The organism is Catellatospora sp. KI3, from assembly GCF_029948125.1.
In the GTDB taxonomy this organism is placed as follows: domain Bacteria; phylum Actinomycetota; class Actinomycetes; order Mycobacteriales; family Micromonosporaceae; genus Catellatospora.
The window spans coordinates 1-51,085 of the sequence record NZ_JASAMB010000035.1 but is presented as its reverse complement, the minus strand read 5'-3'; the positions used below and the strand labels follow the sequence as shown (position 1 = coordinate 51,085).

Annotated in this window: 47 protein-coding genes; 24 read left to right on the top strand and 23 right to left on the bottom strand. The window is 72.2% G+C overall.

Going from position 1 to position 51,085, the window contains the following annotated elements:
• Nucleotides 1–108 precede the first annotated feature (108 nt).
• Together QEZ54_RS33930 and QEZ54_RS33925 are read right to left on the bottom strand one after the other, a co-directional pair.
• Complete coding sequence (locus QEZ54_RS33930; RefSeq protein WP_281308867.1) at nt 109–843, bottom strand: EcsC family protein; 735 nt, start codon at nt 841–843, stop codon at nt 109–111.
• 2 nt (nt 844–845) lie between these two features.
• Nucleotides 846–2,003: an amidase family protein gene (locus QEZ54_RS33925; protein WP_281308866.1), complete on the bottom strand. Its 1,158-nt coding sequence runs from the start codon at nt 2,001–2,003 to the stop codon at nt 846–848.
• Between the two features lie 65 nt (nt 2,004–2,068).
• On the opposite strand from QEZ54_RS33925, the gene QEZ54_RS33920 reads away from it, so the two are divergent.
• On the top strand, nt 2,069–3,157 hold the full coding sequence (locus QEZ54_RS33920; RefSeq protein ID WP_281308865.1) for a winged helix DNA-binding domain-containing protein: 1,089 nt from the start codon (nt 2,069–2,071) through the stop codon (nt 3,155–3,157).
• On the opposite strand, the gene QEZ54_RS33915 is transcribed toward QEZ54_RS33920, so the two are convergent.
• The gene (locus QEZ54_RS33915; protein ID WP_281308864.1) at nt 3,149–4,636 is read right to left on the bottom strand and encodes a multicopper oxidase domain-containing protein; all 1,488 of its coding nucleotides are present in this window, start codon (nt 4,634–4,636) and stop codon (nt 3,149–3,151) included. The two genes, QEZ54_RS33920 and QEZ54_RS33915, sit on opposite strands and share 9 nt — an antisense overlap.
• A gap of 190 nt (nt 4,637–4,826) precedes the next feature.
• Here QEZ54_RS33915 and QEZ54_RS33910 point away from each other — a divergent pair, with 190 nt between their 5' ends.
• From QEZ54_RS33910 to QEZ54_RS33895, 4 genes are all read left to right on the top strand, one after another.
• Complete coding sequence (locus QEZ54_RS33910) at nt 4,827–6,014, top strand: MFS transporter (protein ID WP_281308863.1); 1,188 nt, start codon at nt 4,827–4,829, stop codon at nt 6,012–6,014.
• A gap of 34 nt (nt 6,015–6,048) precedes the next feature.
• Nucleotides 6,049–8,445: a Tex family protein gene (locus tag QEZ54_RS33905; protein WP_281308862.1), complete on the top strand. Its 2,397-nt coding sequence runs from the start codon at nt 6,049–6,051 to the stop codon at nt 8,443–8,445.
• A 157-nt stretch (nt 8,446–8,602) separates the two neighbouring features.
• The gene (locus QEZ54_RS33900; RefSeq protein WP_281308861.1) at nt 8,603–9,115 is read left to right on the top strand and encodes a hypothetical protein; all 513 of its coding nucleotides are present in this window, start codon (nt 8,603–8,605) and stop codon (nt 9,113–9,115) included.
• Between the two features lie 86 nt (nt 9,116–9,201).
• Nucleotides 9,202–10,665 (top strand): SigE family RNA polymerase sigma factor, encoded by a 1,464-nt coding sequence (locus QEZ54_RS33895; protein WP_281308860.1) that lies wholly within the window; start codon nt 9,202–9,204, stop codon nt 10,663–10,665.
• 63 nt (nt 10,666–10,728) lie between these two features.
• Here QEZ54_RS33895 and QEZ54_RS33890 read toward each other — a convergent pair whose 3' ends face one another.
• From QEZ54_RS33890 to QEZ54_RS33845, 10 genes are all read right to left on the bottom strand, one after another.
• The gene (locus QEZ54_RS33890) at nt 10,729–11,928 is read right to left on the bottom strand and encodes an alginate lyase family protein (RefSeq protein ID WP_281308859.1); all 1,200 of its coding nucleotides are present in this window, start codon (nt 11,926–11,928) and stop codon (nt 10,729–10,731) included.
• 369 nt (nt 11,929–12,297) lie between these two features.
• Nucleotides 12,298–13,230: a BadF/BadG/BcrA/BcrD ATPase family protein gene (locus QEZ54_RS33885; protein ID WP_281308858.1), complete on the bottom strand. Its 933-nt coding sequence runs from the start codon at nt 13,228–13,230 to the stop codon at nt 12,298–12,300.
• A 40-nt stretch (nt 13,231–13,270) separates the two neighbouring features.
• Nucleotides 13,271–14,503 carry a family 16 glycosylhydrolase gene (locus tag QEZ54_RS33880; RefSeq protein WP_281308857.1) on the bottom strand — a complete coding sequence of 411 codons (1,233 nt, stop codon included), beginning with the start codon at nt 14,501–14,503 and terminating at the stop codon, nt 13,271–13,273.
• 133 nt (nt 14,504–14,636) lie between these two features.
• Nucleotides 14,637–15,449, bottom strand: coding sequence for a carbohydrate ABC transporter permease (locus QEZ54_RS33875; RefSeq protein WP_281308856.1), 813 nt, complete (start codon nt 15,447–15,449; stop codon nt 14,637–14,639).
• The gene (locus tag QEZ54_RS33870) at nt 15,446–16,321 is read right to left on the bottom strand and encodes a sugar ABC transporter permease (RefSeq protein WP_281308868.1); all 876 of its coding nucleotides are present in this window, start codon (nt 16,319–16,321) and stop codon (nt 15,446–15,448) included. The genes QEZ54_RS33875 and QEZ54_RS33870 overlap by 4 nt, the downstream gene beginning before the upstream one ends.
• Before the next feature lie 5 nt (nt 16,322–16,326).
• Complete coding sequence (gene ngcE / locus QEZ54_RS33865) at nt 16,327–17,715, bottom strand: N-acetylglucosamine/diacetylchitobiose ABC transporter substrate-binding protein (protein ID WP_281308855.1); 1,389 nt, start codon at nt 17,713–17,715, stop codon at nt 16,327–16,329.
• Nucleotides 17,716–17,743: 28 nt separating this feature from the next.
• The gene (locus QEZ54_RS33860) at nt 17,744–18,478 is read right to left on the bottom strand and encodes an SIS domain-containing protein (protein WP_281308854.1); all 735 of its coding nucleotides are present in this window, start codon (nt 18,476–18,478) and stop codon (nt 17,744–17,746) included.
• A gap of 23 nt (nt 18,479–18,501) precedes the next feature.
• A complete protein-coding gene (locus QEZ54_RS33855; RefSeq protein WP_281308853.1) occupies nt 18,502–19,374 on the bottom strand; it encodes a MurR/RpiR family transcriptional regulator in 873 nt (290 codons plus the stop codon).
• Nucleotides 19,375–19,683: 309 nt separating this feature from the next.
• Nucleotides 19,684–21,099, bottom strand: coding sequence for a hypothetical protein (locus tag QEZ54_RS33850; protein WP_281308852.1), 1,416 nt, complete (start codon nt 21,097–21,099; stop codon nt 19,684–19,686).
• 167 nt (nt 21,100–21,266) lie between these two features.
• Complete coding sequence (locus QEZ54_RS33845) at nt 21,267–21,470, bottom strand: hypothetical protein (RefSeq protein ID WP_281308851.1); 204 nt, start codon at nt 21,468–21,470, stop codon at nt 21,267–21,269.
• A 322-nt stretch (nt 21,471–21,792) separates the two neighbouring features.
• Here QEZ54_RS33845 and QEZ54_RS33840 point away from each other — a divergent pair, with 322 nt between their 5' ends.
• Entirely contained in the window at nt 21,793–22,533 is a 741-nt protein-coding gene (locus tag QEZ54_RS33840; RefSeq protein WP_281308850.1) for a dienelactone hydrolase family protein, read from the top strand.
• A gap of 535 nt (nt 22,534–23,068) precedes the next feature.
• Complete coding sequence (locus QEZ54_RS33835) at nt 23,069–26,449, top strand: glycosyl hydrolase (protein WP_281308849.1); 3,381 nt, start codon at nt 23,069–23,071, stop codon at nt 26,447–26,449.
• 180 nt (nt 26,450–26,629) lie between these two features.
• On the opposite strand, the gene QEZ54_RS33830 is transcribed toward QEZ54_RS33835, so the two are convergent.
• A complete protein-coding gene (locus tag QEZ54_RS33830; RefSeq protein WP_281308848.1) occupies nt 26,630–27,958 on the bottom strand; it encodes a glycosyltransferase family 2 protein in 1,329 nt (442 codons plus the stop codon).
• Between the two features lie 23 nt (nt 27,959–27,981).
• Here QEZ54_RS33830 and QEZ54_RS33825 point away from each other — a divergent pair, with 23 nt between their 5' ends.
• The 3 genes from QEZ54_RS33825 (at nt 27,982) to QEZ54_RS33815 (ending at nt 30,027) form a co-directional block, all read left to right on the top strand.
• Entirely contained in the window at nt 27,982–28,107 is a 126-nt protein-coding gene (locus tag QEZ54_RS33825; RefSeq protein WP_281308847.1) for a hypothetical protein, read from the top strand.
• An 85-nt stretch (nt 28,108–28,192) separates the two neighbouring features.
• Complete coding sequence (locus tag QEZ54_RS33820) at nt 28,193–29,110, top strand: SPFH domain-containing protein (RefSeq protein ID WP_281308846.1); 918 nt, start codon at nt 28,193–28,195, stop codon at nt 29,108–29,110.
• Between the two features lie 101 nt (nt 29,111–29,211).
• The gene (locus tag QEZ54_RS33815; RefSeq protein ID WP_281308845.1) at nt 29,212–30,027 is read left to right on the top strand and encodes a glycosyltransferase family 8 protein; all 816 of its coding nucleotides are present in this window, start codon (nt 29,212–29,214) and stop codon (nt 30,025–30,027) included.
• A 38-nt stretch (nt 30,028–30,065) separates the two neighbouring features.
• Here the strand turns inward: QEZ54_RS33815 and QEZ54_RS33810 are convergent, their stop codons facing one another.
• Nucleotides 30,066–30,758 carry a GAP family protein gene (locus QEZ54_RS33810; protein ID WP_281308844.1) on the bottom strand — a complete coding sequence of 231 codons (693 nt, stop codon included), beginning with the start codon at nt 30,756–30,758 and terminating at the stop codon, nt 30,066–30,068.
• Nucleotides 30,759–31,070: 312 nt separating this feature from the next.
• On the opposite strand from QEZ54_RS33810, the gene QEZ54_RS33805 reads away from it, so the two are divergent.
• Both QEZ54_RS33805 and QEZ54_RS33800 read left to right on the top strand, forming a co-directional pair.
• A complete protein-coding gene (locus tag QEZ54_RS33805; protein ID WP_281308843.1) occupies nt 31,071–31,298 on the top strand; it encodes a DUF3311 domain-containing protein in 228 nt (75 codons plus the stop codon).
• A 1-nt stretch (nt 31,299) separates the two neighbouring features.
• A complete protein-coding gene (locus QEZ54_RS33800) occupies nt 31,300–32,955 on the top strand; it encodes a sodium:solute symporter (protein ID WP_281308842.1) in 1,656 nt (551 codons plus the stop codon).
• A gap of 1,163 nt (nt 32,956–34,118) precedes the next feature.
• Here the strand turns inward: QEZ54_RS33800 and QEZ54_RS33795 are convergent.
• Nucleotides 34,119–34,364: a DUF2630 family protein gene (locus tag QEZ54_RS33795; RefSeq protein ID WP_281308841.1), complete on the bottom strand. Its 246-nt coding sequence runs from the start codon at nt 34,362–34,364 to the stop codon at nt 34,119–34,121.
• A gap of 493 nt (nt 34,365–34,857) precedes the next feature.
• Between QEZ54_RS33795 and QEZ54_RS33790 the strand changes: the two genes are divergently transcribed.
• Nucleotides 34,858–35,091: a hypothetical protein gene (locus QEZ54_RS33790; protein WP_281308840.1), complete on the top strand. Its 234-nt coding sequence runs from the start codon at nt 34,858–34,860 to the stop codon at nt 35,089–35,091.
• A 72-nt stretch (nt 35,092–35,163) separates the two neighbouring features.
• Here the strand turns inward: QEZ54_RS33790 and QEZ54_RS33785 are convergent, their stop codons facing one another.
• Entirely contained in the window at nt 35,164–35,967 is an 804-nt protein-coding gene (locus QEZ54_RS33785) for a GNAT family N-acetyltransferase (protein ID WP_281308839.1), read from the bottom strand.
• An 87-nt stretch (nt 35,968–36,054) separates the two neighbouring features.
• Between QEZ54_RS33785 and QEZ54_RS33780 the strand changes: the two genes are divergently transcribed.
• Together QEZ54_RS33780 and QEZ54_RS33775 are read left to right on the top strand one after the other, a co-directional pair.
• Complete coding sequence (locus QEZ54_RS33780; RefSeq protein WP_281308838.1) at nt 36,055–36,648, top strand: cysteine hydrolase family protein; 594 nt, start codon at nt 36,055–36,057, stop codon at nt 36,646–36,648.
• Entirely contained in the window at nt 36,645–37,562 is a 918-nt protein-coding gene (locus QEZ54_RS33775; RefSeq protein ID WP_281308837.1) for a DJ-1/PfpI family protein, read from the top strand. The genes QEZ54_RS33780 and QEZ54_RS33775 overlap by 4 nt, the downstream gene beginning before the upstream one ends.
• A 29-nt stretch (nt 37,563–37,591) precedes the next feature.
• On the opposite strand, the gene QEZ54_RS33770 is transcribed toward QEZ54_RS33775, so the two are convergent.
• Complete coding sequence (locus QEZ54_RS33770; RefSeq protein WP_281308836.1) at nt 37,592–38,983, bottom strand: PLP-dependent aminotransferase family protein; 1,392 nt, start codon at nt 38,981–38,983, stop codon at nt 37,592–37,594.
• A 22-nt stretch (nt 38,984–39,005) separates the two neighbouring features.
• On the opposite strand from QEZ54_RS33770, the gene QEZ54_RS33765 reads away from it, so the two are divergent.
• From QEZ54_RS33765 to QEZ54_RS33745, 5 genes are all read left to right on the top strand, one after another.
• Nucleotides 39,006–39,923, top strand: coding sequence for a DMT family transporter (locus QEZ54_RS33765; RefSeq protein ID WP_281308835.1), 918 nt, complete (start codon nt 39,006–39,008; stop codon nt 39,921–39,923).
• An 11-nt stretch (nt 39,924–39,934) separates the two neighbouring features.
• On the top strand, nt 39,935–40,573 hold the full coding sequence (locus tag QEZ54_RS33760) for an FMN-binding negative transcriptional regulator (RefSeq protein ID WP_281308834.1): 639 nt from the start codon (nt 39,935–39,937) through the stop codon (nt 40,571–40,573).
• Between the two features lie 59 nt (nt 40,574–40,632).
• Nucleotides 40,633–41,766, top strand: a complete 1,134-nt coding sequence (locus QEZ54_RS33755; protein ID WP_281308833.1) for an LCP family protein — start codon at nt 40,633–40,635, stop codon at nt 41,764–41,766.
• Nucleotides 41,767–41,783: 17 nt separating this feature from the next.
• Entirely contained in the window at nt 41,784–42,317 is a 534-nt protein-coding gene (locus tag QEZ54_RS33750; protein ID WP_281308832.1) for a GNAT family N-acetyltransferase, read from the top strand.
• A gap of 77 nt (nt 42,318–42,394) precedes the next feature.
• Nucleotides 42,395–43,198, top strand: coding sequence for a hypothetical protein (locus QEZ54_RS33745; protein WP_281308831.1), 804 nt, complete (start codon nt 42,395–42,397; stop codon nt 43,196–43,198).
• Nucleotides 43,199–43,202: 4 nt separating this feature from the next.
• Here QEZ54_RS33745 and QEZ54_RS33740 read toward each other — a convergent pair whose 3' ends face one another.
• Nucleotides 43,203–43,670, bottom strand: a complete 468-nt coding sequence (locus tag QEZ54_RS33740; protein ID WP_281308830.1) for a GNAT family N-acetyltransferase — start codon at nt 43,668–43,670, stop codon at nt 43,203–43,205.
• Nucleotides 43,667–44,251, bottom strand: a complete 585-nt coding sequence (locus QEZ54_RS33735; RefSeq protein ID WP_281308829.1) for a TetR/AcrR family transcriptional regulator — start codon at nt 44,249–44,251, stop codon at nt 43,667–43,669. Before QEZ54_RS33735 ends, QEZ54_RS33740 begins: the two co-directional genes overlap by 4 nt.
• Before the next feature lie 92 nt (nt 44,252–44,343).
• On the opposite strand from QEZ54_RS33735, the gene QEZ54_RS33730 reads away from it, so the two are divergent.
• Entirely contained in the window at nt 44,344–44,988 is a 645-nt protein-coding gene (locus tag QEZ54_RS33730; RefSeq protein WP_281308828.1) for a DJ-1/PfpI family protein, read from the top strand.
• 81 nt (nt 44,989–45,069) lie between these two features.
• Here the strand turns inward: QEZ54_RS33730 and QEZ54_RS33725 are convergent, their stop codons facing one another.
• Both QEZ54_RS33725 and QEZ54_RS33720 read right to left on the bottom strand, forming a co-directional pair.
• On the bottom strand, nt 45,070–46,242 hold the full coding sequence (locus QEZ54_RS33725) for a glutathionylspermidine synthase family protein (protein ID WP_281308827.1): 1,173 nt from the start codon (nt 46,240–46,242) through the stop codon (nt 45,070–45,072).
• Nucleotides 46,242–46,541: a hypothetical protein gene (locus QEZ54_RS33720; RefSeq protein ID WP_281308826.1), complete on the bottom strand. Its 300-nt coding sequence runs from the start codon at nt 46,539–46,541 to the stop codon at nt 46,242–46,244. The genes QEZ54_RS33725 and QEZ54_RS33720 overlap by 1 nt, the downstream gene beginning before the upstream one ends.
• Before the next feature lie 121 nt (nt 46,542–46,662).
• Here QEZ54_RS33720 and QEZ54_RS33715 point away from each other — a divergent pair, with 121 nt between their 5' ends.
• The 3 genes from QEZ54_RS33715 to QEZ54_RS33705 all read left to right on the top strand — a co-directional run bounded on the left by QEZ54_RS33715 (nt 46,663) and on the right by QEZ54_RS33705 (nt 48,719).
• On the top strand, nt 46,663–47,085 hold the full coding sequence (locus QEZ54_RS33715) for a DUF350 domain-containing protein (RefSeq protein WP_281308825.1): 423 nt from the start codon (nt 46,663–46,665) through the stop codon (nt 47,083–47,085).
• A gap of 187 nt (nt 47,086–47,272) precedes the next feature.
• Nucleotides 47,273–48,178, top strand: coding sequence for a metallophosphoesterase (locus QEZ54_RS33710; protein ID WP_281308824.1), 906 nt, complete (start codon nt 47,273–47,275; stop codon nt 48,176–48,178).
• A 277-nt stretch (nt 48,179–48,455) separates the two neighbouring features.
• Complete coding sequence (locus QEZ54_RS33705) at nt 48,456–48,719, top strand: hypothetical protein (protein ID WP_281308823.1); 264 nt, start codon at nt 48,456–48,458, stop codon at nt 48,717–48,719.
• A gap of 100 nt (nt 48,720–48,819) precedes the next feature.
• On the opposite strand, the gene QEZ54_RS33700 is transcribed toward QEZ54_RS33705, so the two are convergent.
• Nucleotides 48,820–50,913, bottom strand: a complete 2,094-nt coding sequence (locus QEZ54_RS33700; RefSeq protein ID WP_281308822.1) for a PQQ-dependent sugar dehydrogenase — start codon at nt 50,911–50,913, stop codon at nt 48,820–48,822.
• Nucleotides 50,914–51,085 lie beyond the last annotated feature (172 nt).

Below are 51,085 nucleotides of genomic sequence, written 5' to 3'. Positions count from 1 at the left end.
GACCACGTCGACAGCCATGCACCTGCTCCTTCGCGCGTCTCGGCGCACCCTTCCCGGCCGTACCGAACCGGATTCACGTCGCCGAGACGCGATGTTAGCCGACCCGGCTCAGCGGCCGCCCGCGTGCTCGGTCGAGGGTGACCGGGGCAGCGGGACGGCGGCCGGCTCCGGCGGCCGGTACTGGGCGATCGCGCGCCGGGCCACGTCGTTGACGGCCGACGAGTTCGCCCAGGCCCCGAGCACGATCGAGGCGAACGGGATCGCCTTGGCGGCGAGCTTGCGGACCGCCCGCACCCCGGCCATCTGGGCCAGCCGCCAGCTCAGCCGGGTCAGCGCCCGCGCGGTGGAGGTCCCGGCGGCCCGGGCGATGGCCGAGCCGACCCGCTCCCGCCCGGCGGCCACCCCGAGCGCGATCCGGGCGCCCTCGGCGGCCTTGTGCACCCGCTGCAGCACCAGCAGGTCGGTGGCGCGCTCGGGCAGGGTCGGGTCGACGCCGTACACGGCGGCCAGGTGCAGCACCAGGCGGCTCTGCGTCCAGGCCAGCCCGGCCAGGTCGAACACCGCCCCGGGCAGGCCGATGGCGCCGGTGGCCGCCCCGGACAGGCGGCCGTGCCAGCGGAACTTCTGCACCGCCAGCTGCGCCAGGCCGTCGGTGTGCATGTTCGGGTGGCGCCGGCGCATCAGGGCGGCCCACTGCGCGGCCTGCGGTCCGATCCTGCGGACGGCGGCCAGGGCCAGGTGCTCGGGGGCGTACTGCGGGTCGTCGCGCATCGTCTGCCACAGCCCGGCCGGGGGCGACTCGTCCACCACGAGATCGGTGGGGGCGGGGTTGGGGGTAGGCATGGTCAACGCAGCACCTCCGCGAGTTCGAGCAGGGACTCGTCGGTGCCGGGGGCGCCGACCAGGCACAACCCGACCGGCAGGCCGTCGACGCGGGCGCCGGGCACGCTCAGCGCGGGCAGCCCGGCGACGCTGGAGATGCCGGTCAGCCCGAGGATGGGCGCGCGCAGCGGATCGGTGTCGGCGCCCCGCAGCGGCGCGGGCTGCGGTGCCGTCGGTATGACCAGAACGGCCCCGTCCAAAACCCGTGCCATCGTGTCGCGTACCGCGGTGATCTCCCGGTCGGCCGCGGCCAGCTCCTCGGCGGTACGGCCCGACGCGGCGCGCACCCGCTCGGTGATGCCGGAGCCGAAGACGGGGTTCTCCGCCCGTACCCACTCGCCGTGCTCCTGCCAGAACTCCCAGCCGGTGCGGACCGCGTAGCCGAACCGGTAGTCCGGCGCGCCCGCGTCGAACAGCGGCTTGTCCTCGACCGGCAGCACCGCCCGCAGCCGCGCCACGGCCGGGGCCAGCGCCGCCCGGACCTGCGGCCCGGCCAGCTCCCACAGGTCCGGCGGGGCCAGCAGCCCGCGCACCGGCGTGGTGTCGGCGCCGCCGGACAGCAGCACCCCGGCCGCGGTACGCAGCAGCCCGAGATCGGCCGTGAGCAGCCCCGGCGCGTCGAACGAGCCGCACAGCGCGACCACCCCGTCCCGGCTGACCCGGGCGTGGCTGGGGCGCAGCCCGTACAGGCCGCACCAGCCGGCCGGGATGCGCACCGAGCCGCCGGTGTCGGTGCCCAGCCCCAGCTCGGCGCTGCCGGAGGCGACCGCCGCCGCGGTGCCGTTGGACGAGCCGCCGGTCAGGTGCCCCGGCGCGGCCGGGTTCTCCGGCGACCCGTAGTGCGCGTTCGTGCCGAACAGGCTGTACGCCATCTCGTCGGTGTGGGTCTTGCCCGCCAGCCGGGCCCCGGCCGACAGCAGCGCCGCCACCGCGGCCGCGTCCCGCGTCGCCGGATCGTGCGTCGCCAGCCACGTCGGGTTGCCCGCACCCGTGGGCAGCCCGTCCACATCGAACAGATCCTTGACGGCCAGCCGGACCCCGCTCAGCGGCCCGTCGGCCTCAGGCCGGTACGGCATGGTCGGCAACCAGGGCACATAGGGCGCGGCAATCACGTCGGTCACCGGCACACTCCTACCACGAACACGGGGGCGGTAGGAAGACGCGCCCGCGACGTAGCGTGGCGGCCATGACCGACACCCTGTCCCGGGCCGCCCTCAACCGCGCCCTGCTCGCCCGGCAGCTGCTGCTGGCCCGCGCGGACCTGCCCGCCGAGCAGGCGCTCGAGCGGCTGGCCGGGATGCAGGCCCAGGCCCCGAACCCGCCGTACGTCGGGCTGTGGGCGCGGCTGGCCGGGTTCGCCCCCGAGCAGCTGTCCCAGCTGGTCACCGAGCGGCGGGTGGTCCGCATCGCCCTGATGCGCTCGACGATCCACCTGGTCACCGCCGCCGACTGCCTGCTGCTGCGGCCGGTCGTGCAGCCGGCGCTCGACCGCGGCCTGCGCAACACCTACGGCAGGCGGCTGGCCGGGCTCGACCTCGACGCCGTCGCCGCGTACGGCCGCGAGCTGGTCGAGCAGGCGCCGCTGACCTACGCCGAGCTGGGCGAGCGGCTGACCGCCCGCTGGCCCGACCGTGACGCCGCCGCGCTCGCACCGGTGGTGCGCACCCTCGTCCCGCTGGTGCAGGTGCCTCCGCGCGGGCTGTGGAACACCAGCGGCCAGGCCGCGCACACCTCGGCCGAGACGTGGCTGGGCAGTGCGCTGCCGCAGGCGTCGGTGGACGGGGCGGTGCTGCGCTACCTGGCCGCGTACGGCCCGGCGAGCGTCCGCGACGCGCAGACCTGGTCGGGGCTGACCCGGCTGGGCGAGGTCTTCGACCGGCTGCGGCCCCGCCTGGTCACCTTCACCGACGAGTCCGGCACGACGCTGTACGACCTGCCCGACGCGCCCCGCCCCGACGCCGGCACGCCCGCGCCGGTGCGGCTGCTGGGCGAGTTCGACAACATGCTGCTGTCGTACGCCGACCGCAGCCGGATCCTGTCGGAGCCGTACCGGGCCCGGGTGTTCACCGCCAACGGCATCATCCGGGCCACGGTGCTGGTCGACGGCTTCGTCGCCGGCATGTGGCGCCTGGCCCGCACCCGCGACACCGCCTCGGTGACCGTCGACCTGTTCCAGCCGGTGTCACCCGCGATCCGCGACGAACTGGCCGCCGAGGCGGCGGCCCTGCTCACCTTCGCCGCCCCCGCCACCACCCACACCGTCCACCTACCCTGACCCCGCCCCGGGGGTGGTGGCTGGAGGAAGCACCACGAACTGGCCCATCATGCCGGAGTCCTCGTGGGACAGCAGGTGGCAGTGGAACATGTACGCCGTGTTCGGGTCGGCGTAGTCGGTGAACCGCATGACCAGCTCGTACGGCCGGTTCGGCGGCAGGTACACCGTGTCCTTCCACCCGGCCAGCCACGGCGGCGGCGCCTGCCCGCCCACGCTCGCCACCTGGAACTGCACGTCGTGCACATGGAAGTTGTGCGGCGTCCCGTCGTTGTTCACCACCTGCCACACCTCGGTCGTCCCCAGCACCGGCGCGGCGTCCACCCGGGTCGCCGCCATGCCCTTGCCGTTGATCGACCGCTCGCCGAGCTTGAACGTCCGCCGCTGCGCCGCCCCCGCCGGATCGAGCCGGGGCACGTCCACCAGCCGCTGCGGCACCTCCGGCCGCGCGGCCGCGTCACCGGACACCCGCAGCTGCAGGATGTCCAGGGTGTCGGCGCCGCCGGTGAACCGGTCGACCAGCGACGTGCCCAGCGCCTGCGGGTAGCTGCGCAGCACCGCCCGCTCGCCCGGCGCCACGGTCACCACGATCTCGGCCCGCTCCCCCGGCGACAGCATGACCCGCGCCAGGTCCACCCGCTGCGGCAGCAGCCCGCCGTCGCTGCCGACCAGCGCGAACGTACGCCCGTCGGTGAACCCGAAGTCGTAGGAGCGCGCGTTCGACGCGTTGAGCAGCCGCAGCCGCACCCGCCGCGTGCTCACTTCCAGGTACGGGCCGACCGTCCCGTTCACCGCGACCGTGTCGCCGAGCAGCCCGGTGCCGCTCAGGAACGACTCCGCGTCGTCGAGCCCGCCGTCGCCGTCGAACTTCTTGTCCTGGACGATCACCGGGAAGTCGTCGACGCCGTACTCGTGCGGCAGCGCCGCGACGTCGGTGGCCGGGTCGTCGACCAGGAACATTCCGGCGAGGCCCCGGTACACGTGCTGGGCGGTGCGGCCGTGCGGGTGCGGGTGGTACCACAGCGTCGCGGCGGGCTGGTCGATCCGCCAGGTCGGCGACCAGGTCGTGCCGGGTTCGATGCCCTGGTACGGCCCGCCGTCCATCGCCGCCGGCAGGTGCATGCCGTGCCAGTGCAGCGTCGTCGCCTCGCCGAGGGTGTTGGCGACGTCGACGACGACCTGCTCGCCCCGGGCCGCCCGCAGCGTCGGGCCGAGGTACGACCCGCCGTACCCCCAGGTCGGGGTCTGCCCGTGCCCGAAGTCGTGCGTGCCCGCCCGCGCGGTCAGCTCGAACACCCGCCTGCCCTGCGCGTCCAGGCGCGACGGCGCCAGCGGCGGCACCGCCAGCGGCCGGACGAAGTCGACCTCGTCGGCGGTGGACAGCACCGCGCCGCTCCACACCCACACGCCCGCGCCCGCGCACAGCCCGCACAGCACCAGCACCGCCGCCAGCAGCACCACGAGCACCCGCCTGAGCCGCACCCTGACCTCCAACCCCTCCGCGTCCGCATGTCGAGGCAGAGGGTGGCGCAGGGGTCCGGCCCGCGTCGAGGGATCGACGCCGATACCAGGGCAGAAGCCAGGGGAACCCTGAGCCGGGCTCATGGCCTGTGTCCGAGTTCACCCGGACAGGTAAGGTGAGGTTGGCTGAGAGAGCGCTTACCGTCGTGGGGTGAGCACCGGCGCATCGACCCGTACCCCCTGGCCCGTGGCAGCACTGACGCTGTTCACGGCCTCGACCTTCCTCTCGGTGACCACCGAGATGCTGCCCACGGGCCTGCTCAGCTCGATGAGCCGCGACCTGCACTCCTCCGAGGCCCGCGTCGGCATCCTCGTCACCGGGTACGCCCTGATGGTCGCCCTGTTCGCCGCGCCGCTCGGCCGGGCCACCGCCCGCGTCCGCCGCCGCACCCTGTTCATCGGCGCCCTGGCCGGGTACGCCGCCAGCAACGTGCTCATGGCCGCGGCCACCGTCTACCCCGTGGCCGCCGCGGCCCGCCTCATGGGCGGCCTCACCCACGGCCTGTTCTGGGCGATGCTCGCCGGCTACATCGCCCGCATGGTCGACCCGGCCCGCCTCGGCCGCGCCATGACCGTCGTGTTCACCGGCGGCACCATGGCGATCCTGCTCGGCGTCCCGGCGGGCACCGCCCTGGGCGTCGCGATCGGCTGGCGCAGCGCGTTCGTCGTACTGGCCGGGGTGTCGCTGCTGCTGGTGCTGATCGGCTGGCGCATCCTGCCCGACCTGCCCGGCGCCGACACCGCCGACGACCTGAGCCTGCTGCAGGTGCTGCGCACCCCGGCGGTCACCGTCGTCGTGCTCACCACCGCCGTCACCATGCTCGGCTTCTTCAGCTTCTTCACCTACATCTCGCCGTTCCTGCAGCACGCGGGCCTGAGCGAGGCGGCCGTCAGCCCAACCCTGCTCGGCTACGGCCTCGCCGGGGCGGTCGGGCTGTTCCTGGCCGGGCTGCTCATCGACAAGCGGCCCCGGGTCGGCATGCTCGGCGGCATCACCCTGCTCACCGGCGCGCTGGGGCTGCTCGCCGTCGGCCACCGCTCACCCGCCGTGGCCGTGGTCGGCGCCTGCCTGGCCGGCATGGCGCTGAACTCGCTGGCCATCGGCGTACAGGCGGCCACCCTGCGGGCCGCCCCGCCCGGGGCCACCGACACCGCCTCGGCCCTGAACGCCTCGGCGTTCAACCTCGGCATCGGCGGCGGCGCCCTAGCCGGCGGCGCCGTGCTCACCACCTCCGGCGTCGGCGCATTGCCGCTGGTCGCGGCGGTGCTCACCGGCATCGGGCTGCTCGGCGTCGCGTACGGCCGGCGCAACGGCTTCCCCGCCACGGTGCCCCTGTGACCCTTTCCAGGTCAGGGGCGGGCAGAATGGCGACGTGACGACGTCCATTGCACAGCGCATCGCCGAAGAGCTCGGCGTACGGCAGAACCAGGTCACCGCGGCGGTCGAGCTGCTCGACGGCGGAGCGACGGTCCCGTTCGTCGCGCGTTACCGCAAGGAGGTGACCGGGGCACTGGACGACGCACAGCTGCGCACGCTCGAGGAGCGGCTGCGCTACCTGCGCGAACTGGAGGAGCGGCGGGGCACGATCCTGGAGTCGATCCGTTCCCAGGGCAAGCTCGACGACGCCCTCGAAGCACTGATCATGGGGGCGGACTCGAAGGCGCGGCTGGAGGACATCTACCTGCCGTACAAGCCCAAGCGCCGCACCAAGGCCATGATCGCCCGCGAGGCCGGGCTGGAGCCGCTGGCCGACACGCTGATCGGCGACCCGTCGCAGGACCCCCAGGCCACCGCCGCCGGGTACGTCGACGCCGACAAGGGCGTGGCCGACGTCGCCGCCGCGCTGGAGGGCGCCCGCTCGATCCTGGTCGAGCGCTTCGGTGAGGACGCCGACCTGATCGGCGCGCTGCGCGAGCAGATGTGGACCCGGGGCCGCCTGGTATCGAAGGTGCGCGACGGCAAGACCGAGGACGGGGCGAAGTTCTCCGACTACTTCGACTTCTCCGAGCCGTACGCCAAGCTGCCCTCGCACCGCATCCTGGCCATGTTCCGGGGTGAGAAGGAGGAGGTCCTCGACCTCGTCACCGAGCCCGACGAGCCGGCCGCCGAGGGCGCCCCGGCCGGGCCGAGCATCTTCGAGCAGCGCATCGCCGCCAAGTTCGGCATCAGCGACCGCGGCCGCCCGGCCGACAAGTGGCTCAACGACACCGTTCGCTGGGCCTGGCGCACCCGCATCCTGGTCCACCTGGGCCTGGACCTGCGCACCCGGCTCTGGCAGGCCGCCGAGGAGGAGGCGGTGCGGGTCTTCGCGATGAACCTGCGCGACCTGCTGCTGGCCGCCCCCGCCGGCACCCGCGCCACGATGGGCCTGGACCCCGGCTTCCGCACCGGCGTCAAGGTCGCCGTCGTCGACTCGACCGGCAAGGTCGTCGCGTACGACACGATCTACCCGCACGTGCCGCACAACCGCTGGGAGGCCTCGCTGGCCACCCTGGCCAAGCTCGCCGCCGAGCACAAGGTCGAGCTGATCGCGATCGGCAACGGCACCGCCTCCCGCGAGACCGACAAGCTCGCCACCGACCTGATCAAGCTCGCGCCGCACCTGAACCTCACCAAGATCGTGGTGTCGGAGGCGGGCGCCTCGGTCTACTCCGCCTCCGCGTACGCCTCGCAGGAGCTGCCCAGCCTCGACGTCTCCATCCGGGGCGCCGTCTCCATCGCGCGCCGCCTGCAGGACCCGCTCGCCGAGCTGGTGAAGATCGACCCGAAGTCGATCGGCGTCGGCCAGTACCAGCACGACCTGTCCGAGGTGAAGCTGTCCCGCTCGCTGGACGCCGTCGTCGAGGATTGCGTGAACGGCGTCGGCGTCGACGTGAACACCGCCTCCGCGCCGCTGCTGGCCCGGGTCTCCGGCATCAGCACCGGCCTGGCCGAGAACATCGTGCTGCACCGCGACGCCAACGGGCCGTTCCGGTCCCGTACCGCGCTCAAGGACGTGGCCCGGCTGGGCCCCAAGGCGTTCGAGCAGTGCGCGGGCTTCCTGCGCATCCCCAACGGCGACAACCCGCTCGACGCCTCCAGCGTGCACCCCGAGGCGTACCCGGTGGTGCAGCGCATCCTCAAGAGCAACGACGTCGAGATGGCCAGGCTGATCGGCAACGGCTCGCTGCTGCGCACCCTCAAGCCCGCCGAGTACGCCGACGACGTCTTCGGCCTGCCGACCGTCACCGACATCATCAAGGAGCTGGAGAAGCCCGGCCGCGACCCGCGACCCGCCTTCAAGACCGCCTCGTTCAAGGACGGCGTCGAGAAGATCGGCGACCTGCAGCCCGGCATGCTGCTCGAAGGCGTCGTCACCAACGTGGCCGCCTTCGGCGCGTTCGTCGACATCGGCGTGCACCAGGACGGCCTGGTGCACGTGTCGGCGCTGTCGCACACGTTCGTCAAGGACCCGCGCGACGTGGTCAAGTCCGGTGACGTGGTCAAGGTGAAGGTGCTGGACGTGGACATCCCGCGCAAGCGCATCTCGCTGACCCTGCGCCTGGACGACGAGGCGACCCCGTCCGGCGGCGGCAACCGCCCCGGCGGCCAGCGCGGCGGCGACGGTGGCGGCGGCGGTCAGCGCGGCGGTGGCGGCGGTGGTCAGCGCGGCGGCGACCGGGGCGGCCAGCGCGGCGGCGGCCAGCCCCGCCAGCAGCGCAGCGAGCCGATCGCCAACAACGCCATGGCCGACGCCCTCCGCCGCGCCGGCCTCGACAAGCTCCGCTGACCGGTTCAAGACCATCTGAGTTGCCGGGCAGTCGGGCGTATCTTGACCCCTGATACCCCCGATTGCCCGGCGCCTTGAACGATCTTCAACCCGGCCCGGACGTCCCGGGCGGGGCTCGGGGCAGCGGGTCTGGTGCGCACCGGTTACCGTGCGGGGCGTGACTCGATCATGGATGCGGTTGGCCGCGCTCGTCCTGACCGCCGCGCTGGCCGGCTGCTCCGTCCTCGACGCGGCCGAGCAGGCCGCCGAGCAGGCCGCGAACGAGGGCCTGCCCGCCGCCTGCGCCACCCCCGACGCGGTGACGGTCAAGACCGATTCCGCGGTATGGCAGCAGGCCCTCTCCGGCATCGGCACCCCCGTCGAGGCGCACTGGCTCGCCCGCCCCGCGGCCAACGCCTGCTCACGCGCACCCGGCCTGTCGGACTGGTACCACGAGGTCGTCCTGCGCCTGGAGCCGGACGCCGCCCGTACGCTGGCGGGCTCCTACCAGTGGGCGCCCCCCGCCGAGGCCCCGAAGATCCACGCGAAGCTGGCCGAGTTCGTCCCCGCCGGAACCGCCTGGTCCCGCAGCGACGCCTACGAGCAGGCGCATCTCATGGGCCCCTGGTTCGGCGCCCTCTACCTCGACGCCGCCCACGGCCTGGCCTACTTCGACCTCAACCAGAGCTGAGTTCGGAAATACCCGGGCCGGTGTCAACCGGCGCACCGGCTCACCCCGTACCCACTGCTGACCGAAGGAACGGGAGGCGTACGGGGATGACCGGCACGGTGGAGTTCGACGAGTTCGTCACGGCGCGATCGCGGCACCTGCTGCGCATCGCGTACGTGCTCACCGGCGACCACGCCCTGGCCGAGGACCTGCTCCAGACGGCACTGGCCCGCTCCTGGTCGGCCTGGAGCCGCGTGCACGGCGATCCGGAGCCGTACGTGCGCCAGATCCTCACCAACACGTACCGGTCCTGGTGGCGGCGCCGCTGGCACGGCGAGCGCGCCACGGAGACGCTGCCCGAGCACCCCGGCCCGTCGCCGCAGGCTGCGGTGGACGAGCGCGACCAGGTCTGGCGGGCCCTGTCGAGACTGCCCAGACAGCAGAAGCTCGTCCTCGTGCTGCGCTACTTCGAGGACCTCAGCGAAGCCGACATCGCCCGAACCCTCGGCATCTCCACCGGATCGGTGAAGGCCCACGCCTCCAGGGCACTGACCACTCTGCGCCTGGACCCGTCCCTGCGGACCCTGCCGCTACCCTCCGATGACGACATCCCTGCTGGCAACGAGCGCCTCGCCGCCGTACGCGGCCGCATCACGCAGCGCCGCCGCAACCGCCTCGCCACCCTGGCCGCAGCCTGCCTGGTCGTGCTCGCCGCCGTCACCGGCTACGTCGTCGCCCCACGCCCGCCACGGTCCCCGCAGGATCTGCAGGACACGCTGTCGGCCGTCCCCGAGTACTTCCGCGGCCACCACATCGCGGCCCGAGGTGCCGCCCCGCTGACCGGGGGCACCGCCACCTTCACCTGGACCCCGTCCACGCTCGACGTCTGGTTCTACCCGGACTGCGCCGCGGAGTCCGCTCCCGACGTGGTGCTCGTGCTCTCCGTGAACGGTCGGCAGCCGCTCATGACGCACTGCGACCCGGACAACAGCCTGGACTTCGCCTCCACCACGGCGACCAGGGTCGAGCCGGAGGACATGACCGCGACCTGGGGCGTGCGGGTGGGCGAACCCGCCACCGTCACCCTGACCGCCGTCACCGCGAAGGACTTCGACATCACGAACCCGTACCGCGACATCGCGGACGTCGCGGACCTGCCCCGCGGCGTGATGGCTTTCCTCGTGGCCGAGGCGGTGCCCTTCGAGCAGTACCGGCTGCCGGACCGCCCGGCGACGCTCGCACCGCTCCCCTCGCTCAGCCCGGATCCGGATGCGGTCACCCTGCGCTCGGGCGGTCCGGTCGAGGTCACCACGGACTGGCACGGCGGCCCGCTCACCCTGACCGGCCGGTCGCAGACCCCGGGCCTGCTGCGCATCAGCGTCAACGGCGTGCCGGTCACGACCCAGTCCTGGTACGACTACGGCGCCGCGTCGACCCAGTTCGTCATCACCGACCTAGCCGACGATCACTGGCGGCGGCTCGGACTCGTGTTCCCGTCCGGCTCGGCGGTCACCGTCACCGTCACGCCGGAACACGTCAGCGGCGACTGGACGCTGCGGATACAGCAGTGATCAGCCGGACCCGTCGCGACGCCCCCGCCCGGTATCGGGCCTGGGGCACCGCGACGGTCTGGATCAGGCCGGGTTGGCGGCGTGGGTCAGGGTCTCCCAGGCCACGAACAGGTTGTTGGTACCGGCCGGGCGCTGGTTCAGCGTCAGCGTCTGGGTGTTGGTCATGCCGATGCCCAGACGGAAGTTGAGCGCGTTGAAGCCGACCTCGGTCACCGGCCCCAGCCCCAGCGTGAGCGAGCCCCCGCACAGCCACGACGGCACCGCCGTGCCGAGCTGGTACTTGGCGTGCAGCCCGAGCGCGTGCCGCAGCCGGTCGGTGAACTCCGGCCACAGGTCCTGGCCCTGGATGCGGCTGGTCTCGGCGATGTGGCTCGCCGAGGCGATGCCGTACCCGGTGTGGGTGAAGTCGCGGCAGGTCTCCTGGGACAGCCCGTCGACGAAGGTGCTCTGACCCTGCCAGTAGCTGATGATCTCGCTGGCGGTGTCGATGCCGCCGCCGGGACCGTACGGCACCGAGCCGTCGGTGGCCAGGTAGAAGTATGCCTTCATCCGGTTGCGGAACCGGGCGACCGCCTTGTCGTACGACGTCCGGTCCTCCAGGAACACCGCGATGCCGAGCGTGGCCTCCGTCATGGACATGTCCCAGTTGCCGTTGCTGGTGGTGTTGCCGTTGACCACCTCGGGCAGGTACACGTTGCGCAGCATGGTGGCGAACCGGTTCAGGTTCGGCCAGCCGGTGTAGGTGTACCGGATGATCTCGGCCGCGCGCGGCCAGGTCGACCCGGCCCACGCCGTCTGCAGCGGCGCGTTGCTGTTGGTGTGGTCCGTGATCACCGCCGACCAGGCGTCCATGATCTCGATCGCCTTGGCCGCATACCGGCTGTCGCGGGTGACATACCAGATCAGAGCCATCGTGTACGCCGCGATCGCGTCCTCGCGCTCGTCGGTGCACCCGTAATTCGGGTTGGAGTACGACCCGCACTCGACCACCGAGCGCGGATGCGCCGCCCGCGTCAGCGACGCATACCGGCTCGCGAACATCTGGTCGTACGCGGCCTTCCACGGCTGCGCACCGGAGTTGACCTTGCCGCGGATGAAGTCGAGCTGTGCCCGGCTGACCAGCACGCCGGGATGGGCGAACGTGGCGGGCGCCGCCTGCGCCGGACGCGGCGCGGACACCACCGCGACCAGACCGCCGAGCAGCGCGACCAGCGCCAGCAGCAGCGGGCCGCGACGGGCCCGGGAGGTGGGGGCATGGGGCATTACGGACTCCCATCAGGTGCACGAGACTCGGGAGCGGCCGAGACGCAATTGAACAGGTAACTTTACTAACTAAAGCGGCTCAATCTATGCCTGTCAACATCCCCGATATGCCACCAGCGCCCTCGGCCGCACTCCACGGCCGCGCATCCTCCCCCGAACTCGCGATCACCCACCCGCAACCTGCGCGACGACGCTGCACTTTCAGGGAAACTGCACGAACAACGTCCGCAGCGACGGTGCAGTTTCGGGGAATCTGCACGAATCAGGCCCAAGATTCCAGCACTTTCCCCGAAACTGCACCACGGGCGACCCGCGCGGGGGGCGCGGGGCGCGCGGGGGGGGCACGCGTGGAGGCGGGGTGGGTGACGGTCAGGTCAGGGTGGCGGCGGCGAGGCGGGCGGCGCCGAGTTCGCCGGGGCCGGCCAGGGTGACGGAGGTGCCGGGGAGGCGCTGGGCCAGCAGGGTGCGGACCGCGTCGCGGACCGGGGCGGAGTGCCGCAGGACGCTGCCCGCCAGCACCACCGGCCCGCCGGCGTGCACCTCGCACGCCGAGTCGACCAGGTGCCGGGCGGCGTCGTCCACGAGCGACAGCGCGAGCCGGTCACCGGCCTCGGCGGCCTCGGTGACCAGCGGCGCGAGCCGGGCCAGCGCCCGGGGCGGCTGCTCGTGCACCGCGTTGACCAGGTCGTCGGCGTCCTGCCGGACCGGGCCGCGCGGCCCGTCGAGGTCGGGACGGGCCCCGAGCAGCGCGGCGGTGACCCGGCGGACCAGCGGCGAGTCGAAGCGGCCCGCGTACAGTTCGCGGGCGGCCGTCGTGGCGGCGGCCCGGCCGAGCCAGAAGCCCGAGCCCAGGTCGCCGAGCAGCCAGCCGAGCCCGTCGGCCGTCGAGCCGAGTTCCCAGCCCTCGATCCGGGCGGCGATCGCGCCGGTGCCGCAGATCAGCACGGTTCCGTCGGGCACGGTCGACCCGGCCGCGTACGCGACGTCGACGTCACCGACCGGCCGCACCGCGACCGGCACTCCGGCCTGCGCGAACCCGGCGGCGAACGCGGCCGCGATGGCCGGGTCGGTGAACCGCCCGGCTCCGGCTATGCCCATCACGGCGGCCCGGATCCGCGTGCCGTCGGCGCCGGACAGGGCGTCCCGGGCGGCAGCGCAGACCTGTGTGACGGCGTCGGCGAGCGGGACGGCGACGGGGTTGCCGGCGCCCGCGCGGCCGAAGCCGACGCGGGCGCCGTCGAGCGTGGTGAGCAGCGCCCGGGACGCCGTCCCGCCGACGTCGAGGCCGAGTACGTACGTCACGGGCGCTGCTCCTCTCATTCAGTGCGCGGTGCCGGCCGGACTAGCAGCGGCCGAGGTCTTCCCACTGCTGGGTCCAGCCGGGCTCGGAGCCCTGGGTCCACCAGCGGGCCTTCCACAGGTGTACGCCCTGGCCCGACTTCGGACCACCCGGGTTGCCGTTGGCGCTCTTCTCCCACTTCACCTGCGCCCCGCCCAGGTAGACGCTGTTGACGTTCCACAGCGGCGCGCTGGCGCAGCCGGTGCCGCCGGGGCTCGGCGACGCCGACGGCGACGGCGAGGCCGACTTGCTCGGCGACGGGGACGGGCTGGTCGGCGGGTTGCTCGGCCCCGCGGTCGGCGAGGCGGTGGGGCAGGTGCCGCCGCCGGTGCCGACCGTGTCGGTCCAGGCGATGTTCGACGCGCGGTACGACCCCACGCGCGAGTTCACCTGGGCCGGGGTGAGCACCTCACCGGCGGTGTGCAGGAAGTAGTCGACCTGCTGCCGGTAGGTGGCCGTGCCGCCGGTGTGGGCGGCCGAGTCGATGAACCACAGGTTGAAGTTCACCGACATGTTCGTCTCGGGGTAGTAGATCCCGCTGTGGTCGGCCACCTGCACGCCGTCCACGTAGTAGATGACATGCCCGCCCGAGACGGTGAACACCAGGTCGTGCCAGCCGTTGTACGAGATCGCCTGCTGGCCGTGCACGTTGACGGCCTCCCACGGGTCGGGGCGGTACGTCTCCCACGTGGTCTCGTACAGGATGTTCGACGGCTCGCCCCACCCGCCGTTGGGCAGGTACTCGAAGTCGATCTCGCCGTAGTTCGGGTCCATCGGGGCGTTGAGCGGCGTGATGGTGAAGAACGTCTCCACCAGGTGGTCGCCGTCGTTGCCGGACACGGGCGCGTCGGCGAACTTGACGCGCGCCGCGTACGTACCCTCGAAGAACCGCTGCCCGGCCAGGAACTCGGCCTGGCTGGTGCCCCCGGCCGTGCCGTCGGTCGAGGCCTGCAGCTGCAGGCCCTTCGCGCCGTCCACGGTCGGGAACGAGACGTTCGAGGCGGGCCAGGAGGCGCCGGGGATGCCGGGGCCGCCCGAGTTGGTCCGCACGCTCCAGCCATGCTGCTGGATCAGCGGGTCCGACGCGCTGCTGTAGGAGAAGTCGTCGAACAGGGCGCTGCACGAGCTGGGGGCCGCGACGGCCGTACCGCCGGAGGCCACGGCGGCGACGGTGCCGGTGGCCAGGGCGACCACGGCTGCCGCGAATCCGGCGGCCACGGGGCGCTTGATGGACATGGTGCTCTCCTTTCTGAACTGCGCTGAGGTGCTGACTGTGCTGTTTGGAGCAAAAGGGCACGGTCCAGCAGCGGCAGGGCACGCCCGCCGCGGCGTCTGCCGAACCGTGCCCGCATGACGGGCCGGTGGGTGGTTACCTGACCGCCCCCGCGGTCAGGCCGGCCCGGATCTGCCGTTGGAAGAAGACGTACGCGATCAGCACCGGCAGGATCGCGATGACCAGACCGGCGAACAGGCCGCTCCAGTCACTGCTGGCCCCGCGACTGGTCGCCAGCGCGGCCAGGCCCTGGGTGATGACGTAGTCGTCCGGATCGGTGTTGAGCGCCTTGGGCAGCAGGTACTGGTTCCACAGCCCGAGGAAGTTGAAGATGCCGATGCTGACCATGCCGGGCCGGGCCATGGGGAGCATGACCCGCCAGAACACCCCCGCGTGCGAGGCGCCGTCGATGAACGCCGCCTCGGCCACCGCACCCGGCAGGGCGCGGAAGAAGCCGTGCAGGAAGAACACGGTGAACGGCAGCGCGTACGCGGTGTAGACCAGGATCAGTCCGTGGTACGTGTTGAGCATGCCCAACTGCTTGACCACGAAGAACAGCGGCACCAGGGCGAGGAAGACCGGGAACAGCATCCCCGCCACGAGCGTGTAGTAGATGGTGCGGTTGCCCGGGAACTCGTACCGGGCCAGGCAGTACGCCACCAGCGCGCCCAGCAGCATGGTCAGGGTCAGCGACCCGCCGACCACGATGACGGTGTTGCCCAGGTAGCGTCCGATCGAGGCCTGCTCCCAGGCCCGCGACCAGTTCTCGAAGTGCGGCGTGGCCGGCGGCTGCCAGGGGCTGTCGAAGATCTCCGCGTCGGTCTTCACCGACGACATGAACGCCCACAGCAGCGGCACCGTGAACACCAGCGCCCACAGGGTCAGGACGGTGTGCCGGATCGTCTTCATGCCAGCTCCACCTTTTCCCGCCTGGTGAACTTCAGCATCAGTACGGCCAGGGTCAGCGACAGGAAGAAGATCGCCACCCCCATCGCCGAGGCGTAGCCGAACTTGCTGTACGTGAACGCCGTCCGGTAGAGGGTCAGGCCCATCACCTCGGTGCTGTTGTCCGGCCCACCGGGCCCGACGGTCATGATCTGCACCAGCGCGAACCCGTCCAGCGCCAGGATGCCCAGGTAGATCCAGGCGACCTGGACGCTGTCCCAGATCAGCGGCAGGGTGATCCGCCGGAACACGGTCAGCTCCCCCGCCCCGTCGATCGCGGCGGCCTCCATGATGTCGGCCGGCACGGACTCCATCGCCGCGGCGAACAGCACCACGTAGAACCCGATCGCCGACCAGATCAGCACCGCGATCACGCACCACAGCGCGAGATCCGGCTCGGCCAGCCAGGAGTGCCGCCACGAGTCCAGGCCCAGCCCCGTCAGCAGGCCGTTGAGCAGCCCGCTGTTGGGGGTGTACACGAACTGCCACAGCACCGCGATGATCGCCACGGACAGCAGCTGGGGGAAGAAGTAGACCACCCGGTAGACCCGGGTGCCCCGGGTCCCCGCGGCCAGGCCGAGCGCCACCACGATGACGGCCAGCGGCACGGCAAGCAGCATCAGCCCGTTGTGCCGCAGCGCCGCCAGGAACAGCGGGTCGCTCCACATGCGGGTGAAGTTGTCGATCCCGATCAGGTTCACCTCGCTGGTGACACCGGTCCAGTCGGTGAAGGCGAGGTAGAAGGCCTGCAGGTACGGCCACAGCACGAGCAGGCCGTACAGGGCCAGGGGCAGGGTCAGCGCCCCGAGCAGGAACCGGTACTTGCCGTGCCGCATACCGCTCACCGCTTGTGCTTGGCGATGGAGCTGTCGGCGGCGACCGCGTCGGCGGCCTTCTGCACCCGCTCGGCCCACTGCGCGGGGTTGATCCGCTTGGTGGCGAGCTCGCCGGTGGCGTCGTCGACCGCCTTGGACAGCGGCGCGTACCAGGTGCGGAACTTGTAGCTGAACACGTTCGCGCCCGCACCGGCGACCGACTGCGCCACCGAACCCAGACCGCTGGTCAGGGTCAGCCCGTCGGTGGCACCGGCCACGACCGGCAGCGACTTGGCGTTCTCGGCGAAGCCGCGCGCCACCTGCTTGGAGAACAGGATGCGCAGGTACTCCAGGCCGCCCTGGACGTTCTTAGCCTTGGCCGGCACCACGAACGACTCGGAGCTGGTGGCCATGACCGCGCCGTCGGCGAGCTTGTCGGAGCCGGTCAGCGACGGCACCGGCGCCATCACCATGTCGAACCCGGCCGGGGTGACGGCCTGCTGCTCGCCCTCCAGCCAGGAGCCGCACGGGATGAACGCGACCTGGCCCTTGCACCAGGCGTTCTGCGCCTCGGTGTGGGACAGGCCCTCCGAGCCGGGCATGATGTGCCCGCGCACCGCGAGCTGGTAGATCGCCTCGGCGGCCGCCATCATGGCCGGGCTCTTCCAGGCGCCCGCCTCCAGGTTGTCGATCGACTTGACCAGCTCGAACCCGCCCGCCTTGGCCGCCAGCGACACCAGCGGGTCGTTCAGGTACTCCGGGTACTTGCCCTGCCAGGTCCAGGCGTGCAGACCCGCCTTCTTGATCTCGTCGTTCAGGGTGAGCATCTCGTCCCAGGTCTTCGGGAACGTCCAGCCGTGCTTGGCGAACAGCGACTTGGAGTACCAGATGCCCCAGACGACCGAGGAGTAGTTGAGCACCAGCGGCTTGCCGTCGAACGTGCCGTCCTCGATCACGCCCGGCATGAGGGTGTCGCGGACCTTCTTGGCCGGGTCGTCCAGGCTCGGCGCGTCCAGCAGCTCGGTCAGGTCCTTGAGCTTGCCCGCGGCGACCAGGGTGGCCAGGTCCAACCGACCGGCACCGCTGTTGTCGACCACGTCCGGCGGGCTGTCGGCGACGAACCGCGGCTGCAGCACCTCGCCGACGCCCTGGATGCCCTTGTGGTCCACGGTCACCTTGGGGAACTTCGCCTTGTACTTCGCACCGGCGTCCACGGCGTAGGCGTCGCCGTAGCCGCCCTTGAAGACCACGACTTCGAGGTTCGCGTCCGCCGGCACGCCCAGCGGGTTCTCGGCGCTGACGGCGCCCTTGCCGGCGCTGTCGCCCTCAGTGGCAGAGGTGGCACAGGCGCCCAGGGCCGTCGTCGCGGCGGCGGCAGCCGTCCCGACCAGCAGGCCTCGTCTTGTAGGGTTCACGATATCGCCCTTCGCACATAGGGGTGTTTTAGGCGATACGCCGGATGCGCCCGGCGTATCGCTCCTCCAGTTGCAGGTTGTGCTCATATCCGCCGGCGATGTTGGCCGACAGGTAGATCGGCGGGGTCTGCCCCGCCCGCTCCAGGCGCTCCACCACTTCGGCGACCACCATCTGCGCCAGCACCGCGGCGGTCACGGACGAGGCCGCGCCGCTGGAGTTGGGCAGCAGCACGTCGCCGTACGGCGCGCCGTTGTCGAGCACCACGTCCGCGAGCTCGGCCAGCCGCTTCCCCGAGGGGTGCCGCGGCTCGGACCGGGCCGTGTGCTCCAGTGAGGTGACCGCGATCAGCCGGTGCCCGCGCTCCTTGATCAGCAGCGCCAGCTCGACGATCACCCCGTTGATGCCCGACTGCGACGCCAGCACGAACACGTCGGCGGGGTCGATCGGGGCCAGCTCGTAGAGGCGATGCGCCACCTCCGTGCGCCGTTCGAGGAGCTGGTCCTCCAGCACCTCGCGGGGCTCACCGCCGTACAGCACGATGTCGCGCAGTGCGATGCGGTTGGTCGGCACCAGGCCCCCCGCGCGCCCGGCGATCTCCATCGCCACCGCCTCGGAGTGGCCGCTGCCGAAGGCCTGCACCACCCCGCCCGCCGCCAGGCTCTCGGTGATCAGGTCGGCGGCCCGCCCCACTGCGGCCGCCTGGCTGTTCCCCACCTTGGCCACCAGCTCGGTGACGGCTTCGAGGTACGTCTGCGCGTTCATGATGCTCCCTGCTCGGATGGTTGCTAGCGCCGGTTGCGCCGGTGCGAGGTCGGCTCGTCGTGCAGGCGGTGCGCCTGCACCGCGCGGGCGGTGACCTCGAACGCCTCGGAGGTCCGCTCGTAGGTGAGCTGCGCGACCGCCACGTAGATCAGGTCGAGGGTGAGCAGCTGCCCGTGCAGCGCCGACAGCGCCGCGAGCCGGAAGGTCGTCTCGTGTACCGCCGTGGTCAGCACCACGTCGGCCGCCTCGGCCAGCGGCGACTTGTCGAACGAGGTGACCGCGACGGTGAGCGCCCCCTGCTCCCCCGCCTCGGCCAGCACCTCGATCGCCTCCCGGGTACGGCCGCTGTGCGACAGCACGATCGCGACGTCGCCGGGCAGCAGCAGGGCCGCGTTGGTCAGTGCCTTGTGCGAGTCCTCGCGGTGCCAGCAGGGGACCCGGATCCGCTCCAGCCGGAACGCCATCTCCCGGGCGGCGGTGCCGCTGCTGCCCAGCCCGAACAGCTCGACCCGGTTGGCCTGCGCGATCGCCTCGGCGACCCGCGCCACCGCGCTCATGTCCAGCCGTGCCGCCGTCTCCTGGATGGCGCGGGCGTCGGCGCTGGCGATGACGCCCAGCACCCGGTCCAGCGAGTCGCCCGGCTCGATGTCGCGGTCGATGTCGGTCTCCCAGCGGGCCTGGGCCGCGCGCCCGCTCTCGGTGGCCAGCGCCACCCGCAGCGCGGCGTAGCCGCGGAAGCCCAGCACCCGGCAGAACCGGGTCACCGTCGCGGTGGAGGTCCCGGAGCGCTCGGCCAGGTCCACGATGGACGCCTGCGCCGCCAGCGCCGGGTCTTCCAGGATCTGCTCAGCCACCCGCTGCAACGCGTCGGGCAGGTTGGGCAGCTCCATTCGCATCCGACCGATCACACCCTGCACAAGAATTCCCTTCACCGCTTGCCATTGGTGAAGAAAATTACGACCCACCGGTCACACTGTCAACGCCCCGCAACAAAAATTTTGCTTCCTCGACACGCCCTCGGGTGTTACAAATTACCGAGCACGACGCCGACGCGCCGCGACGTGGCGGGGGCGACGGGGGCACGGCCGTGGGTTCGGGCAGTTTCGGGGAAAGTGCTGGAATCGGCGCCAAGATTCGTGCACTTTCCCCGAAACTGCACCGCCCGCCCCGCCCCGCGGCGGCGGGCGGCGGCGGGCGGCGGCGGGTCAGAGCTGGACGAAGCCGAGCATCGCGGTGGCGACGGCGGTCTGCAGGACGAGCGCCGACACGACCACCGCGACCGGCCAGAGCTTCGCCGTACGGGCGCACTGCCAGGCGGCGGGCAGCAGCAGGAAGGCGGCGATGAAGATCCAGAGCCGGACCGTCTCGCCCCGGTTCATCCCCAGCAGGTCCAGCAGTGCCAGCACGGCCAGGCCGGACACGGTCAGCAGCGCCATCGGGTGCACGAGCACCCGCCGCACCGAGGCCCACCCGGCCACGGGCAGCAGCGCGCAGCTGGCGAACCCGGCGCAGAGCACGAAGTACCACAGATTGCGGGTGACCCAGATGCCGTACGGCCGCCAGCGGTTGTTGAACCGCTTGGCGTCAGCCAGCACGTACTCGAAGCCGGCCACGATGTCGTAGCCGAACAGCAGCCGCATCGCGACCAGGCACGCGACGAACCCGGCGACGGCCAGCGCCACCAGGCGGGCCGCGTCGGCCCAGCTCGCGCGTACCCGATCGGCCTTGCCGCGCAGCGCGAAGACCAGCAGCGCGGCGAAGACCAGGCCCAGGATCAGCGGCGACGGCTCGAAGAAGAGGGTGAGGTAGACGGCGGCACCCAGCCCGAGGGCGTACGCCCAGTGGCGCGTGCGCAGGAAGCGCACGTGCAGCCACAGCGCGAGCAGGACGGGCACCGGCGCGACCGCGTTGAGGATCGGCGTGAAGTGCAGCCGCCCCGGCATGAACAGGCACAGCACCAGGGCGTACAGGGCGGTGCGGCGGTCGCCGGTCAGGTCGCGCACGATGAGGTACAGCAGCAGCGCGGCCAGGTTCGACAGCACCAGCACCGCCACGCCCATGCCCAGCGGGCTCAGCCCGAACGCGTCGAGCAGGTAGTACAGCATCGTCTTGCCGGGCATGTTGGTGCGCGCGTGCGGCGGCAGCCGCTCGACGATCTCGTGGTAGCGGCCGATGAACTCCGCCGCGCTCCAGCGCAGCGTCGGGGAGTAGAAGGAGTTGGCCCGGTCGCTGGCCACGATCCCGGCCAGCGGCGCCGGGGCGTACCAGCGCAGCAGCGACTGCAGCGGCACCGCCAGCACCAGCCAGCCGATGACCGTCGCGGCGTCGTACCGCGCGGGCAGCCGCCGCGACAGCCACAGCAGTCCGAGCACGGCCGGGATGACGGACAGCGCAGGCCAGACGACGGCCCAGGCACCGGCGTCGCGCACGTACGGATAGGTCCAGCCGCCCAGCCGCGAGCCGGTGGGCAGCACCCGCAGCAGCAGCGCGAGCACCGCGACCAGCGTCGCGGCCGCGCCGGCGGCGACCGCCCAGACCAGTGCGCGCGGCGGCCGCGCCGGTTCCGGCAGTTCAGGGGTACGGGTGGCGGCCGGCCGCCGCCCCAGCAGAGTTTCGCTCACGTTTCCCCCTGTTTCACACTATTCGCCCGACATGGTAACGAGCGTCCAGACGCCGACAGGGCCCCGACTCGTGTCGGGGCCCTGTCGTTCAGGCTTCAGGGGGGTGGAGTCGCACCGCGCTGTGCGATCGCCTCAACCGGCCGGGGCCGGGTGCCGTGACCACACTGTCACGGCAGCATTCCGCGCTCGTCGCTCACGATCGAGATGATGTCCTCAACCGTGGTCCTCGCGCGCGCCGCGACGGTTTCGATCGGCGCGTTGCACGCGATGGCCTCCCGGATCGCAGAACGCCAGACCCTGTCACTGTCGTCCACTCGACCGGCCGAAGCCTCGTCGACCAGGCACAGCGCCAGATCAGATGTGACGTACAAAGTGCGTCTCCTCTTCCGGGGCGCGCCGCCGGGGCGGCACGCCGGAGGACGCCCGGTCAGACCGGGATGCCCTCGCCTTACCAAGGATCCGGGTCACAGCCCAGCGAAACATCCGCCACTTCGCGGAATGCATCATCCTCAGGAAAAGTACTAACACCCCAAAGCGGTTCAGGCTGGTACATCGCGCCGTTTCATGATCCTCGGAATCCCCTGACAGGTCGGCGCTGAAACCCGCCCTGTGTGCCGCTTCGCGCGCTAGGCTCCCGCCTCGGCGGTCCGATGCCGATCAGCCGCTTCATCACCTTCGAGAGGAATGTTCGCAATGTGCCACAGTGACGACAGTGTGCCGCCCAGCGCGCCCGACGCCGGTGCGGTCGCCGGGCACGGTCCGCTGGAGCTGGCCGCCGCCGACGGCAACCGCTTCGCCGCGTACCAGGCCACCCCGGCCGTGCCCAACGGCGCGAGCATGGTCATCCTGCCCGACGTGCGCGGGCTGCACCCGTTCTACATCCGGCTCGCCCAGCGCTTCGCTGAGGCCGGGTACCAGGCCGTCGCCATGGACTACTTCGGCCGTACCGCTGGGGTGTCGCAGCGCGACGAATCGTTCGCGTACACCGAGCACCTGCCCTCGCTCACCCCCGACCAGGTCAAGGCCGACGCGGCCGCCGCCGTGGCCGCGGTACGCGCGGCGAACCCCGACGGCCCCGTCTTCACCGTCGGCTTCTGCTACGGCGGCAGCAGCTCGTGGCGCCTGGCCGCCGCCGACCTCGGCCTGTCCGGCGTGATCGGCTTCTACGGGCGCCCCGACCGCGTGTACGACGTGGTCGACGAGATGCACGCCCCCCTGCTCCTACTCATCGCCGGTGACGACGCCGCCACCCCGCTCGCCGAGTTCGAGAAGTTCGCCGCCACCCTCGAATCCGCCGGCAAGCCCTTCGAGATGCACGTCTACGACGGCGCCCCCCACTCCTTCTTCGACCGCTCCTACGACCAGTGGGCCGACGCCTGCACCGACGCCTGGCACCGCATCCTCACCTTCACCACCACCCCCCATTCTCGTTGATCATGAACTTATGGCACGGCTCGACGGCGTGTCACCTGCACAGCTTCCTGATCACCTCGAACCCCGACGCCCGGCGCGGCGTCACCCCGGGGTGCAGTTTCGGGGAAACTGCGCGAATCTCGACCGCAAAACCAGCACTTTCCCCGAAACCGCATCACGCCGACGACAAGATCACGCTCAGGGGGCAGAACATCGACATAGGGACCGGCCCACTGGGCCGGAAAGATGATCGGGAAGCTGTGCCACCGACACACCGTCGAACCGTGCCATAAGTTCATGATCAACCCGGCGGAGGTGCGGGCGAGCGAGGTGAGAGCGCTCTCAAGTGGAGGGACGGCGGGGGTGGGGGTGGAGTGGGGGGCCTTAGGGGTTCCTTAATTGTGACGCCACCGTACTGAAACATTGACGTATCCCGCAGGCACGGTCTAGTTTGCACGCAGAGAGCGCTCTCACGGCCGGATCGTGCGGCCGGTGCCCCGCCCCCTCGGGCGCTCTGCCTGTCACCGCAACGCCCCTCAGCTCGGGAGGCCATGCCATGCACCCGTCCTCGCGGACCCTGACCTCCGGCGGCGCCCCCCGCCGCAGGTCCGGCCCGCTTCACCGCACCCGCCGGCGCGTCCTCGCCGCCGGCACGGTCGCCACCGTCACCGCCGCCCTGCTCGGCTTCGCCATCGCCACCACCGTCACGCCCGCGCAGGCGGGTACGGTCGGCGCCGGCAGCTACGCCGATTCGCTGCCCGCAGGGGCCTCGCTGCCGACCGGCTGCGGCGCCATCTCCACCAACCCGCGCCTGTGGGTCACGGGCAACGCCCCGGCCGGTCCGATCCCCACCAACGACTGGTGGTCCTCGCTCATCTTCAAGCGCACCGACTGCGCCTACAGCGAGCCGCTGCACGCGCACCCGCTGTCGTACGACACGCTCGCGGGCGGGCTCGGGTTCTCGTACAACACCACTCCGGCGATCAGCGGCACCGCGACCGGCGTCGGCGAGTACCACTTCCCGTACACGCAGGACATGCTCGTCGGCGTGGCGGGGCTGAACTCGCCGAACGTGAAGGTCGACGGGTGGACGGACTGGACGGTCACGCCGTACTGGAGTGACGGCACCCGGACCATGAAGGCGACCATCGGCCACGGCCTGCCCTTCGCGTACTTCCAGGTGACCGGCGGCAACGCGCAGATCACGACGGTGGCGACGCCGACGGTGTGGTCCAACAGCGGCGCCACGATCGGGTACACCGTCAACGGCCGCGACTACGTCGCGTACGCGCCGACCGGGGCGACCTGGTCGGTCAGCGGCACCTCGATCTCGTCGAACCTGAACGGGCAGGGCTTCTTCTCCATCGCCGTGCTGCCCGCCGGGGCCGACAAGGCCGCCCTGGCCGCCACGTACGGCCAGTACGCCCACAACCACGTCACCGGCACCCGGGTCTCGTACAGCTACACCCCCGGCTCGGCGACGCTGAACACGACGTACACCTTCACCACCACCGCCCGCCAGGGCAGCGGCTCGGGCACGGTCACCGCGCTCTACCCGCACCAGTGGAACTACCTCACCGGGGCGAGCCCGCTGGCGCAGACGTACACGTCGGCGCGCGGCCAGATGAAGATCCTCACCGGGGTCGGCAGCTTCACCACCTCGATGAAGTACAACGGCGTGCTGCCGGAGATCCCCGCCGTCGCCGACAGCAGCGGCGCGGACCTGACCACGCTGACCAACTACCTGAACGCGGTGGCGGGCAACCCGGCCGACTTCCGCGGCGACGACACGTACTGGACCGGCAAGGGCCTGGGCCGGGCGGCGCGCATCGCCGAGATCGCCGACCAGCTGAACCTGACCTCGATCCGCGACACCGCGCTGTCGACGATCCGCACGCGGCTCAACGACTGGTTCACCGCCTCGTCGGGCAAGACCGCGCGGGTCTTCTACTACAACCCGTCGTGGGGCACGCTGCTCGGCTACCCGGCGTCGTACGGCTCCGACCAGGAGCTCAACGACCACCACTTCCACTACGGCTACTTCGTGGCCGCGGCGGCGACGCTGGCCAAGTTCGACCCGACCTGGGCCACGAACGCGCAGTACGGCGGCATGGTCGACCTGCTGATCCGCGACGCCAACAACTACGACCGCAACGACACCCGGTTCCCGTTCCTGCGCGACTTCGACATCTTCGCCGGGCACGACTGGGCGTCGGGCCACGGCTCGTTCGGCTCGGGCAACAACCAGGAGTCCTCGTCGGAGGGCATGAACTTCGCCAACGCGCTGATCCAGTGGGGCCAGGCCACCGGCAACACGGCGGTCCGCGACGCGGGCGTGTTCATCTACACCACCCAGGCCGCGGCGATCAACGAGTACTGGTTCGACGTGCGCAACCAGAACTTCCCGGCCGCCTTCGGGCACAGCACGGTCGGCATGGTCTGGGGCGACGGCGGCGCCTACGCCACCTGGTTCAGCGCCGAGCCGGAGATGATCCAGGGCATCAACATGCTGCCCGTCACCGGCGGCCACTTCTACCTGGGCGACTACCCGTCGTACGTGCAGACCAACTACAACGAGCTGGTCACCAACAACGGCGGCGCCCCGACGGTCTGGCAGGACGTCATCTGGGAGTTCCTGGCCCTGGGCAACGGCCAGACGGCGCTGAACAACTTCAACGCCAACAGCGGGTTCACCAGCGAGGAGGGTGAGAGCAAGGCGCACACCTACCACTGGATCCGCAACCTGGCCGCGCTGGGCAACGTCGACAACACGGTGACGGCCAGCCACCCGCTGGCCAAGGTGTTCAGCAAGTCGGGGGTACGGACGTACGTCGCGTCCAACACCGGCAGCACCGCGATCACGGTGACCTTCTCCAACGGCACCACGCTGACCGTGCCCGGCTGCAAGACGGTCACCTCGGGCGCGTTCACCTGGAGCGGCGGCAACGCCTGCGGCGGCACCAACCCGTCGCAGCCGCCGACCTCGCCGACCCCGACGCCGTCGACCAGCCCGTCGCCGTCGCCGAGCCCGAGCCCGTCCCCCAGCACCTCGCCGAACCCGCCCGGCACCTTCGCCGCGACCCGCTACCCCCAGTCCGGCGGCGGCCTGCCCGGCACGACCGGCGCCGCCGGCTCGGTCAGCATCGCGGCCGCCAACGGCAACTGGGACGGCACCCCGCACAGCGCCCAGGTGTTCACCGCGACCGGGCTGACCGCCACCTACTCGGGCGCGGCCACCCAGTACGACCTGTTCCTGGACGCGGGTACGGGCGTCGGCAGCGGCTCCCAGGCCCGGGTGTCGTACGACTTCACCGGTGACGGCAGCTTCGACCGGGTGGAGACGTACAACTACTTCGCCACCGACCCCGTCGCCGGGTGGGAGCACTACACCCAGGCGTCCGGGATCAAGACGGCCACCGGCTCGTTCGCGAACCTGGCCAACGGCACGGTGAAGGTCGAGGTGTGGAACGCCATCGGCAACACGGCGACCACGCTGGGCGTCGGCAACCAGTCGAAGGTGACGCTGCCCTACACCGGCGGCACCACCTCGACCAACGTGGCGCTCGGCAAGCCGGTGACCGCGTCCAGCACCGAGAACGCGACCTACCCGGTGTCGAACGTGGTGGACGGCAACGCCACCACGCGCTGGTCCAGCGCGTTCGCCGACCCGCAGTGGGTCCGCGTGGATCTGGGTCAGACGTACGCCGTCAGCCGGGTGAAGCTGCTCTGGGAGGCGGCCTACGGGTCGGCGTACCAGATCCAGACCTCGCCCGACGGCAACACCTGGACCACGATCCGGACCGTGACCGGCGGCGACGGCGGCACCGACGACCTCACCGGCCTGTCCGGCAGCGGCCGCTACGTGCGCGTGTACGCCACCACCCGGGCCACCGCCTGGGGTTACAGCCTCTTCGAGTTCGAGGTCTACTCCCCGTAGCCCGTTGCGAGGACAGTCACCGCGTGGGCGGTGCCGGCATCGCGCCGGTGCCGCCCACGCGGCGTTTCGGCGCCACTTGGCATTGACGCTGGCCTATCCAGAGGACGAAATTCCGAGATCCGTCTTCCAGATAGGCCAGCGTCAATGCTAGGGCGGGAGCCGCGGCGCCCGCGCCCCAGGTCAGGTGCGTGGGATGCGGAGCACGCTGCCGGCGTCGTCCGACTCGCGGACCGCCTGGGGGTAGCGGCGGCGCAGCATCGGCAGGAACAGGTCCGGGGTGGTCAGCACCGGCAGGTCCGGCTCGGCCAGCCGCGACGCCGCGTCCTCGGTGTAGACCAGCACCACCTCGCGCGCCACCCGCAGGCTCTGCCGCAGGAACCGGGACAGCTCCCGCTGCTCCAGGAACCGCCACAGGTCCACGCTCACCACCGCGTCGAACTCGTCGTCGCTGAACGGCGTCCACGTACCCAGCAGGTGCAGGTTGGTCTTCGAGACGTCCCGCCCGTGGTCGAGCGTCGCCGAGCCCTCGCCCAGCACCACCTGGTCGGTGCCGAACGCCTGGCACAGCACCGGCCGCCCGGCCAGGTCCTCCACCCGGGGCCAGGCTTCGGGCAGCCAGCCGACGCGCCGCTGGGCGCAGTGCGCCAGCATCCGGCGGTAGTAGCGCAGCTTGCGGGACACCTCGGTCGGCGCGGGCAGGTCCACCACCTCGACGGCCAGGTCGCGGTGCCGGTCCCGGAACAGCTGCAGGTTGACCAGGTAGTCCTCCTGCAGGTTGGTGATGTCGCGCACGGCCGGCAGGTGGAAGCCGACCGCGGCCGCGTCGTAGCAGAAGCGCTCGTCGTCGCCGCCGAGGTGGCGGTGGATCCGGTACGCCAGGTCGGTGTCCTCGAAGCCCCAGCGGGTGCCGTACGCCTCGTCGAAGCCGCCGACGTCGAGCACCACCCGGCGGGGCATGGACACGTTGTTGGTCAGCGCGAACGCCCACGGCGCCCCGGTCAGCCAGTCGCGGGGGCGCTCGTCGCGGCCGGGCACCCGGAACCGGAAGTCCTCGTGGCGGTCGCCGACCAGGGCCGTGGTGACCGGCTCCCCGCCCGCGGCGGCGGCCAGCACGCTCCAGTCGCCCTCGTACCGCTTGCCGATGAGCACCGCGGGCTCGTCGCGCCCGTCGTGGAACGCCAGGTGCCGTTCGAGCAGCGTCGGTTCGGCCAGCACGTCGCCGTCGAGGAAGCAGACCACCTCGCCGGTGGCCAGCTCGACGGCCCGGTTGCGGGCCGCGGCGCGGCCCAGGTGCGCGGGCAGGGTGTCGAACCGCAGTTCATAGGGGTGTACGGCGGACAGCAGCGGCTGGTAGGGCGCCGGATCGGAGCCGTCGTTGACCACCACCACCTCGAACCGGTCCGGGGCCAGGGTCTGCCGGTCGAGCATCCGCAGCACCAGCTCCAACGCGTACGCGTCGCCGTAGGTGGGGATGAGCACACTCAAGCGGCCGGGTGCACGGGAGGGCATCCGGTCTCCGTTCATGGATTGATGTGTTCCTGTCGATCCCGATCCTGATGGAGTTGCGAAAACGCTTCAACCGTTTCCCGGCCCGTGGTTTCATGTACGGCTCCCCGCGCTGGCCGCAGCCGGTGTCGGCTTTCATCGGGCGGCTGTGATCGCGCTCTCTCAGCGCACTCCGGGTTGACGGGCCGTGGCACGCTGCTCGCGTCCGTACCCGAAGATTTCTCCAGGAAGCGAACGATGCAAGCCTTCGTACTCCTCACGCTCCTCCTGCTGGCCGGCGTCGCCGCGCTGGTCTCCTCCACCCTGGCCAAGCGCGGGCAGACCACGAAGGCCGCGCAGGCCGGCTCCCGCTACATCCGCCTGGGCGGCATCGCCGCCGTCGTGCTGAGCGTGCTGGGCATCTTCGGCGCGATGGCCCAGGTCGTGCCGACCCGGACCGTCGCGGTCGAGACCAGCTTCGGCCGGCCGGTCGGCACCCTGCGCAACGGCTTCCACCTGATCGCGCCGTGGGCGCAGATCGAGCAGTTCGACGCCACCGTGCAGACCCTCAAGCTCTCCGGTGACCAGGGCGACCACCCGGGCCTGCTGGTGCGGCTGGCCAACGCGGCGACCGCGCGGGTGGACGTGACCGTGCAGTGGCAGATCGACCCGGCGGCCAACATCGTCGACCTCTACAGCGACTACCGCAATTTCGACAACATCCAGGACAACGTGGTCAAGCGGCAGCTGGCCAGCGCGCTCAACTCGGTCTTCGAGCAGTACGACCCGCTGCGCGCGCTGACCAAGGCCGGCGCCGAGCAGGCCCCGCTGTCGAAGCTGGCCGACGACACCAAGGGCGAGCTGGCCGGGGTGATGCCCGCGGGCGTGATCATCCGCAGCGTGACCATTCCGACGATCCGCTTCGACGACAACATCCAAGCCAAGATCAACCAGTATCTGGCCGCCGTCGCCGAGACCCAGATCGCCGAGCAGCGGCAGAAGACCGCCGAGGCGCAGAAGCGCGCCAACGACCTGCTCGCCGCCGCCAACAACACCACCGGCGTGCTGTACCAGAACTGCCTGGACATGGTGGAGCGGATGACCAAGGAGGGCCGGGCGCTGCCCGCGGCGTTCACCTGCGGCGCCCCGCCGACCACCGTCGTGCCGGTCAAGTAACGCAAGCGGTTTGCACAGTCTCCGCAAAATCTTTAGCCAATCTGTGCCAGATACTGACACTGGCATTCAGTGATGCGGTTAAGTTTTGCTATACCACCAGGGTGGACATTGCCTTCGCCTTCGACGAGGGGTACGCCCGGCACGCCCGGGTGGCGCTGGAGTCGGTGCTCGACAGCCAGGACCGTGACGACACCACGTTCTGGCTGCTGACCACCGACGCCGTCGCCAAGGAGCAGGAGCAGTCGCTGCGGCGCCAGCTGGCCGGCCGCGGTCGGCTGCACCTGCTCACCACCGGCGACGCCTTCCGGGCGCTGCCGGTGGCCGAGCACGAGTCGCTGACCTACCTCAGCCCCGGCATGTACCTGCGCCTGCTCCTGCCCGACCTGGTCGACGGGCCGGAGCGCCTGCTCTACCTCGACTCCGACGTCCAGGTCTGCGGCAGCCTCGGGCCCCTGTGGGAGCTGCCGCTGGACGGCGCGCCGCTGGCCGCGGTGCGCGACGCGTTCACCGAGCGCTTCGACATGTGGGGCGGCATCCCCGGCGCCGGGCCGCAGCACCCCGGCGACGCGCCGTACTTCAACTCCGGCGTGCTCCTGATCAACATGGACCGCTGGCGGGAGCTGCGGGTGACCGAGCGCTGCCTGTCCTACCTCGCCGAGTACGGCGGCAGCCTGCGCTTCCCCGACCAGGACGCCCTCAACCTGGTCGCCTTCGGGCAGTGGCTGCGCCTACCGCCCCGCTGGAACCACATGTGCAGCTACCTGCTCGAACCGATGACCCCCGCCGAGCGCGCCGCCCAGGACGTGCGCGTGATGCACTTCGCCGGCCCCCGCAAGCCCTGGACCGAGGGCTTCCGCCCCGGCTTCCGCCATGCCCGCCACCAGTCCCTCACCGCCCGCGTGACCGCCTACCACTGACGCCCTCCGGGGCTGGAAAGGGCCCCAGGGTCCCTTCCTCACAGCAGGCCGCGCAGGCCGTGGCTGAGCAGCAGGGCGCCGAAGACGAGCAGGAGGGCGGCCATCACCAGCAGGTGGTGGCGCGACAGCCAGGCGCGGCAGTGCGCCAGGGCACGCGCCGCCCGGTCGCCGCCGGCCAGGTAGCCGAGCACGATCACCAGCACCGGCAGGCAGGCCAGGGCGGTGAACACGGCCAGCGCCAGCAGCGCGGCCGGCCAGGTCGGGTCGTGCTCGGCCAGCTCCTGGCCCGCCTTGGCGCACAGGGCCAGGTTCTTCGGGTCCAGGCCGTACATGACCAGGGCCAGCAGGGCCGCCTTGAGCGGGGACCAGCGGTCCACCCCCGACATCCAGCGCGGCATCGGATGCTCGCCGCCGGTACGCGAGTGGCGGCGGTGCCGCTGCCAGTGGCGTACCGCCGCGAACAGCAGTAGCAGGCCCAGCCCGACGCGCACCCAGTGGGTCCAGTCCGCCGACTCCCAGCCGGGCCCGGCCGTGCCCCCGCCGGCCAGCAGGAACGACCCCGTGGCGACCACGGACACGCCGATCAGCGAACCGGCCAGGAACGCCGGACCACCGGTACGGGCGCGGCTGGAGAACAGCACCAGGATCACCGCGATGAGCGGCAGCGGGCTGACCGCGACCCCCGCCGCGTACGGCAGCAGCTGCCCGACCGCGTCGCCCGTCCCGCTCACACCGTCCAGTCTGACCTGGTCACCGTGGTTTCCGAGGGCGGATTCCACGTCGCCGGGCGGGCGCCGCCCCGCCCGGCCGCAGGTCGGCGACGTCGGCGAAGTCGCCGCCGGGCCGGCCACCGGAAGTTTACTGTCCGTAGTCACGTGAGAGCGCAGCACGGCTCCGACCGCAGAAGTTGCGTACGCAGGCATCAGCCGTTCGGCGCATCGCGGGAACCGTTCGGCGCGTGTCGGTGCCCATAAGGGGAACAGTGGGCCAGCCGGCTGCGTATCCTCCCCGCACCGTAGAACCCGTCCGGCTAGGAGACCCCCATGGGTGAACCCGCACCCGACCGGCTGCCAGACCGCTCCCGCAGCGATCACAGCCCGTGGAACTGGCTGCTGCTCGTGCCCATCGTGCTGCCGTTGATCCCGACGTTCTTCAACACGTCCAGCCCGACCGTGCTGGGCTTCCCGCGCTTCTACTGGCAGCAGCTGGCGTACATCGCCGTCGGCGTCTGCACGACCACGCTGGTCTACCGGATGACGCGGAGGCGCTGACATGTGGCGTGACCATCTCACCGAGATCATCGTGTTCGCCGTGCTGTTCGTCGGCGTCAGCGCGATGGGCTTCGTCGCCGCCCGGTGGCGGCGCCCCACCACCATGGAGCACCTCGACGAGTGGGGCCTGGGCGGGCGCAGCTTCGGCTCCTGGATCACCTGGTTCCTGGTCGGCGGGGACCTGTACACCGCGTACACGTTCGTCGCCGTACCCGCGCTGGTGTTCGGCGCGGGCGCCATGGGCTTCTTCGCCGTGCCGTACACGGTGATCATCTACCCGATGTTCTTCCTGGTCCTGGTACGACTCTGGTCGGTGTCGCACCGGCACGGCATGGTCACCCCGGCCGACTTCGTACGGGCCCGGTTCGGCTCGCCCACCCTCGCGCTGCTGGTGGCGATCACCGGCATCGTCGCCACGATGCCCTACATCGCGCTGCAGCTGGTCGGCATCGAGGCGGTGCTCAAGACGATGGGCGTCACCGGCGAGTCCGCCCTGGCCCGGCACGCGCCGATCATCATCGCCTTCGCCATCCTGGCCGCCTACACGTACCAGGCCGGCCTGCGCGCCCCCGCGCTCATCGCGTTCGTCAAGGACGCGCTCATCTACATCGTCATCCTGGTCGCGGTCTTCTGGCTGCCCGCCAAGCTCGGCGGCTGGGACGCCATCTTCGGCGCCGCCAAGGCGAAATACGACGCCAGCCCCGCCCCGAGCGACGGCCTGCTCCTCAACGCCAACAACCAGCTCCAGTACGTCACCCTCGCGCTGGGCTCGGCCCTGGCGCTGTTCCTCTACCCGCACTCGGTCACCGGCGTGCTCGCCTCCCGCAACCGCGACGTGATCAAGCGGAACATGTCCGCGCTGCCCGCGTACTCGCTGCTGCTGGGCCTGCTCGCGATGCTCGGCTTCGCCGCGGTCGCCGCCAAGGTCAAGCCGCTGGCCGGGGCCAAGCCGGGCACGGTCGACACCAACACCATCGTGCCGGTGCTGTTCGACCAGCAGTTCCCCGACTGGTTCGCCGGCGTCGCCTTCGCCGCCATCGGCATCGGCGCCCTGGTCCCGGCCGCGATCATGTCGATCGCCGCGGCGAACCTGTTCACCCGCAACATCTACCGCGAGTACCTCAACCGCGACGCCACCCCGGCCCAGGAGGCCAAGGTCAGCAAGGTGACCTCGCTGGTGGTCAAGGTCGGCGCGCTGGGCTGCATCGTCCTGCTCGACCCGCAGTTCTCCATCGACCTCCAGCTCATCGGCGGCGTGATCATCCTGCAGACGCTGCCGTCCGTGGCACTCGGCCTGTTCACCCGCTGGCTGCACCGCAACGCCCTGATCGCGGGCTGGGTCGCGGGCATGGGCTTCGGCATGTGGATGCTGTACCAGATCGCCAACCCGGCCACCGGGCGCGCCCACTTCGCCGGGTCGGCGTTCCCGCTAGCCAAGCTGGGCTTCGACACACCCATGACCATCTACGCCGGGCTGGTCGCGGTAGCGGTCAACCTGCTGGTCGCGGTCCTGTTCACGCTGGTGCTGCGGGCGGCGAAGGTCGCCGACGGCCCCGACGGCACCAAGCCGGACGACTACTTCGCCGACGCGGACGACTCGCCCAAGACCCCGCGCGGCGACCTCGCCGACGAGGGCGAGCCGGTCGCGGTGGCCTGACCTCACCCCCGGCCCGTCCGCGCGGCCCGGCGCGGACCCCGGCACGAAACGGCGATCTCCCCCGGAGATCGCCGTTTCGTGTACACCCCCTCCAGCACCCCACCACTGCCCCCGCCGCCCCTCCCACCACAAGCCCCGATCAGCAGCGCCCCACCACAGCCCCGATCCCAGCAGCGTTGATCGCCATCCGCGGCCAAAACATGCCGCCACGGCACGCGCTCCGACCGCAAACGCCGACCAACGAACCGTGATCGGCATCCCCGGTCACTTGCTCAACTCAGCCGCCCCAGCGCCGCCACGCCCCCTCGTGACCGCAAGCCGCGATCTCAGCCGGGGTGATCGGCGTCCGCGGTCAGAACCTGCGGCTACGGCACGCGTTCCGACCGCACACACCGATCGCGGAACCGTGATCGGTGTGTGCGGTCACCTCCTCAACCCACCCGCCCAGGGTGGCCATCGCCGACGAGGGGCATAAGCGGCCACGTGCGCCGAGGCCGACGCCAGCCATCGTGGCCTCAAGCCGCGATCTCAGCCGGGGTGATCGGCGTCCGCGGTCAGAACGGGCGGCCACGGCACGCACTTCGACCGCAAACGCCGATCACCAGAGCGTGATCAGCATCCGCGATCACTTACTCAACTCACCCGCCCGAGCATCACCCGCCCGAGCGCCGACCATCGTCTGCGCCGCCGATCGCGACCACAGCCCGCGATCTCAGCGGCGGTGATCGCCATGCGCGGTCAGAACTGGCGGCCACGATGTGCACTCTGACCGCGAATGCCGATCATTAGAGCGTGATCAGGAGTTGTGGTCGCTTGCTCGAGCCATCCCGCTCGGCGCCCACCGTCGCCCACCGCCGTCCACGCCCGCCACCGCCACCGTCCACGCCGCCGCCACCGTCGGCCCACGCCACCGTCGACCCCCGGCGCCCTCGACCCCCGGCGCCCTCGACCCCCGGCGCCGTCGACCCCCGGCGCCGTCCACCCCCGGCGCCGTCCACCCCCGGCGCCGTCCACCCCCGGCGCCGTCCACCCCCGGCGCCGTCCACCCCCGGCGCCGTCCACCCCCGGCGCCGTCGCCTCGGCCTCGGCGGGCCAGGTCCGATACGGTTTCGGGGCGGTCAGACGACAGCGTGGGGTCGGACGACCGCGGCGCGCGGGTCGCGTTACTGGAGGTAGCTTTCGACTTGGGCGATCTCGGCGGGTTTGGCGTCGTCGGGGTTCTCGCCCGCGTCGCTGCGGGCGCGGCGCCGGCGCAGCAGGTCCCAGCACTGGTCCAGGGTCTGTTCGAGGTCGCGCAGCCGGGCTGCCTCGGTCTCCGGGTCGATCGACCCTTCCACCCGTCGGCTCCGCAGCTGGTGCTCCTCGGCGACAAGGGCGTCGATGCGCTCGAGGATCTGCTTCTCGTTCATGCCTACAGCCTTCCACGCACGCCACGCCCGCGCCGCCGTTCGACGCGCTGCCACCTCGTCGCCGACGCGCCGCGTCCGCCGCCGCACCCGCAGGTGTCGACAAGTGCGCTGGCCGGTGGCGGCCGATTTACTGGCCGTGGCTGCCACTGCGCTGGCCGGTGGTGGCCGGTGGTGGCCGGTCGCCAGCGGGACGCTGACCGGTCGCGGGCGCGGCCGGACGCTGACCGGTCGCGGGCGCGGCCGGACGCTGACCGGTCGCGGGCGGGGCGCTGGCTGCGGGCGGGACGCGCGTGGATCCTCGGCAAGAACTCCGCCGCGTCCAACCTGACGTTGGCGTGAGCCGGGGCATTGGCGTGGGCGGAGCGTTGGTGGGGGCGGGGCATTGGCGTGGGCGGAGCGTTGGTGGGGGGCGGGGCGCTGGTGGAGGGCGGGGCGCTGGTGGAGGGCGAGGACAATTCAGCCGACGACTGGTCCGCTCCCTACGGAGGCATCCTTGATCATCTCTACTCTGCCCGATCTCGGTGGGCGCGCGTTCGAGGTGCGTGGTTTCGTGTTCGCCCATGCCATCCTGGGCTCGCTCGGCGGCGGCAACACGCAGCAGATGGTGCAGCAGCTCATCGACCAGGCGGCACGTTTCGGCGCGGACGGGATCGTCGACGTCAAGACGGTCGTCGGCGGCGACAACGGCCACTGTGTGATGACGGGAACCGCCGTCAAGCTGCTCTAGCCCGGGTCCGGCTTCAAGCTCCGGTCCGGCTTCAAGCCCGGGTCCGGCTTCAAGCGCGGTGCGGGCCCTGCGCTAGCCCAGGTCGGGGTGGGGCAGGTATCGGTCGAAGGGCAGCGGGGCCGACTCGCTGGCGGCGAAGACGTCCATGTCGGCGACGCGGAAGCCGTACGCCAGGAGCAGCGGCAGCAGCGGGTTCGGGCCGAACACGACCAGCCGCACCGTCGGCACGTCGCCGTACTCGGCCAGCGCGGCCAGCACCGCCGCGGCGCAGTCCTCGGGCGTGGCGCCGCCAGCCGGTCCGAGCAGCAGCTCGCCGGGGACGGTACGCGCGAACGCGTAGCCGTCCCCGGCCCGCCACGCGCTGACCTCGGGCAGGGCGCCGTACCAGGCCAGATCGGCCCGGCGGGGGCCGCCGGAGGCGGCGGCGTCCAGGTCGGCCAGGTCGGCGGCGGTGACGCGCCGTGCGGGGTGCGGCGGGGGCGGGGTGCCGGGGCTGCCGCGCAGGTACAGCAGCGGGCAGCACGGCAGCATGCCCTGCCGGGTGTACAGCGCCACCGCACGCGGGTCGGACGACGCGAACACGATCCGGGGCGCGTCGACCGGCAGCAGCCGTGCGAGCAGTGCCTGGCCGACGCCGCTGGACTGGTGCTCGGGCAGTACGAACAGGTCGGCCAGGTGGGTCAGCGCGCCCCGTGCGGTCGTACCCCCGAAGCCGACCACGGCCCGGTCGTGGACGCCCACCCAGAGCCGGCCGGTGTCGTGCTCGCGGTCGAGGTAGTCGGGGCGGCGCAGCCAGTGGGACAGGTTGCCGAAGTGCTCCGCGACGGCGCGTACGCCGGGCAGGTCGGCGGCGGTGGCGGGGCGCACGGTGGGCACCGGGCCAGGCTAGCGTGACCGGATCGGTCCGGTGCGGGGCATGATGGTGCCTGTCACCAGGGCATCGTCGCGGGAAGGATCGACGGCATGACCAGTGCACTCATCGTCGTGGACGTACAGGAGTCCTTCCGGCAGCGGCCGCTGTGGCGGCTCGTCGACAACCCGGCCGTGACCGACCGGGTCGACCGCCTGGTGCGGGCCGCCCGCGCCAAGGGCCACCTGGTGGTATGGGTCCTGCACAGCGAACCCGGCACCGGCGGCGTGTTCGACCCCGCCGGCGGCCACGTGCGGATCATGGACGGCCTGGAGCCGCTGCCCCGCGAGCCGGTGCTGACCAAGACCGTGCACAACGCGTTCACCACCACCAACCTGGCCCACCTGCTCACCACGGCCGGGGTGCGGCACCTGGTGCTGTGCGGGCTGCGTACCGAGCAGTGCGTGGAGACCACCGCCCGGGTCGGCTCCGACCTCGGCTACGAGGTCACCTTCGTCACCGACGCCACCGCCACGTTCCCGATCCCGCACCGGGACCTGCCCGCCGACGCGACCAACGAGCAGATCCTGGCCGACCCGCGCACCCTGGCCGCCGCCGAGGTCGCCGCCCGCACCGAGTACGCCCTGGCCGGCCGCTTCGCCGCCATCGCGACCACCGCCGAGCTCACCGCACCCGCGTACGCATGACCCGGGTCGTCTTTCTGCTCGTGCCGCGGCTGCACCTGCTGGACCTGGCCGGTCCGGCGCAGGTCTTCTCGACCGCCGCCGACCTCGGCCTCGGTTACCGCCTGGCGTACGTGGCCGAGCAGGAGGACGTCCCCACCCACCAGGGCGTGCCGCTGCGCGCCGAGCTCGACTGGCCCGACCTTGGCCCCGACGACCTCGTCGTGGTGCCCGGCTGGCGCTCGCCCGAGCTGCGCACCAGCGGGCCGCTGGCCGGGGCGACGCTGGCCCGGCTGGCCGGGCACCACGCCCGGGGCGGCACCGTGGCCAGCGTCTGCGCGGGAGCGGACGCACTGGGCCGGGCCGGGCTGCTCGACGGGCGCCGCTGCACCACCCACCACGACCTGCAGGAGGAGCTGTCCCGGCGGTATCCGCGGGCGCGGGTCGTGCCCGACGTGCTGTACACGGTGGACGACCGGGTCGTCACCTCGGCCGGGATCGCCAGCGGCATCGACCTGGCGCTGCACCTGATCGCCACGCGGCACGGCCCGGCCGCCGCGGCCCGCATCGCCCGGGAGATGGTCGTGTTCGCCCGGCGCAACGGCGACGAGCCGCAGGCCAGCGCGATGCTGCGGCACCGCGGCCACCTGAGTGACGCGGTCCACCGGGCGCAGGACCTGATCGACGGCCGGTTCACCGAGCGGCTGCCGCTGCCGGAGCTCGCCGCCTCCTGCGGGGTGAGCAGCCGTACGCTGACGCGCCTGTTCGCCGCCGCGACCGGGCTGACCCCGCTGCGATACCAGCACCTGCTGCGCGTCGAGCGGGCCGAGCACCTGATCGGGCACGGGGCGACGGTCGAGTCGGCGGCCCGCACGGTCGGCTTCGAGGACGCCCGCATGCTGCGCCGCCTGCGCTCCCGCGCCCCGACGACCGCCTGAGCGCCGCGGGGCGGGCGCACGCGCCCGCCTTAGGCGGGCAGGGTGCGGGCGAGGCGGCGGGTGCCTTCCTCGAGCTGGTCGGGTGGGGCGGCGGCGTAGGTGAGGCGCAGGTGGGGGGCGGGGGGTTCGGCGGCGTACCAGGGGCGGCCGGGGAAGACGATCACCTGCTCGGCGGCGGCTCTGGCGGCGAGGGCCACGTCGTCGGTGCCGTCGGGGAGGCGTACCCAGAGGTGCAGGCCGCCGCGGGGGACGCCGACGGGGGTGACGGTCGACAGGTGGCGGCGGACCGCGTCGAGCAGCGCGTCGCGCCGGGCGCGCAGGGCCGAGCGCAGGGCGCGCTGGTGGCGGCCCCAGGCGGGGGCGGTCACGAACTCGACCGCGGCCTGCTGCAGCGGCCCGGCGACGTAGAAGTCGTCGAGCAGACGCCCGGCCCGCAGCCGCGCCCCGGCGGGGCCGCGGGCGCCGATCGCGGCCACGCGCAGGCCGGGCGCGGCGGACTTGGTCAGCGAGCGCAGGTAGACCACGTGCCCGTCCGGGTCGTCGGCGGCCAGCGGGGGCGGCGGGTCGCCGTCGATGGCCAGGTCGCGGGCGTAGTCGTCCTCGATCAGGAACGCACCGGCGGCGCGTACCGCGTCCATGACGGCCTCGCGCCGGTCGGGGCGCAGCGTGGCGCCGTGCGGGTTGGCGTACAGCGGCTGGCAGTAGAACAGGCGCGCGCCGGTCCGGGCGAACGCCGTGGCGAGCTGGTCGGGGCGCACCCCGTCGGCGTCGGCGGGCACCGGCACCACCCGCAGCCCGGCCGCCCGCGCCGCCGCCAGCGCCCCCAGGTACGTCGGCGACTCGACCAGCAGCACGTCGCCGGGCGAGCCGAGCGCGCGCAGGGCGCTCGACAGCGCGGCCTGGCCGCCGGGGCAGATCACCATGTCGTCGGCGCGCAGCCCCGCCCCGGCCTCGCGGGCGAACCAGGCGCGCAGGTCCTCGCGCCCCTCCACCGGTCCGCGCGCCCAGGCGGCGGGCTGGCGGGCCGCGCGGGCCAGGGCCGCGCCGAGCGCCGCGACCGGCTGGAGCGCCGGTTCGAGGTACCCGCCCGACAGCGCGATCGCGCCCGGCTGCGGTATCGCCAGTAACGCCTGCATCTCCCGCTCCCCCGCCGGGGCGGTGCCCAGCGCGACCGTCTGCCAGGACAGGTCGGCGGCCTGCGCGCGGGCGGGCCGGGCGGCGGCGTAGGTGCCCTTGCCGGGCCGGGCCTCCACCACGCCCTCGGCCGCGAGCTGCCGTATCGCCTGCGCGACGGTGACCGGGGAGGCCTGGTGCCGGGCGGTCAGCTCGCGCACCGAGGGCAGCTGCGCGCCGGGGGCCGCGGCACCGGCGAGCGCGCGTAGATCTTGGATAACGCGGTCGACTGCGTTACTGTTACCCATGGGAGACAAGAGTAGCGCTACTGTGCCGGCGGCGGTAACGGACCACAGCGCCGGGCTGGCGCTGGGGGCACTGGGAGTGCTGGCGTTCAGCATGTCGCTGCCCGCCACCCGCCTGGCCGTGCACGACCTCGACCCCTGGTTCGTCGCGTTCGGCCGCGCCGTCGGCGCCGGGCTGCTCGCGGCGGCGTACCTGCGGGCCACCGGCGCACCCCGGCCCACCGGACGGCAGTGGCGGCGGCTAACCGTGGTGGCCCTCGGCGTGGTGGTCGGGTTCCCGCTGTTCACCTCGCTCGCGCTGACCGCGCAGACGGCCGCGCACGGCGCCGTCGTGGTCGCCCTGCTGCCCGCGATCACCGCCGTCTTCGCGGTGCTGCGCGCGGGTGAGCGGCCGCCCCGGGCGTTCTGGCTCGCCGCCTCGACCGGGCTGGTCGCGGTGCTCGGGTTCCTGGTCGCGGGCGGGGCGGTGCGCGGCTCGCTCGAACTGCCCGACCTGTACCTGCTGGCGGCCGTGCTGCTGTGCGGGCTCGGGTACGCCGAGGGCGGCGCGCTGGCCCGCGAGCTCGGCGGCGCCCGTACCATCTGCTGGGCTCTGATCGCGGCGCTGCCCGTCACCGCGCCGGTCACCGCGCTCGCCGCGGCCGCCCACCCGCCGCACGCCACTGCGGCGGCCTGGGCCGGGTTCGGCTACCTCACCGTGATCTCCATGTTCCTGGGCTTCTTCGCCTGGTACGCGGGCCTGGCCCGGGGCGGCGTGGCCCGCGTCGGCCAGGTGCAGCTGACCCAGCCGGTGCTGACGCTGGCCTGGTCGGCGCTGCTGCTGGCCGAGCCGGTCGGCCCGGCCGCTATCGTGGCCGCCTCGGCCGTGCTCGTCTGCGTGGCGCTGACCCAGCGCACCCGCGCCGCCGGGCCGGCCCGACCCGCCGCCGCGACGGCCACCTGAGAGGAGCCGGTATGTACGTGCCCGCCCACTTCGTCCCCGACGACGCCGCCGTCGCCGAGCTGCTGGCCGGGATCGGCGCCGTCGACCTGGTCACCGCCACCGAGCAGGGCCCGGTCGCGACGCTGCTGCCGATGCTGTACGACCGCCCCGACGGCGCGCCGCACGGCCGCCTGCGCGGCCACCTGGCCCGCAACAACGACCAGTGGCGCCGGCCGGTGCTCGGCCAGGCCCTGGTGATCGTGCGCGGCCCCGACGCCTACGTCAGCCCGTCCTGGTACGCGACCAAGGCCGAGCACGGCCGCACGGTCCCCACCTGGAACTACGTCACCGCCCACCTCTACGGCGAGCTGGTCGTGCACGACGACCCGGCCTGGGTCGGCGCGCTGGTGCGCGAGCTGACCGACCGGCACGAGTCCGGCCGGGCGCACCCGTGGTCGGTCGACGACGCCCCGGCCGCGTACATCGCGGGCCAGCTGCGCGCCATCGTCGGGGTGGAGCTGGTGGTCACCCGGATCGAGGCCAAGTTCAAGCTGAGCCAGAACCGGTCGGACGCCGACATGCGCGGCGTCGTGTCCGGTCTGCACGGTGACGGTGCGCACACCGCCGCCGAGGCCGTGCGAGGGGTGGTTCGGGCCGGGGCGGATGACTAGAGTCGGTGGCTCCTGACCTCCGCGCCGAGCCCTGCGGCGCACCCCCTGGAGGAAGACCGATGACCCGTTCCACCCGCCTGCTGCTGATCATCGGTGTGATCGTCGTGCTGCTCGGCGGCGGTGCGTACGCCGGTGTGAGCCTGCTGCGCTCGCACGTGGACGACGCGATCCCGCAGGCCGACCTGTTCGGCCCGAGCGACGCCCCGTCCCCGTCGGCGCCCGGCTCGCCCAGCCCGAGCCCCAGCCCGTCCCCGGGCGCGGACATCAAGGGCCCGCTGAACATCCTGATCGTCGGCGTCGACACCCGCGAGGCGCAGAAGAGCTGGCCGGTGCACGGCGACGCCGTCATGATCCTGCACGTGAACGCCGACCTGAGCAGCGGCTACCTCACCTCGCTGCCGCGCGACCTGGTGGTGCGGGTGCCCGCGTACAAGCCGTCGAACTACGGCGGCACCGCGCGGACCAAGCTGACCCACGCGATGACGTTCGGGGCGCGGGTGCCCGGCACCGGCCGGTTCGATATGGCGCAGGGCTTCGGGCTGATGGCCAAGGCCGTCAGCGGGTACACCGGCATCGCGCGGTTCGACGCGGGGGCCGTCATCACGTTCACCGGCTACCGCGACCTCATCGACGCGATGGGCGGGGTCGACATCTACGTCGACCAGAAGGTCGTCTCGCTGCACCGGCAGCCCAACGGCAAGCTGCGGCCGCCGTGCGGCGGGTGCAGCCACGGCTACAGCGGGCCGCAGGCCGTGTACAAGGTCGGCAACATGCACATGGCGGGCTGGCAGGCGCTGGACTACGGCCGCCAGCGGTACACCACCGGCGGGGAGTACACCCGCCAGCGGCACCAGCGGCAGCTCATCGAGGCGATGGCGGCCAAGGTGTTCAGCGGCGACCTGCTCACCAGCCCCGGCCGGTTCGAGGCCATCCTGCAGGCGCTGGGCAAGACGATCGTGTTCGACGGGCGCGGCAACACCCCGTCGGCCTGGGCGTACGCGCTGCGCAAGCTGACCCCTGCCAACATCACCCTGGTCGGGCTGCCCGGCCACGGCGTCTACAGCGGCGGGAGGTACCAGGGCGAGGGGCTGGACTCGGTGCAGGCGGGCTACTTCGCCGCGCTGCGCAAGGACCAGCTGGCCGCGTGGGTGCGGGCGCATCCGAAGCTGGTCAACGTCGATCCCCGCGCCTGATTCGATAGGTTGACCGGGTGGAGACGACCAAGCAGTTGCACGTACGCAGTGCCACCGCCGCCGATGTGCCCGCGGTGGTGGCGCTGGTCGAGTCGGCGTACCGGGGCGAGTCCAGCCGGGCCGGGTGGACCACCGAGGCGGACCTGCTCGACGGGCAGCGCACCGACGCCGACGCGGTGACCGGGATGCTCGGCGGCGACGGCAGCCGGGTGCTGCTGTTCGAGCGCGACGGCGCCCTGGTCGCCTGCTGCCACGTGCAGCGCCGCGAGGGGTACGGCTACTTCGGCATGTTCTCGGTCCGCCCTGAGCTGCAGGGCGGCGGTGTCGGCCGGGCCGTGCTGGAGCGGGCCGAGCAGACCGCGCGGCAGGAGTGGTCGGCCACCGAGATGCACATGACCGTGCTGGTCCAGCGCGCCGAACTGCTGGCCTGGTACGAGCGGCGCGGCTACCGCCGCACGGGCCGGCACTACCCGTTCCCGTACGGCGACCCGCGCTTCGGCCTGCCCAAGCGCGACGATCTGGAGTTCGAGCTGCTCGTAAAGGAGCTTTGACCGGTTCCGGGGTAGGAAACCTCACCATCGTGCTACGGATGGTGGGGGTGGCGAGCACCCTCGGTTACGGTCGGTGCATGACCAACCCGATCGCCGACATCCGGGTGCCGGAGTTGGGGCGGCAGGTCGACCTGCTCGACTACCAGGACATCGACCGCAGCGCGCTCGACGTGTGCACCCTCACCCTCACCCTCCGCCAGCAGTACCGACGGGCACTGCTCGCCCGCGACGAGACGGCCGCGGCCCTCGTCCGCCACCGGGGCTGGACCCCGGCCGACGTCGCCGAGGTGATCTGCGGCCACCGCGCCCACGCCGAGCGCGCCGCCACCATCGTCGACTGGCCGGGCCTGGTCGACACGGACGGCACCGAGCAGGACCTGTACGAGCGCCAGCAGATGGTCGCCGACCTGCACGACCTGCTGGAGCGCGCCTACGACCAGGCGACCCGGCTGCTGCCCGCCGCGCGGCTGGAGCGCCACCTGCCCGAATCCGCCACCGACCGCGTCGCCCACTGCGCGCACTGGCTGCGCTTCATCGAGGGCTACCAGGCCACCAACGACGCCTCCCGCATCCTGTACGCGGCGGTCCTCGCCCGCCACCACGACTGGCCCGAGACGATGGTGGCCGACCTGGCCGGGATCACGGTCGACGAGGTACGCGCGGCGACCGCCGCCGCCGAGCAGAGCCCGCCCTCGGACGCCGACAGCATCCTGCTGGAGCGGATGGCGCAGCTGGCCTGGGCGCTGGACTACAACGTCGGGCGGCTGACCGCGCTGCGCGACGAGGCGGTGCGCGACTGCCGCGACGGCGGCGTGCCCTCGCAGGTCATCGCCGCCCACGTCGGCCTGCCCGACCAGGTCCGCGTGGCCGCGCCGGTCTGAGGCGTCACAGCTGCTTGGCGAAGCAGACCGACAGCTCCCAGGCGTCGTAGGGCGGGTAGTTGGGGATGGGTTCGAACCCGGCGCGCCGGTAGACGGCGATCGCCTCGGGTTGCCGTACCCCCGTCTCCAGCTTGAAGCGGGCGCAGCCCGCCCGCCGCGCCACCGCCTCGGCCCGGCGCAGCAGCAGCCCGGCGATGCCCCGCCCGCGCTGCTCGGGCCGCACGTACATCCGCTTCAGCTCCGCCTCGGCGCCCAGCAGCTGCACCGCGCAGGTGCCCACGGGCTCGCCGCCCGCCAGGACCAGCAGGAACACCGCGCCGGTCAGCACCTGCGGATGGTCGAGGTCGACCTCCTCGGGGTAGCGCAGGTCCATCTCGGCCTTCATCGCCGCCACCAGCGGCGCCACCCGCGGGTCGGTGCCCGCGGTCTCCACGACGGTCAGCTCGTCCACGGTCAGTTCGTCCACGGTCACGGCAGGACTCCAAGCAGTTCGAGGTGGCTGTCCAGGGTGCGCACCAGCAGCTCCGGCGGGTAGGTGTGCGGGGTGGTCACCGCGTATACGGCCAGGCCGTCCAGCAGCGCGACCAGGCCGCGCACCCGCAGGTCGAGATCGGCCGGGGGCCGCTGGTACGCCGCGCGCAGCAGCCCGGTCAGCCGCTCGATCCAGGAGGCGTGCCGCCGGTCGTGCTCGGCCCGCAGCACCGCGCTGCCGTGCGCGGCGATCAGGAAGTACGCCCACACCGTCGTGAGCAGCCGCCGCTCGTCGTCGAGCGGCAGGCCCTCCAGCAGCACCGCCCGCAGCCGCTCGCGCGGCCCGGCGCCGACCGGCAGCGCCTCGATGCGCTCGGTCATCCGCCGGTGCATGATCTCGCGGGCGTGCGCGAGCAGCGCCTCCTTGTCGGCGAAGTAGTGCACCACCCGGCCGGTGGTGCAGCCGCCCGCCTCGGCCACGGCCCGCAGGGTCAGCCCGTCGAGGCCGCGCTCGCCGACCACCCGCCACACCGCGAGCGACAGCTCCGCGCGGCGCTGATCGTGGTCGACCACCCGCGGCATCGGCGCACCTCCGTTGCATCACACCCGTTACGTAACAGCCGTTACGCTAACAGCGCGCACGGAGGATGTCCAGGCGGGGCCATAGTTGACCCATGACGAAGATCGCCGTGCTGCTCTACCCCGGCTTCACCGCCCTGGACGCGGTCGGGCCGTACGAGGTGCTCTCGCGCCTGCCCGACTCCCGGGTCGTCTTCCTCGCCCACCAGGCCGGGCCCGTCGTCGCCGACACCGGCTCACTGACGATGACCGCCGACCTCAGCCTCGCCGAGCTGCCCGAGCCCGACATCGTGGTGGTCCCCGGCGGCCTGCACGGCACCTTCGCCGCCGACCACGACCCGGTCCTGCTCAAGTGGCTGCGCACCGCCCACGCCACCAGCACCTGGACCACCTCGGTCAGCACCGGCGCGCTGCTGCTCGGGGCCGCCGGCCTGCTCGACGGGCAGCAGGCCACCACCCACTGGGCCGCCCACGACGCCCTCGCCGGCTACGGCGCCGCCTACCTGCCGCGCCGGGTGGTGCGCTCCGGCCGCCTGATCACCGCCGCCGGGGTGTCCGCCGGGCTCGACATGGCCCTGGAGCTGGCCATCCTGGTCGCCGGACCGGAGGTCGCCGAGAGCATCCAACTCGCCCTCGAGTACGACCCGCGCCCGCCGTTCCCGACCGGCTCCCCCGCCACCGCCTCACCGGAGGCGATCACCCACGCCACCGCCCTCCTCCGCAGCGAAACCCTCCCCTGACCGGAGGTAAGGAAGGGCCCCTTCTTATCGCTTTCCGTAGCGGAAGGGCCCCCTCTTAACTCCGCCGTCCGGAGCCGGCGGTCAGCCGCGGATCAGGTGGGGCAGGAAGCGGGCGGTGGTGTCGGTGATCAGGCCCGCCGTCTCGCGGATGCCCAGCCCCGCCGGCTCGCCGTCGACGACCCAGGCGCCGAGCACCGTACGGTTGCCGCCGAAGTCCGGCAGGGCGTGGAACGCCTGGTAGCACAGGCGCTCGCCCGGCTGCGCCGCCGTGCCGACGGTGTGCCCCGGCGTCACGATGCGCACCCCGGCACCCTCGCGCCCCAGCAGCGGCTTCTCCACGTAGCCGAACACCGCCAGCTCGCGCGGCCCGTCCAGGTACGCCGGGAGCAGGTTCGGGTGGCCTGGGTGCCGCTCCCACAGGATCGCCAGCAGCGCCTTGTTGGTAAGCAGCAGCTTCCAGGCCGGCTCGATCCAGATCGGACCCTGCCCGGCCAGCGCCAGGTCCAGCAGGTGCCCGCCGAACTCGTCGGCGACCAGCCACTCCCACGGGTACAGCTTGAAGATGGTGTTGATGGTCCGGTCCTGCTCGTCGACGAAGCGCCGCTGCGCCGGGTCCCAGCCGATCTCCTCCACCGGCAGCAGCGTCCCGTGCAGCCCCGCCTGCTCGGCGCACTCCTGCAGGTACGCGGCGGTGATCATGTCCTCGCCGATCTCGTCGGCCAGCGTGTACGCGAAGTGCACCGGCCCCCGCGGCAGCGACGCCGCGTGCCGCCGCCACGCCTCGACCAGCCGCTCGTGCAGCGAGTTCCACTGGTCGCACCCCGGGTGCAGCTGCTCCAGCCAGAACCACTGCGGTCCGGCCGCCTCCAGCAGCGAGGTCGGGGTGTCGGCGTTGTACTCCAGCATCTTCGCCGGGCCAGAGCCGTCGTAGCGCAGGTCGAACCGGCCGTACAGGCTGATCTCGGTATCGCGCCGGGCCCAGGACCGCTCGATCAGCTCGATCACCCGCCGGTCGGTGATGCCGAGGTCGGCGTACCGGCCGGACTCCACGACGTGCCCGGCCGCCGCCACGCACATCTCGTGCAGCTCGGCGACGACCTCCTCGAGCGTCTCCACCTCGGCCAGCCCGAACTCGTAGTAGGCGGACTCGTCCCAGTAGAGGTCGTCCTGCCCGCGCGGGACCGCGTAGACCAGCCCCTGCGACTCGACCGTCTCACGCCAGCCCTCGCGGGGCACACAGGTCACCCGGCGCATCAGCCACCACCGAAGAAGCCGCCGCCGAAACCGCCGCGCGTGTACGAACCGCCGGTCGCCTTCGTCCCCTTGCCGCCGCCGGAGCCGCCGTAGTACCAGCGGGCACCGCCGCTGCCGCTGCCGCCGCGTTCGCACCGGCTGTTGTCCACGACTGTCCTGGTCGCGTCCACGCACTGGCGCTTCTGGCCGTACGCCCCGAAGCCGCAGCAGGCCAGTGCCAGCGCCCCGATCACCCCGAAGGTCACATACTGGGACCGTTTGATGCCCCGCTTGGGCACCTGCACGGGAGACGAGCGCATACCGATCTCCCGGCGCTGGTGACGCACCGCTTTCGACCTGCGCTTCTTCTTCGTGGACGTCATGAGCGGGCACGCTACAAGGTCATCGCAAGTTGGCGGTAGTCGTGTACGGTCTGCGGCCGTGACGAACGTACTGCACGGGCTGGTCGCCGCGACCGCCTTCGCCGCCGTGGGCGTACTGCTCCTACTGGGCGGATTCCTGCTGGTAGATCTGCTGACGCCGGGTCGGCTGCGGCACCAGATCTGGACCGATCGCAACGCAAACGCCGCGATCTTCCTCAGTTCCGCGCTGCTGGGCATCGGCGCGATCTCCTTCACCTCGATCATCACCACGTACGACGACCTGATGGTCGGGCTGTTCTCGACCGCCGTTTTCGGCGCGCTCGGGCTGGTCCTGATGGCCGCGGCGTTCCTGATTGTCGATCTCGTCACACCGGGGCGCCTGGGCGAGATCCTGGTCGACAAGGACGGGCACCCGGCGGTGTGGATCAGCGCCGCCACGAACGTCTCGGTCGCCGCGATCGTCTGCGCGTCCATCTCCTGACGCGCGCGCCGCCCCTCGGGCGGCGGTGCGTGCGCGCGGTGCGTGGGTGCGTGCCGGTGCGTGGGTGCGCGCAGTTTCGGGGAAAGTGCACGAATGCGGGGCATGATTCGCGCACTTTCCCCGAAACTGCACCCAGGCACCGGCGTCGTGGCGCGAGGCCGAGGGGAGATTTCGGGATAATCGGGCGGTGGTGCCCTGGAGTGCGCGGCTGGTCGCGCGGATCGCCCCGATCGCGTGCGCGGTGCTGGCCGCCGGGGTCTTCGTCGTGACGGCCGGGTCCGAGCCCGCGCCGCCGGTGCCGGTGCTGGTCGGCGCGGGCGACATCGGCAGCTGCACCAGCAGCGGCGACAGGATCACCGCCGACCTGCTGGACGACATCCCGGGCACCGTGTTCACGCTGGGTGACAACGCCTACATGTCGGGCTCGCGCAGCCAGTTCCGCCAGTGCTACGGACCGTACTGGGGCCGCCACCGCGACCGGACCCGGCCCGTCGTCGGCAACCACGACCTGCTCACCGACGGCGGCGCGCCCTACTACGACTACTTCGGCGCCTCGGCTGGACCACGCGGCGAGGGCTGGTACTCCTACCGGGCGGGCGACTGGCTGGTGCTGGCGCTCAACTCCAGCTGCGACGCCGTCGACTGCTCGGCCGACGGGCCCCAGGCGCGCTGGCTGCACCGCGTCCTGCAGCAGGAGCAGTCCCGCTGCACGGTCGCGATGTGGCACCACCCGGTGTTCACCTCCGGCGGAATGCACCAGCCGGAGCGGCGGCTGCTGCCGGTGTTCCGCGAGCTGTACGACCACGGCGTCGACGTCCTGCTCACCGCGCACAACCACAACTACGAGCGGTTCGCTCCGCAGAACCCTGACGGCGTTCGCGACGACGCGGCCGGGGTGCGCGAGTTCGTCGTCGGCACCGGCGGGGCCTCGCTGTACCGGTTCCCGGCCGAGGCGGCGGCCAACTCCGAGGCCCGCGACGACCGCACGTTCGGCGTGCTGAAGCTGACCCTGCGCCCCGGCGCGTACGACTGGGAGTTCGTCGGCCAGCCCGGCGGCGCCTTCTCCGACACCGGCTCGGGACGCTGCCACTGAGCCGGTGGAATCGAGGACTGCCGCTATCCAGGGGTCCCTCTTCCGAGGTAGCCGGGGCGTGACCTGACATCTGCTCGGATTCGCGCTTGCCATTCACCGCCCACCGCTTCCACCGCCAGTGAGCAGCAGATCCACCAGAGGTGAATCCGGCGGGACAGTTGAGGTCCACAATGGACCGGTTTCATTCCTCCCGGGGCGCGCGCAATCTTCTTGTTCGAATTCGGCAACAGTCGATAGATTCAATCCATCAGCTACACCTAGTGATGGGAGAATCACGATGAGTCGCAAGACTGTCGTACGCCGGCTCGCGATCGCGGGCGCTGCCGCTCTGGCCATGGCCGGAGCCTCGCTGGCCGTCGCCAGCCCGGCCCAGGCCACCCCGGCCGACTGCACCGCGGTCCTCGCGGCGGCGGGCTACGGCGGCGCCGAGTACGGGGTCGCCTGCACCCTGGGCACCATCTCGTACACCCTCTGCGCCACGCCGCTCAACCTGCTCGGCGTGCCCCCGCTGACGGTCGACGTCGCGTGCCGCCTGGCCTAGGCCCGCTCGGAACGCGGTAAGCGTGCGGCCCTCGAACATCCTGGGTCCGAGGGCCGCACCGTTCCAATGTAGTTGAGCACTCACCTTTTCAGTAGCGCGGCTACTTGAGGGTGATCGTCACCGGCTTGCTGCGGTCCGAGCCGATCCGGCCGACGAGCTGGTAGTCGCCCTCGTCGGGCGAGCCGCCGTCGGGCACCCGCTGGTGCCCCCGCTTCGTGCACTTCGAACTCGACTCACCGTTCCACGCCACCTGGAAGACCCGCTCGTACCCGGGCGCGAACCTCGCCGGCAGCGTGCCGTGCGCCGGCCCGCAGTCGTCGGAGGACCAGATCTTGACGGCCCCCCGCTGCAGCCGCACCTCCTGCAGATCCGCGCCGATGTCGCGGGAGCAGGACCGCTTCGAGGAGTTCTTCACCTTCAACGTGACCGACAGCGGCGCGCCCGCGTCCAGCCTGGTCCACGCCGGCACCACGGTCACCGACAGCTCGTCGTCGGTGCACAGCTTCGGGTCGAGCTTGACCGGCCTGGGCGCCGCCCCCGCCTCGCTGGCGTAGCGCACCCGGTAGATCTTCGCCTTCGCCGCGTACGGCCCGGCCGCGGCGTCATCGGGGTACAGCGCCGTGAAGTACAGCCCGTCCGCCCCCGCCGCCAGCCCCGCCACACTCGACTTGCCGTTGCCGTTGTACTCCACCAGCGTCGTCGGCTCGCCCACCTTGCCGTCACCGTCGAAGGTGAACTCGACGATCCGCTTGCCGCGCACCTGCGGCCCCGTCGCGTACGTCGGCCCGCTCTCGGAGACGAACGCGTGGCCGAACTTGTCCTGCGGGAACCCGGCCGACTGGTTGCCGTCGCGCTGCACGAACGCGATGTTCACCGGCCCGTGCGCGACACCCCAGTTGTACAGCGCCTTCTTGCGCATCGCACTGTCACCGGCATACCACCCGTAGTCCGCGCCCCGGGTCACCCGGGCGAACCGGTCCACCGACGGCCCGTTCTCCACCGAGTAGTGCTGCCCGTCCTCAGCCCGCCAGGCACCCCCGAACGGGTTGCGGAAGCCCGACGCGAACACGTAGTCCTTGGCCTTGATCCCGTCCTTCGCGTCGTAGAACGGATTGTCCTCCGGCGCGCTGCCGTCCAGGTTCACCCGCAGCACCTTGCCCCGGAACGAGTCCAGCTTGCGCGCGGTCTTCGGCTCGAACCCGTCGGCCATGTGCACGTACAGCTTGCCGTCCGGCCCGATGGTCAGGTTCGACACCTGGTGCGAGGCCTCCTGCGCCTCATCCTTCATGTCCAGCACCGTCGTGGCCTCAGCCGCCGTGAACCCGCCGTCCTCGCTGTGGAAACGCACCACCTTCGGGTAGAAGTGCGACCCGGAGTTCGACCGGTACAGCATCGAGGCGAACACGTCACCGCTGGCCGGCTCCACCACGATGCCGGTCAGGCCGATCTCGCCGTCACCGGGCACCTTGCGGCCGCGCGGATCGAAATTCAACAGATCCTTCGCGTACGTCCCGACGGTGAAGTCCCCGCGCACCACCTTGATCTGGCCGTACAGCTCGGTCACGTAGAACATCGGCTTGCTCGGGGCGGACGCGTGCGCGGGCACCATCGCGATGTTCACCGGCAGCGAGAACCCCGACGCCACCTCCTCCACCACGTACCCGTCCTGGAACGTACGCCAGATCGGCGCCCCCGGCAGCGGCTTGAGCTGCGCATCCGTCCGGAACGTACGCACCGACCACGGCCCCCACTCGGCCGTGGCGTCACCGCTGCTGTCCCGGTGCCGGCTGCGCACCTCGAACGACGTCTCCGGCGGCAGCTCCGCCGCCCCCGCGAGCGCGCCCTGGAACAGGCCGTCGCCTAGGTGCGCGTGCAGCCGCTGCGCGCCGGTGATGCACTCGGCCGCCCAGACCCGCTCGACCTGCGCCGGAGCCACCGTCCACACCTCCCAGTCGGTGCACCGGTGCTCGTCGCGTACGTCCGGATCGGCGAACGGCTGCGCCTCCATGTGCAGGTCGGCGCCGCTGACCAGCTGGCCGTCGGTGCTGGGCTCACTGATGGTCGGCGCCAGCGGCGACGCATCCACCGGCCCGGCCGGGGCGGCCGGGCGCACCAGCGCCACGACCCCGGCAGCAGCCATGACCAGGGTGAGCAGCACCCCCTCACCAGCGAGGGCGATCTTTCGAGCGTTCATGTCCGGCGGGTTCTCCATCAGCGCGGGGGTGCCGACAACCGCGCCAGGCTACACGCCACATTCCGGACATACCCCACCAACACGCCGACCACGTCTCGGCTGGCGGGCGCTCCCCGCCCACCCCCGCCCGGAACGCGAGTGCAGTTTCGGGGAAAGTGCAGGAATCATGGCC

What these genes read in the sequence shown, in the direction of transcription:
- QEZ54_RS33930 (WP_281308867.1), bottom strand. Translation starts at nt 843, where the DNA reads ATGCCTACCCCCAACCCCGCCCCCACCGATCTCGTGGTGGACGAGTCG.
- QEZ54_RS33920 (WP_281308865.1), top strand. Translation starts at nt 2,069, where the DNA reads ATGACCGACACCCTGTCCCGGGCCGCCCTCAACCGCGCCCTGCTCGCC.
- QEZ54_RS33895 (WP_281308860.1), top strand. Translation starts at nt 9,202, where the DNA reads ATGACCGGCACGGTGGAGTTCGACGAGTTCGTCACGGCGCGATCGCGG.
- QEZ54_RS33890 (WP_281308859.1), bottom strand. Translation starts at nt 11,928, where the DNA reads ATGCCCCATGCCCCCACCTCCCGGGCCCGTCGCGGCCCGCTGCTGCTG.
- QEZ54_RS33880 (WP_281308857.1), bottom strand. Translation starts at nt 14,503, where the DNA reads ATGTCCATCAAGCGCCCCGTGGCCGCCGGATTCGCGGCAGCCGTGGTC.
- QEZ54_RS33875 (WP_281308856.1), bottom strand. Translation starts at nt 15,449, where the DNA reads ATGAAGACGATCCGGCACACCGTCCTGACCCTGTGGGCGCTGGTGTTC.
- QEZ54_RS33870 (WP_281308868.1), bottom strand. Translation starts at nt 16,321, where the DNA reads ATGCGGCACGGCAAGTACCGGTTCCTGCTCGGGGCGCTGACCCTGCCC.
- QEZ54_RS33860 (WP_281308854.1), bottom strand. Translation starts at nt 18,478, where the DNA reads ATGAACGCGCAGACGTACCTCGAAGCCGTCACCGAGCTGGTGGCCAAG.
- QEZ54_RS33855 (WP_281308853.1), bottom strand. Translation starts at nt 19,374, where the DNA reads ATGCGAATGGAGCTGCCCAACCTGCCCGACGCGTTGCAGCGGGTGGCT.
- QEZ54_RS33840 (WP_281308850.1), top strand. Translation starts at nt 21,793, where the DNA reads ATGTGCCACAGTGACGACAGTGTGCCGCCCAGCGCGCCCGACGCCGGT.
- QEZ54_RS33835 (WP_281308849.1), top strand. Translation starts at nt 23,069, where the DNA reads ATGCACCCGTCCTCGCGGACCCTGACCTCCGGCGGCGCCCCCCGCCGC.
- QEZ54_RS33830 (WP_281308848.1), bottom strand. Translation starts at nt 27,958, where the DNA reads ATGCCCTCCCGTGCACCCGGCCGCTTGAGTGTGCTCATCCCCACCTAC.
- QEZ54_RS33820 (WP_281308846.1), top strand. Translation starts at nt 28,193, where the DNA reads ATGCAAGCCTTCGTACTCCTCACGCTCCTCCTGCTGGCCGGCGTCGCC.
- QEZ54_RS33805 (WP_281308843.1), top strand. Translation starts at nt 31,071, where the DNA reads ATGGGTGAACCCGCACCCGACCGGCTGCCAGACCGCTCCCGCAGCGAT.
- QEZ54_RS33800 (WP_281308842.1), top strand. Translation starts at nt 31,300, where the DNA reads ATGTGGCGTGACCATCTCACCGAGATCATCGTGTTCGCCGTGCTGTTC.
- QEZ54_RS33795 (WP_281308841.1), bottom strand. Translation starts at nt 34,364, where the DNA reads ATGAACGAGAAGCAGATCCTCGAGCGCATCGACGCCCTTGTCGCCGAG.
- QEZ54_RS33780 (WP_281308838.1), top strand. Translation starts at nt 36,055, where the DNA reads ATGACCAGTGCACTCATCGTCGTGGACGTACAGGAGTCCTTCCGGCAG.
- QEZ54_RS33775 (WP_281308837.1), top strand. Translation starts at nt 36,645, where the DNA reads ATGACCCGGGTCGTCTTTCTGCTCGTGCCGCGGCTGCACCTGCTGGAC.
- QEZ54_RS33770 (WP_281308836.1), bottom strand. Translation starts at nt 38,983, where the DNA reads ATGGGTAACAGTAACGCAGTCGACCGCGTTATCCAAGATCTACGCGCG.
- QEZ54_RS33760 (WP_281308834.1), top strand. Translation starts at nt 39,935, where the DNA reads ATGTACGTGCCCGCCCACTTCGTCCCCGACGACGCCGCCGTCGCCGAG.
- QEZ54_RS33755 (WP_281308833.1), top strand. Translation starts at nt 40,633, where the DNA reads ATGACCCGTTCCACCCGCCTGCTGCTGATCATCGGTGTGATCGTCGTG.
- QEZ54_RS33745 (WP_281308831.1), top strand. Translation starts at nt 42,395, where the DNA reads ATGACCAACCCGATCGCCGACATCCGGGTGCCGGAGTTGGGGCGGCAG.
- QEZ54_RS33735 (WP_281308829.1), bottom strand. Translation starts at nt 44,251, where the DNA reads ATGCCGCGGGTGGTCGACCACGATCAGCGCCGCGCGGAGCTGTCGCTC.
- QEZ54_RS33730 (WP_281308828.1), top strand. Translation starts at nt 44,344, where the DNA reads ATGACGAAGATCGCCGTGCTGCTCTACCCCGGCTTCACCGCCCTGGAC.
- QEZ54_RS33725 (WP_281308827.1), bottom strand. Translation starts at nt 46,242, where the DNA reads ATGCGCCGGGTGACCTGTGTGCCCCGCGAGGGCTGGCGTGAGACGGTC.
- QEZ54_RS33720 (WP_281308826.1), bottom strand. Translation starts at nt 46,541, where the DNA reads ATGCGCTCGTCTCCCGTGCAGGTGCCCAAGCGGGGCATCAAACGGTCC.
- QEZ54_RS33705 (WP_281308823.1), top strand. Translation starts at nt 48,456, where the DNA reads ATGAGTCGCAAGACTGTCGTACGCCGGCTCGCGATCGCGGGCGCTGCC.
- QEZ54_RS33700 (WP_281308822.1), bottom strand. Translation starts at nt 50,913, where the DNA reads ATGAACGCTCGAAAGATCGCCCTCGCTGGTGAGGGGGTGCTGCTCACC.